The sequence below is a fragment of the Vibrio sp. 10N.261.54.A5 genome (genome assembly GCF_041471145.1).
Taxonomy (GTDB): Bacteria; Pseudomonadota; Gammaproteobacteria; order Enterobacterales; family Vibrionaceae; genus Vibrio; species Vibrio crassostreae_C.
Map to the genome: position 1 here is coordinate 1 of NZ_JBFRNU010000055.1, position 57,671 is coordinate 57,671.

Below are 57,671 nucleotides of genomic sequence, written 5' to 3' on the forward strand. Positions count from 1 at the left end.
GTGCGATCCCGCCCTGGGGCGACGCATAGAATGCCCAAGAAGCGATTCTAGGAATTCGATTTATATCAGTAAATCCAACAACCCCTGCTGGCTCTCCATTTAACTCTGCTAGAAAATATTCTTTTGAACTATCCTTGCACATGCTAGAAAACCATGACTTGTGCTCATCCATAGTGATTTCATGAGAGGTGTACATATTTTTTCTAACATCTGGAGAGTTTCTCCAAGCAAGAATTTCTTCTAAATCACTTTCTTCAAGTGGCCTAAATTTAATCACTCTTTGTTTCACGACAAAAGCTCTCCATTGTTTGAACGACCTTATTCGCACCGAAGCCATCAACTTCAAAATCACTAAAAGGTTTGATGTCATCCCACCTTTCACATAAACGCGCTAGCTCAAGTGCATAAGTATCGGTACTCGTCGTTATACCTTCACCTAAGTATTCAACAAACCCTAAATCTGACAAGTAATTTGAAAGTATTACTTGATTCTCCGCTACGGAAACTATCGAGGCTGGAACTCTGAGACAAAAACGCTCCCAGTTACTTACTCCTGAGGCGCCAATTGCATATTTGCTATTACTTAAAGATAAATCAAAACTCTCTAAATTTTTGTATATAGAAACATTGCTCTTTTGATTAAGCTTTATCAAAGCATCAAAACGAGGGTTGATTCTCCCCGTGATCAAAATAGTATTAAACGGGAGCCTCTTAAACTCATTTGCTGCAAGAATAAACTTCTCGCACTCATTTGTAGGATCTGTTCCACCAAAAAAGACTAAGAGTTGATTGGATATTGAATCTCGGGGCGAATCCCGCAATGTTGAAAAGCTCTCTCTTAAAAGAGCATATTCAGGACCAAGGAGCTTAGTAGCAGAACAATCCGAATATCTTTTTGAAATGTTCGGCCATAGGTTTTGGTCGAGAATAATATCACTACAGTGTTCACGGTTAAGGTCATCAATCGATAAAATAGCGCATGACAGCTTACCTATAATGATACTTTCCCATTCATGGTCCAGCGCATAGTGATCCACAATCACCCACTCGGAAGAATCAACTTTAGATAGAAAGTCATTTGCATCTTCTTCAACGCTACGTTGAAGCCAAGCTTTATAATCAGCGCTATGGGAGGGAGTCATTTGTAGACAAGAGGGAGTCAGCTCTAATACGTCAAAGCCTCTATCACGGATATATGTAATCATGTCCCCAGGCTGAGGCAGACAAGCAAAGCATACAGAAAAACCTTTGCTTTTTAATATATCAGCAAGCACCAAACAGCGCATGACGTGGCCACTACCGATAAATAGTGACGCATCCACTAGGAAGGTAACCTTCATTATTTATCCTAACCTCAATGCTGAAAAAAGAGATTCGGCCAGTTCCCAGTCTTCTTGGGTATCAATATCTTGAACGCGTTTTCTCGGCAAGAGCACGGCCTTAGAGTGGCTGGAAAACACCGATTGTTTATTCAGGAAAGCATCTTTACGACCCCAATAAAACTGGCCAGCATCGTGATACGCTTCTTCCAAGTCTTGTGATCTTACCTGTTCGTTCTCAGGCGAAAACATCGAAACATAGCCTTGCTCATCAAGCTTAATGGCACGCTGAATCGGAAAAGGAAACGATGTGGCACCAAATGTAAATTGCACACTATTTCCTCTAAGTAGCTCGTAGCCTTTCTGAAGATCTTCAGGTAAAACAAACGGAGCAGTGGCGTACAAACAACAAACATCACCAATATCCCAGCCATTATTAGCGCACCAAGTTATTGCATGGTGTATCACATCCATAGTGGTAGCATAGTCATCGGAGATATTTGAAGGCCGTAAAAATGGCACTTCAGCACCATACTTTATCGCTACCTCGGCTATCTCAGCATCATCAGTAGAGACAATAACCTTATCAAAACAATCCGAAGCAAGTGCAGCCTCGATTGAGTAAGCGATCATAGGTTTGCCATGAAAGTGCTTTATATTTTTACGAGGAATACGCTTGCTGCCACCACGTGCAGGAATAATAGCAACGTTCATTATTTACCTGTCAAAATTTCAGTTACTACACGAACAACGGTATTTTGCTGTTCTTCCGTCATACCATGGAACATTGGCAGTGAGATGGCTTCTTGATAGTAGCGTTCTGACTCAGGGAATTCCCCTTCAGTAAAGCCCATAGCTTGGTAATATGGCTGAGTATGCACAGGAATGTAATGCAAATTAACACCGATACCATTTTCACGCAGGGCGTCAAACACTTGTTTATGAGTTAATGATATCTCATCCAACTTCAAACGAATTACGAATAAATGCAAACCTGAGTACGTGTTTTCAAGTTGATAAGGAAGTACCAAGGGTAATTCAGATAACATTTGATTATAACGCTTAGACAACATATGGCGCGCCGCAACAAATTCATCAAGACGTTGCATTTGCGTGACACCCAACGCCGCTTGAAGTTCTGTCATGCGGTAGTTGAAACCTAAATCAACCTGTTGGTAATACCAGCCACCATGAGAAGCTTCCGTCATCATTTCAGGATCTCGTGTAATACCATGACTGCGCAAGAGAGCCATTTTATCCGCTAGCTCTTTCTGGTTCGTTAATGCAGCACCACCTTCAGCCGTTGTGACAATTTTTACAGGGTGAAAACTGAACACTGTAATATCAGAATACTTACAATTACCGATTGGTTGTTCATGATATTGACCACCAATAGCATGAGAAGCATCTTCAATGACTTTAAAGCCATATTCTTTGGCTAGCTTAGCAATGGATTCCATATCACAAGGCTGACCACATAAGTGAACAGGAACTACGACTTTAGGTAGAGTTCCTGTAGCTTTAGCAGTAATTAGCTTTTGCTCTAGCTTTTTAGGGCACATGTTATAAGTTGCTGAATCAATATCAACAAAGTCCACTTTAGCTCCGCAATAAAGACCACAGTTTGCAGACGCAACAAAAGTAACAGGCGTTGTCCACAACCAGTCACCTTCCCCCAAACCTAAAGCCAAACAAGCGATATGCAGAGCCGAGGTTGCACTATTCACTGCTAACGCATACTGAGCACCAGTATGTTCTGTTAACGCTTTTTCAAACGCAGGAACTTGTGGCCCCTGAGTTAGAAAATCAGATTTAAGGACATCAACTACACTATCAATGTCTTGCTGACTGATATCTTGCTTGCCGTATGGAATCACTGTTCTACTCACACTGTAAATTTAGGATCAACATGTTCTTTGATTAGGTCACGTAGACCTTCAATCGTTTCCCACTCAGTATTGGTGCCTGAGTTGTATTTAAAACCAAAAGGCACTTTCTCAGCCTTATGGTGATTCATGTACTCATCTTCTGTGTATGTAAAAGAGACAGAAGGAAGGATCGCGTAATAACGACCTAAATCAATCGTATTGAGAGAATCAGTATCAGTGATCATTTCTTCATGAAGTTTTTCTCCTGGGCGAATGCCAACAACCATCGTTGCCATGCCCGGCGCAATAGCTTCAGCGATGTCTAGAATTTTGTACGAAGGGATCTTAGGAATAAAGATCTCACCACCCAAATGGTTTTCAAGTGCATACATGACCATATTCACGCCATCTTGAAGAGAAATATTAAAACGCGTCATCTCTTCATGTGTAATTGGCAGTACACCTTCTTCTTTTTTCTGCATAAAGAATGGAATAACTGAACCACGAGAGCCCATAACATTGCCGTAACGTACGACACTGAAACGAATGTCTTTTGAGCCTTTAATATTGTTCGCAGCGGCAAATAGCTTATCCGATGCAAGTTTCGTAGCACCATATAAGTTAATTGGTGCACATGCCTTATCGGTCGAGAGAGCAACGACATCTTTCACACCACACGCAAGAGCTGCACTAATCACATTCTCTGCGCCATCAATATTGGTGCGAATACATTCAGTCGGATTGTACTCAGCAGTGTCTACTTGTTTGATCGCAGCGGCGTGGATAATGACATCAACATCTTCACACGCTTGAATCATACGATTACGATCACGCACATCGCCAATAAAGAAGCGCAGTTGAGGGAAATCCTTAGCTGGGTATTGTTGCTTGATTTCAAACTGTTTTAGTTCATCACGAGAAAAAATGATGATTTTCTTTACATCTTGGTAACGTTCTAAAATCGTTTTAATGAACTGTTTACCAAATGAACCTGTGCCACCTGTAATTAAAACTGTTTTGTTATTTAGCATATTCAACTACTCTATTATGTCTTTTATATTCTTAGTCTGTAGACTCAGAATTTTAAATTCAAATTAATTTCTAACTACCTGGCTAGTAGTTTCTCAAAAAACTCCAAATGCTTCTTCACTGTCACTCGTGAACTAAAGTTTTCATCTAGGCGCTTCTTAGCCGCTTCACTCATGGCTGTGCACTTGGCCTTGTCTTGTGCGAGCTTGTCCATAGCATCGCCCAACGCTTTAGCGTCACCAGTTGGGACAATATAACCCGTCTCGCCATCTACAACGAGTTCAGGGGCTCCACCAGTAGTCGTAACTACAGAAGTAGTGCCATTGGCCATTGCTTCAACAATAGTGCGTGGTAGCCCTTCTCCGCTAATCGATGGCTGAACTTGAAAGTCAGCCATACACATGATTGAAGGGATGTCAGTACGATGACCAATGTAGTGAATACGCTCACTCATAGGACTTGCTTTCATCTCATCAAAATGAGTCTCATAACCGCTGCCCGCTAAGATCAAATGGAAGTTCGGTGCAGTAATGTATTTGGTCGACTCAAGTAAGACAGAGATGCCCTTACTTGGCCTTACGTGCGCTGCAGTAATCGCGACGACATCATCTTCATTCAAACCAAACTCAGAACGCTCGGTTGGTGGTACTTTATACCAATCCAATTCATGCCCTTTGTATATGGTAACAACGTTATCTTTGTTCTTCCAAACTCGTTTTACCACGTCTTGTCGCACCGCTTCTGAAACACAGACAATGCCGTCTACACGAGGGTGAAGTTGAGTTAAATAAGCACTAGGGTCATGTCGATATAACCCGCCAGTAGTGCCTCGATAAACGACTAATTTAACGTTGAAACCAATACACGCAAACGCCGCATTAGGTATCGTCTTTGAGTTAAAAGCATAGCAGATGTCGTAATCATGAGTTTTCAGCTCGTGGCGAATCTTTTTAATGGTGTCAAAACAAATTTTACGTTTCGGATAGCCATCTACTACTCGGATACCATGCTCTTCTAGCTTCGATACGTGCTCAGATTCTCCCTGAGTCATTATCGTCACTTGATGCCCTTGACGAGCTAGTTCGATAAAAATCGCAGCTTCTGGACGCAAACTATTCCATGCATGTAAGTAAGATGCACAAACTAAAATCTTCATCTCTCGGTTCCTATTTGGCTTGGTCGTTTGAGCGGTCATCTGAGCGGTTTTCAAGAATCCACAAACCGACGTATTTATTGAAATTCACTTGAGCGTAAGTCATCGCCATAATGAAGCCGACACTGCCATCCATAAAGCCACGGCGAATGATATACACAAGGAAGAACGTCCATATTGCACGTAATAAAGCTAAAAATAAGCCGTGTGATTTCTTACCTTTGCGATGGTACTTTTGCGATCCAAGCCAAGCGTACTGCGCTGCTTTGTCTAAACCATGACCATAATCGCGATGGGTGTAATGAAGAAGAAACCCCTTCAGTACACCTGTAGAACCTTGCTCAGGAACGACGGTCTCGTGAACCTCGTCTAACGTATATCGAGAGCCTTCTCTCTTAAACAGTCTTAATACTGCACGAGCACTGCGGCCATGTTTTAGAGTCGTGCCATAAAGAGTCACTCCCCAAGGCAGTTTGTACGCAGTGTGTTTGATTTGATCTTGTTTTAATAGTTCAACAAGAGCGTCGCTCATCTCTTTATCGAGAGCTTCGTCAGCATCAATTGATAGCACCCAATCACATGTCGCTTTATCTAGCGCTCGCTGTTTTTGCTTACCAAAGCCAGGCCAATCTGTGATTGTCACGTTATCTGTATATTTTTGGCATATCTCAACGGTTGCGTCCGTTGATCCGCTGTCTAACACAATTAGCTCATCGGCAATATCAACCACAGATTTTAGGCAAGTTTCAATTCGGTCTTCTTCATTCTTGGTAATAACAATGACAGACAGGGTATGTTTTCTCATTATTCAGCCCTAGAATTTCCAATAGTTTAATGATTTACGGATTTTAAAGTTACGAATCCAATTTTTTGGTTTTTTATCCTGCCAACCGCTTTCTAGCACATCCGTAATAGCACTCAGAACTCTCGCTGAGGATTGACCGTCCAAATATGGCGTTATTGACGGACCATAATTAGCAATGGCTTTATCTCTTGTTTCATCAGGCAGCATAGCTTGTTGAATTGCTGATTCTAACTGCTCTGCTTGGGTAATATTGATGAAGCTCGCTTGAGGCTCTCGGTTATTTACCGTAACAACCGGCTTATTGAGCAACAAAAACTCCTGAAAGATCGATGAGTTGTCACATACCATCACATCAGCACGATGCTGCATTTCAATCACTCGATCATTGTCGAAGAACAGAAGGTTGTCCCCTTCCAACGCCTGGTATTTTTCTCGTGTCTCTTGCTTCATTTTAGGATGCAATGTGACTAACCATTGCCACTGGCTCAGTTTGCTTAGGCGCTTAAGCTCTTCATAAACCAATTCAGCACAGGATAAACTTGGCGAAAAAGTGGAAGCGAATAGAATTTGAGGTCTTTCAAAATGCTTGTCACTGGTTTGATAATTAAACAAGCTATCGAGCTTCAGCCACCCGGTCTCTTTAACTTGAAAATAGCCGCGCTGCTTAGCTAGCGGCTCAAGCGAGCTTGTTCTTTCATGGCCTTCGGTGCAATACAAATCAAATAGACCACGTTCAGGGTATAAGTTCCCACGTTTGCTCTCGTTCAAACCATGAAATACTTGTACCTTCAACCCTGGAATAAACGCTGGAACACGATCGCCGGGCACTAGAACGGCAGAAGGATTAAAGGCAATAGCTTCTGTCAAAGAGACGCTCTGCTCTTGATCCAGTAAAAGATGTTCAGAAGCGTCTTCACCAACAAGCAACCACTTAACCTCATGGCCGAGTTGCTTCGCGTAATCATAGAATGGGCGAAGAATAGCAAATGAATAATTTTGCTCGACATAGAGCAAGAAACGATAGGTTTGATCGGTTTGCATAAGCGATGAGATAAAATTCACCATGTCCGTTTGAAAGCGCAACTAAGCATTTAATTATAACGCTCTTTACTTTCGAGATTGAAGAAAATACTCTTCTGAATATTGATTTTGCCTTCTGGTGTCACTGTTCTTATGCTTATACGACTTATCTATACTCTCATATTGTCATTAGCTTCTCCGCTACTGCTGTATGGGCTTTATAAGAGCAAACCTGGAAAGCCAAGTTTTGGTCAGCGTTGGAAAGAACATTTCGGGATCACACCGCAAACTCAAGGTAAGAATCCTATCTGGATTCACGCAGTATCGGTTGGTGAATCGATTGCCGCCGTACCGATCATAAAGCAACTGAAGCGACGCAATCCAAACCAAGCCATTATCGTTACCACCACAACCAGCACGGGTGCAGAGCAGATAGAAAAACTCGGTGATTTGGTCGAACATCGCTACATGCCGATTGATTTTTCTTGGTGTGTACGAGGCTTCCTTAAATCAGTAAAACCAAAGCAAATGTTGATTATGGAAACAGAGCTTTGGCCAAACACGTTACATTGCGTCGCGAAAGCTGGGATTCCTATTTCAGTACTCAACGCTCGCCTATCTGAGCGCTCGTGCCAGCGCTATGCTAAATTCCAATCCGTCTTTAACCTTCTAGCGAAAAACCTTTCTCAAGTACTCTGCCAATACCCAAGTGATGCTGAGCGTTTTATACGATTAGGGTTAGATAAAGCATCGGTGCATGTGACAGGCTCAATCAAGTTTGATATTGAAGTCTCTTCTGAACAAGTAGAAAAAGGTAAAGCTTTGAGGGATCAAGTCGGCTTTAATCGTGATGTCTGGATTGCTGCGAGTACCCACCAAGGTGAAGATGAAATTGTTTTAGATGCTCATAAGCAACTTCTAAAAGACAAACCAAGAGCGTTATTGATGATTGTACCTCGTCACCCTGAACGATTCAGCCAAGTGACGGAACTGGCTAAACAGCAAGAATTCAACACCATCACTCGAACAAGTCAACAACCTATCGCCTCGGATGTTGAAGTGTATATTGCTGATACGATGGGAGAAATGTTGACCTTACTCGGTGGTGCTGATGTGTGTTTTATGGGAGGAAGCCTTGTAGGCGATAAGGTAGGTGGCCACAATCTTCTAGAACCAGCAGCCCTACAACTACCTTTATTGAATGGTCCTAGCTACTTTAACTTCAGCGAGATCACAGACAAGCTACTGGAAGCCAATGCCGTGGTTATATGTCAAGATAGCCAAGATATCGCAGGCCAACTCCAACGACTGTTCAAACAATCAGAGCTGCGCAAAACTAAAGGCTTAGCGGCTTATCAAATAGTTGAGCAGAACCGAGGGGCGTTGGATAAAACCTTGGAATACATTCTTAGCTAACAACTATTTGACCTAATTAGCCTTGGTAGCCCTTTAACATCTAACCTTGATAACCCTTTAATATCGGCTCCCAATCCGACTCTTGCCATTGAATCTGGCGCTTGTTCACTTCTTTTAAGAACGAGCGCTTTAAGCGATTCAAGTTGCCTTCTTTCCAGTCATCACCCGCTTGCTGACCACACTTATCAAAGTCAATAATCCACACCCTTTGCGAGTCATCAAGCAGGATATTATGAATGTTGAGATCGGTATGATTAACCCCAGCATCGTGCATCTTGCGTACCTCTTGGCCAATTCGACGATAAACATCCGCATCTATCGGGCCATTGACCAAGACATCAACCAGATCTTTGGCATTGGGAATTCGTTCAGACATTAAGTCCGCTCGATAAAGTAGTCCGCTTTTAATGGCTCTAGCAGCAATGGGCTTCGGTACATTCACACCTGAGTTTGCCAATGCCTTGAGAACATTAAGCTCCATCGCACAGCGCGTGCTTTCCCAATCAGAGAAGCGATATTGGTCTTCGACTAGCTTCCCAAACAATCCGCCACGGCGATAATGGCGCAATGCGGCCTGTATTCCATCAAGCTGAATGAACCATGTGGTACCGCGTCCTTGAGCACTGCCTGAAATGGCGTCTTGTTGCTGCCAATATTCAGCCTCAAAAATCTGAGCGATATCGCCCTCTGGTACCTGAGCCAAAAGTTCAGGGTCGTACCAAATTGTTTGGTTCTTGGTGCTAATCGTTTCCATCTATGAGGCCTTTGGGTCGCTTTTCGTCATTGCTATTTTACAACTAATGCGAGTATCTGCATAATTCTGATGTTATTCACTTTTTTCGGGCACTTTATGTCACTGTTCTCAACTGCACCTCAATCTCTTTGCATACTTCGCCTCTCCGCGATTGGCGATGTTTGTCATGCTATTTCTGTGGTTCAAGCCATCCAGAAGCAGTGGCCTGAAACGAAAATCACTTGGATAACGGGCAAAATAGAAGCCATGCTGATCGGCGATCTACCCGGTATTGAGGTGATTGTTTTCGATAAGAAACAAGGCTTCAAAGGAATGCGTGAATTATGGCGTCAGCTATCTGATCGTAAATTTGATGCACTTCTGCATATGCAAGCCGCACTCAGAGCCAGCGTGCTATCTTGGGGAATAAAGGCGAAGTGCAAAGTGGGATTTGGCAAAAACCGTACTCGTGAAATGCAGTCACTCTTTACCAACCACCATCTACCTATTTCAGATAAGTTTCATGTGTTGGATAACTTTGCCGAATTTGCTCGCTACATTGGTGCCCCCTTCGATAAGCCTCAATGGGATATCCCTTTAACACCTGAAGATGAACAACTCGCAATTAGCACCATGGCAGACAAGCCGACCTTGGTTATCTCCCCAGCTGCAAGCAAAGATTCACGCAATTGGTTAACTGAGCGATATGCAGCTATTGCTGATTATGCTGTCGAACAAGGCATGCAAGTGGTGTTATGTGGTTCTCCGGCACCAAGAGAAGTTAACCTTGGTAGCGACATCGAAAAATTATGCCAGTCGCCAGTAACCAACTTGATTGGCAAAACGAACTTGAAGCAACTGACTGCCGTACTGAAACATGCAACGGTGGTATTGGCACCTGATACTGGCCCAGCCCACTTGGCAACTACGCAGTCAACGCCTGTAATCGGCTTGTACGCACACAGCGACCCTCGTAGAACAGGACCTTACAACGATCTCGATATCGTAGTGAGTGTTTATCAACAGCACGTAGAAGCACAACAAGGTAAACCAGTCGCAGACCTTCCATGGGGAACCCGTGCTAAAGGCGATGACCTGATGAAAGACATCACACTCGATATGGTAAAGCAGCAACTCGATAAGGCCTTAAACTCTAGTAAAGCACCGAATTCGAACACTACATTAAGCAAGGACAGCTAAAATGAGCACACACGTTATTTATCCAGGAACTTTTGATCCGGTGACCAATGGCCACCTTGATATCATTGTTCGTGCCGCTAGCATGTTTGACCATATCACTGTTGGAGTAGCAGCGAGCCCAAGTAAAAAAACCATGTTTGAGTTAGATGAACGTGTAGAGTTGTTACGTGATGCGGTGTCTCACTTACCTAACGTATCTGTAGAGGGATTCTCAGGGTTACTAGTCGACTTTGCTAAACAGCAGCAAGCAAACGTATTAGTACGTGGTCTAAGAACAACCATGGACTTTGAGTACGAGTTTGGTCTCACTAGCATGTATCGTAAGCTCCTACCTGGCCTTGAAAGCGTATTTCTGACCCCTTCAGAAGAGTATGCTTTCCTCTCTTCAACCATTGTTCGTGAAGTCGCTATACACGGAGGGGATATTAGCCAGTTTGTACCACAAAAGGTGGCAGCCGAGATAAAGCTGAAGACTGCCAAGTAATTCTCTTTACCTACACCGAAAAAAATAGCGCTCATTGAGCGCTATTTTTATAAGAGAAACTAACTCTTATAGTGAGTAGTAAGCTTTATACCAATCCGCAAAAGCTTTCGCGCCTTCTTGGATCTTCACTTGAGGTTTATAACCAACCGCTTCAAACAAATCTTCCGTATCAGCGTAAGTCGCGTACACATCACCTGGTTGCATTGGCATGAAGTTCTTTTTCGCTTCAACACCTAGAGCACCTTCTAAGGCTTCGATGTAGTCCATTAATTTAACTGGGCTACCATGACCGATGTTAAACACTCGGTATGGTGCTGAACTGGTTGCTGGTGAGCCTTGCTCTACTGTCCAATCTGGCTGTTTAGCTGGAACTCGGTCTTGCACACGAATAATACCTTCAACAATATCATCGATATAAGTGAAGTCGCGCATCATGTCGCCATTGTTGTAAATGTCGATCTCTTTACCCACTACGATTAGATTCGCAAACTTGAACATCGCCATATCAGGGCGGCTCCAAGGGCCGTAAACGGTAAAGAAGCGTAAGCCTGTCGTTGGTACGTCATATAAATGCGAGTAAGTGTGTGCCATCAACTCATTCGACTTCTTAGTCGCAGCGTACAATGAAATCGGGTGGTCAACACTGTCAGCCGTGTGGAATGGCATTTTCTGGTTCAAGCCATAAACAGAGCTTGATGAAGCGTAAACCAGGTGTTCAACCTTGTTGTGGCGACAGCCTTCAAGAATAGCTAGGTGACCGACAAGGTTGCTATCGGCATACGCCATCGGGTTATCAATTGAGTAGCGAACGCCAGCTTGCGCCGCTAAATGAATAACACGGTCAAACTTTTGCTCAGCAAACAGCGTTGCCATGCCTTCTCTATCAGCAAGATCCAGCTCGATGAAGGTCAGGTTTTCATGCTCAATGCGCTTTAGGCGATCATGTTTCAAAGAGACTTCGTAGTAGTCATTCAAGTTATCAATGCCGACAACCTTATGTCCTGCTGCGCATAGTCGCTCTGAAACTGCAGAGCCAATAAACCCGGCAACGCCAGTTACTAAATATTTCATTCTACTATTCTCAATTCATATCATTAGTGTAATTGTAGCTATTAGCCTGCCTATCTACTAGCGTAAAAAAGTGAACATAAGTTCAGTTTTTTTATACTTGGCACTCTTCACAATAAAACGTGTTCCTCTGCCCTATTTTTAACTCTTGAATAAGAGCTTCACAAGTAGGGCACTTTTCGCCTGCTTTGCCATACACTTGCAGCTCTTGGGCGAAATACCCCGGTTTGCCATCTGCTTGTGCGAAATCTTTTAGCGTAGTACCGCCTTGTTTAATGGCGGTGGCGAGCACTTGTTTGATCTCTTTGGTCAACAAGACCCACTCTTGTTTTGTCACTTTGCTTGCAGGGCGCAAAGGGCTAATACGTGAAGCAAATAGCGCTTCGTTGGCGTAGATATTCCCGACACCCACCACCACCTTATTGTCCATGATGAACTGCTTGACGGCCACTTTACGCTTTTCTGCTTTCTCAGCAATGTAGTCAGCGTTGAAGTCATCGGTTAGTGGTTCAGGGCCAGAACCGAGTAACACAGGGTGTGTTTCGTCGGGAGCAGACCACAGCCAAGCGCCAAAACGACGTGGATCGTTGTAGCGTAGTACTTTTCCATTAGTGAGCTTAAGATCCACGTGATCGTGCTTTGCTGCTGGGAAGTCAGCATCTAATACGCGTAGTGAGCCAGACATACCAAGGTGAACAATGGCAGTGCCAGTATCCGTTTCAATCAATAGGTACTTTGCACGGCGCGAGATAGAGCGAATCACCTGCCCTTCTAATGCTTTGAGCTCTTGTGGGATATCCCAACGCAGCTTCGGCGTGCGAAAGGTAAGCGTTTTAATGGTCTCGCCGACTAAATGAGGCGAGATCCCCATTCTGCTTACTTCGACTTCGGGTAATTCAGGCATAGTTAGTCGTCCGATTTAGAGGAGTGGTTAGCGTTAAAGCTTGGAAACAGGTAGCTCTCTTCAATAGACACCGCCAACCACTGATCATTCCAGTTTTTTAACAACCAGAACTTAGGCAATTGATAATAGGTAATACGCTGGGGCTCTTCTTGGTCTTGATACCATACTTCGATGGTGTGTGGTGTATTTAACCGAGGCGTAAGGTCTGTGTAGGTCTGTGAGTCGACTTCCGTGCCCACAAGCTCTTTCCAACGTTGTGATAGCTCTTGTGCATTGGTGGCTTGAGGAAAGTCAGTATCTTCGAACTGGTAAACCCATTGATTATCTTGTTGAATGACAGACCACTTAGCAAAGTGTAACGCTTGAAGCTTTGCTGTTGGGTTCAGGAGATAAGGATAAGGGCTATCAACCTGCGGTTCAGGCTCGATAAGGTACGCTTTGATCAATGTTGGAAGGTTTAACACGCCAATAAAAGCGATCACACTGAACATGAGTATGTTGTTCCACCGGCGTCCACGATATCTCATCTGATTCTGCTCATCTAACCTATTGAACATTCAGTATATCGTGAAAGTGGCAATACTTTCTATGTTGTACAGATTTCTATCTATCAGAGGCTATATCAAGCAAGAATAATTGAGTTCCTCAAATTGTAGATATAAAAAAACCCAGCGATTAAACTGGGTTTTTCAATTCTTTCTTCTACTGAAGAAGAGCAAAAAAAGCATCAATTACTTGATTTTAGCTTCTTTGTACATAACGTGTTGGCGAACTACTGGATCAAACTTTTTGATCTCAAATTTGCCTGGCATGTTACGCTTGTTCTTATCAGTTGTGTAGAAGTGACCAGTACCTGCAGAAGATACTAGACGAATTTTCTCACGAATGCCTTTAGCCATTGCTTAATTCCTCTTAAACGTTTTCGCCACGTGCACGGATATCAACAAGAACAGCATCGATGCCTTTCTTATCAATGATACGCATGCCTTTAGCAGTTAGACGTAGTTTAACAAAACGTTTTTCGCTCTCTACCCAGAAACGATGAGTTTGTAGGTTCGGCAGAAAACGGCGCTTAGTAGCATTGCGTGCGTGTGAACGGTTGTTACCCGTTACTGGACGCTTACCAGTTACTTGGCATACTCGGGACATGAATGTCTTCTCCAATCGTTTCAGCTCGATATCAACCTTGGTGGCCGAACCTCTCTATCAATTAAAATAGAAGGTAAAAACCGTTATGGAAAATCCATACAAGGCTATCAAAGGTCGCGCATTATACTAACTTGACACGCATTGCTCAAGACCCGAACAGATCCTTTTTACGGATTTCGTGATCTTTTTTTGTGCAGCGCAGCTTGCTTGAGTAATCAGAGCTGATTTTAGGTCTAAAAATGTGGCCGGAATAATAGCAGATTTAACGCAACTAACAACCTAAAATGTGATTCAAATCCATCCACGCTCTGCAAAAGAGACAACTTCGCCATCTCCAACGACAAAATGGTCGAGAACTCGGATGTCCACCAGCGCTAATGCGTCGGTCAATCGGCGTGTAATCCTCCTATCCGCTTGGCTGGGCTCCGCGACACCCGAAGGATGGTTATGAGCCAAGATTAATGCCGCCGCATTGTGATGAAGTGCCCGTTTAACCACTTCCCGTGGGTAAACCGATGCGGCATCGATGGTTCCTTCAAACATAACTTCGTCTTTGATTACCCTATTTTGGTTATCGAGGAACAATATATAGAAGGCTTCTCGCTGGCGATCACGCAACATGCTCGAAAGATAAAGCTTAGTATGACTAGGGCTAGTGAGTGCATCTCCGCGAGATAACGTCTCTGCTAGATAGCGCTGTGTCATCTCTAACACAGCCTGTAATTGAACATACTTGGCCTGCCCCATCCCTTTATGGGCACAAAATTCTTCCTGCGTTGCTGAAAAAAGATGACGGAGCGAGCCAAAGTCTTTGATCAACTTGTCAGCAAGTTCCAACACGTTCATTCCTTGTGTCCCTGTTCGCAGAAATATCGCGAGCAATTCCGCATCACTCAAAGAATCAGGCCCTCGACTCAATAACTTTTCTCTCGGCATCGATTCGGCAGGCATTTTATCTATTGGCATATAAAAGCTAATCACTAGTCATGAACACGACCCACCACCTTAATGAGATCGTAATCGGAGATCCTTCGGTAGAGATAAAAGGAAACGAGTCACTAGCAAAACCGTGTAATTGATAAGTTTGATAACACCAACTTGATGAGCGTCAAATCTGTTCTAATTCTGCTTCTAGGCACTAATCCTTTGTTCTGATATCGTAAGTCCCAGAGAAATTAAGGAACAGAATCATGCAAACATTGGTTAATCAACTGGATAACGCTGACCTACAAGGCCTAGCTGGGAAAAAAATCCTACTTGGCATTAGTGGTGGTATCGCTGCGTATAAATGTGCCGAACTGACTCGACGCTTAATTGAGCGTGGGGCGCAAGTACAAGTCGTGATGACAAATGCAGCCAAGGAGTTCATCACTCCTCTCACCATGCAAGCCGTCTCTGGAAGGCCAGTGTCTGATAGTTTGCTTGATCCTGCTGCTGAGGCTTCCATGGGGCACATCGAGCTCGCAAAGTGGGCTGACTTGGTATTACTAGCGCCAGCAACCGCAGACCTGATTGCTCGTATGACAGCGGGCATGGGTAACGACCTACTGACCACTTTGGTTTTAGCAACCGATGCGCCAGTTGCGGTATCTCCAGCAATGAACCAACAAATGTACAGCCACCCTGCCACTCAAGAGAACATCGCAACGCTAAAACGTCGTGGTTGTGAGATCTGGGGCCCGGCGGCTGGCGAGCAAGCGTGTGGTGATGTTGGTATGGGTCGCATGTTAGAGCCTATGCAGCTTGTGCACCGTTGTGAAGACTTCTTCCAACCTAAGCCACTTGCTGGCCGTTCTGTGCTTATTACTGCAGGCCCGACTCGTGAAGCAATTGACCCGGTGCGTTACATTACCAACCACAGCTCGGGCAAGATGGGCTATGCACTGGCTGAAGCAGCCGCGAAACAAGGCGCAACAGTGACTCTAATCAGCGGCCCTGTTTCATTAGCAACGCCAAATAAAGTTAATCGTATTGATGTCGACAGCGCACAACAGATGTTTGATGCCGTTACTGCTAACGCTTCTCAACACGATATTTTCATCAGCTGCGCCGCAGTTGCCGATTACCGCCCTGAGACCATTGCAGACCAAAAGCTTAAAAAGGTCGACGGTAAAGACGACATGACCATTCAAATGGTTAAAAACCCAGATATTGTCGCTTCTGTCGCTTCAATGACCGAAGGTCGCCCATTTACTGTCGGCTTCGCAGCAGAAACTCAAGATGTTGAGAAGTACGCACGCGGTAAACTGGAAAGAAAGAACCTCGATATGATCTGCGCCAACGACGTCTCAGTTGAAGGCCAAGGCTTCAATAGCAGTAGCAATGAGCTGCACCTTTATTGGAAAGGCGGCGATAAATCTCTGCCACTGGAAAGCAAAGACACACTTGGTTTCCAGATCCTCGATCAGATCCAACAGCTTATTAATGTATAAACGCACAAATTTGCTCTGATAATCTGCTGACACCTCTCGATTCTGTTGACCTAGGGCTTACAAAACTAGGAAACAGAATTGAATGGTGTTTATAATCCTTCTTCACTCAATCCTCATCTTTAGGAAAGGAAGTAAATAGATGGCTGGTACTCGAAAATCAAACCGTCGTGAAGAAATCCTACAAGCTCTCGCACAAATGTTGGAATCGACCGAAGGTGCTTCTCGTATCACAACGGTAAAGTTGGCCAAGCAAGTGGGTGTTTCTGAAGCTGCGTTATACCGCCACTTCCCAAGCAAAGCCCGCATGTTTGAAGGCCTGATCGAGTTCATTGAAGAAGCGTTGATGTCTCGAATCAACCGTATTCTGGATGAAGAGAAAGACACGCTAGAGCGCATACGCCTAGTACTACAACTTATCTTAGTTTTCTCAGAACGTAACCCAGGCCTGACTCGAATTTTATCTGGTCATGCTCTAATGTTTGAAAATGAACGCCTGCGTGATCGCATCAACCAACTTTTCGAACGCATTGAGACGCAACTTCGCCAGATCCTGCGTGAAAGAAAGCTTCGTGAAGGGAAATCATTCCCGGTTGATGAGAAAATCTTAGCCGCTCAACTGCTCGGTCAAGTTGAAGGCAGCTTGAATCGATTTGTTCGCTCAGACTTCAAATATCAACCAACAGAAAACTTTGATGCTTATTGGGCACTGCTAAGCGCTCAGATTAAGTAGCAATCAAATTAAGTGGCAATCAAATCTTAAGTGATGGTTATGACGACGAAAACTTCTTCAGCAAACGGCACAGCACAACACGTGATTACTAAGCCGCCTTTTACTCTAGCTCTACTTCACCCTAAATATTGGGGTGTATGGTTTGGTTTTGGGTTATTGGCGCTTATTGTTAACGCTCTCCCTTATCGCCTCTTACTGCTGTTAGGCCGATCGTTAGGCTCTTTGGGTGCTCGCTATGGTAAAAAGCGCGTCGCGGTAGCAACACGTAACTTGGAGCTCGCCTTCCCAGACAAGCCAGCAGATGAAGTCGCGGCAATGGTCAGTGAGAACTTTAAGAATACAGGTATGGCACTCATCGAAACCGGCATTACCTGGTTCTGGCCAACGTGGCGTTTCAAGCGCATCCTAGTAGATAAAGACACCCAAACACTGCGTACGCACAAAGCTAACGGTAAAGGTGTTCTTCTATGCTGTGTGCATGCCTTAAACCTAGAGATCACTGCGCGAGCAATGGCTGTTCTCGGTATTTCAGGTTTAGGTGTTTATCGCCCGCACAACAATCCGGCTTATGAATTCATTCAATACCGTGGTCGTACTCAAAACGGCAACCGCCTGATTCACCGTAAAGACGTGAAGCGTATGATTCGAATCCTGCGTCAGGGTGAGATCCTTTTCTACCTACCGGATCATGATTACGGTCGTAACAAGTCTGTGTTTGTGCCTTTCTTCGCTGTAGAAGATGCATGTACTACAACAGGCACTAGTATTCTGGCTTATACGAGCCGATGCGCACTTGTTCCGGGTTCTGGTTTTAGAAATGCCGATGGCAAGTATGAGATCATGGCCGATGAATCAATTGAAGATGACTATCCACAGAAAGATGAGAAAGCGGCTGCCGCCTACATGAACCGCTACCTTGAGAAGATTATCTTAAGAGCACCAGAACAGTGGATGTGGCTGCACAAGCGCTTTAAGACCATGGAAGACCCAGAAGTGGAGCGCGGCATTCGTTATAAATAATGAATACTGAACCAAAAGGAAAGGGGCTGATGAATCATCAGCCCCTTGTGCATTCTATAGTCTAATTACGAGTAGTATTAGATGCCGTATTGAGCGCGGTATGCTTTTACTGACTCTAGGTGTGCTGCGTCTGTGCCTTTCTCTTCAAGGAAAGTCACCAAGTCAGTCAGGCTAACGATTGAGATAATCGCACAACCGAAGTCACGCTCAACTTCTTGAATCGCAGACAGTTCGCCTTTGCCCTTCTCTTGACGGTCGATAGCAACAAGCACGCCCGCTAAATCAGCGCCATTTGCTTGGATGATTTCCATCGACTCACGAATCGCAGTACCTGCAGTGATCACGTCGTCCACTAACATGATGCGACCTTCAAGCGCGCTACCGACAAGGTTGCCACCTTCACCGTGGTTTTTCGCTTCTTTGCGGTTGAAGCAGTAGGGCGTGTCTACATCGTGGTGATCCGCTAGTGCAACCGCTGTCGTCGTTGCAATTGGGATACCTTTGTATGCAGGACCAAATAGTACATCAAACTCAATGCCAGAATCAGCCAATGCTGCTGCGTAGAAGCGACCTATGCGCGCTAGGTCACGACCTGTATTAAACAATCCAGCATTGAAGAAGTAAGGGCTCTTGCGGCCAGACTTTAAAGTAAACTCACCAAACTTAAGTACTTCTTTCTCTAGTGCAAATTCAATAAATTCACGTTGATATGCTTTCATGCTCATCCTCTATGTTTACTCAATAAAACTTAACTTACGCCCTGTACCACCCTTTCAGGTTTTACAGACAAAAAAATAGCCCCCAAATTGGGAGCTATTAAAAATGACTAGTCGGCCAACGCAGCTTTCTGCGCTTCGACGATATCGGCAATGCCCTTATTAGCCAGGGCTAAAAGCTGCATCAGCTCTTCGTGGCTGAACGGTTCGCCTTCTGCTGTGCCTTGAATCTCAATCATCTTACCGTCTTCCGTCATTACAACGTTCATGTCGGTATCGGCTGCTGAGTCTTCAACGTACTCAAGGTCACACAGTGCTTGTGCACCAACGATGCCCACTGAAACTGCCGCTACGTGGCCTTTCATTGGGTTCTTTTTCAGTTTGCCGCTTGCTAGTAGGCTGTTGATAGCATCAGCCATTGCAACGCTTGCACCTGAGATAGAAGCAGTACGAGTACCGCCGTCTGCTTGGATAACATCACAATCGACAGTGATCATAATTTCACCCATTACTTTCAGGTCAACAACAGCACGTAGGCTACGAGCGATCAGACGTTGGATTTCCATCGTACGACCACCTTGCTTGCCGCTCGCCGCTTCACGACGGTTACGAGTGTGCGTTGCACGTGGCAGCATGCCGTATTCAGCCGTTACCCAACCCTTTCCTTGGCCTTTTAACCAACGCGGTACGTTTTCTTCTACCGTCGCATTACATAGAACTTTAGTGTTGCCGAACTCAACTAATACAGAACCTTCAGCATAAGCTGTGTAGTTACGAGTAATTTTAATTGGACGAATTTGATCTACAGCGCGGTCATTTGGACGCATTGGTATCTACCTTATTAACAGTCTGAAGTGATTTACTATCGAAAGAGTGCATCACCTAAGAAAGGGGTGAGACAGTTTTGATTGGGGCAAGATTATATAGCAGTTTATCGTGCAAATCTATTTACCGTTCAAAGCTATTTATCACGAAAGGCTATTTACAGTGAAAAGCGACAGGCTTCGAGAGCACACCATATCGTGATACTATGCGTGCGCGTTATTTTCAGAATGATAAAAGACAGGAAAATTCGATGATTTATAGTATGACCGCGTACGCACGCAAAGAAGTAAAAGGCGATTGGGGCAGCGCAGTATGGGAAATCCGTAGTGTAAACCAACGCTACCTAGAAACTTACTTCCGTATGCCTGAACAGTTCCGTGGTTTAGAGCCAATCTTGCGTGAGCGTTTCCGTAAGCGTCTTGCACGCGGTAAGGTTGAATGTAACCTACGCTTTGAAGCAAACCCTGCTGCAAAGGGCGAACTAAGCATTAACGAAGGTTTGGCTCAGCAAGTAATCAATGCTGCGAACCAAGTAATGACGATGACAGGTGAAGACAGCCGTTTGAACCCATTCCAAGTCATGAATTGGCCTGGTGTGATGGAAACGCCAGAGCAAGACATGGATGCCATCAACAAAGACCTACTTGAAGCATTCAACGATGCTATCGCAGAGTTCATTGATGCTCGTGCTCGTGAAGGTGAGAACATGAAGGCGCTAATCGTACAGCGCTTAGATGCAATCACTGAAGAAGTAGTGAAAGTTCGTGCACGCATGCCTGAGATCCTAGAGTGGCAACGTGAGCGTCTTCTTACCAAATTTGAAGATGCGAAAATCGAACTTGAAGGTTCTCGTGTTGAGCAAGAGCTTATCCTACTTGCGCAGAAGTCAGACGTAGCAGAAGAGCTAGACCGTCTAGATTCTCACGTGAAAGAAGCAAATGCAGTACTGAAGAAAGGTGGCGCTTGTGGCCGTAAGCTAGACTTCATGATGCAAGAGTTCAACCGTGAGTCAAACACGCTAGCGTCTAAGTCTATCAGCACAGACATCACAGCATCAGGCGTAGAGCTTAAGGTTCTTATCGAACAGATGCGTGAGCAAATTCAGAATATTGAATAACAGTTTGTCAGTAACACGCTGAATAGCCATTAACTGAATCAGTGTTGATTAACTAACAGTGTTGATTAGATCAAGATAAGCTCCTAGTTTTAGGGGCTTTTTTTGTGGATACAATAATGCCAATCACCGTAAGTAAATGAGCAAAAATCGGAGATCAGAGAGTTGAACCGGAAAAGTAACTTAGAACGAAGTATAGATTGTGGATTGCGATAAGGGGGTAACGAAGTAGTGGGTATAACGAAATAATGGGATAACGAGAGTAAAAAGGTATTAAGGGTATTTCAGAGGGAAATAAAAATTTCTAAACAGGAGATAATAAGTTAAAGCAGAAGAGGTATAGAAAGTGAAGATTAAGCTGGGAAAGTGGCGCAAGTTGCTATTGCAACTTGCGCCGACTTAAAATCTTATAGAGCTACAACGTTTGCAGCTTGAAGACCTTTTTGGCCTTGCTCTACTTCGAAAGACACTTGTTGGCCTTCTTTAAGAGTCTTGAAACCTTCAGAAGCGATTGCACGGAAGTGTACGAATACGTCAGCGCCGCCGTTGTCTTGAGTTAGGAAACCGAAACCTTTCTCTTCGTTAAACCATTTTACTACGCCGTTTGTTTTGTTAGACATGATGTGTCCCTTATATAAAAATAAAAAATTAATCGCCAAAAGTGCGATGCGCTGAAAGCTTGAATTATTTAATGTATCTATGAAGCCAAGGGAAACACTGAGAATAACAATGAAGCAATACTAAGGGTTTTACTTTACAACTGATGTTTCATTTAATAACTCTGAAAACAGAGCGAGGCCATTCTTGGTGATCTGGGTCGGGTTGTAAAGCTTTATTTGAAAATAATTGATGTTTTTTTGTTCGGTTGGCTTGAATTCAAGCCCAGCTAGGTCGCCGGGCTTGATTTGTAAGACTTTGATCTCAAAAAATTTACTCGTCCGGCTGCTTAGTTCTGAGATCGACATATGGCCAGTAATGGTGACCGACTCGAATCAACAGAGTTGCTGCTGCTAAGATAAATGCCGCTAAAGATAACCAAACGATCAATACCGCATCGAGTTCTTTCATGCCCAAAGTGATGTAACGAGCAATCGCCATCATCGCGATATAGATTGGGTATCGCACTGGGATCTTACCGTTCATCACAAACTGCTGAACCATCGCCAACACTTCTAAATAGATAAACATCAGCAGAATGTCGGTCAATTGCACTCGGCGTTCAGCGAAGACATGCATGAACTCTTCGACCATCGCAAACAAGGTCGCGAGCGTGATCGCCACCAGCAATACCGCTTCCATAATGTGGAATACTTTTAAAAACGGCTTACTAAAAGATTTAGGTAAGTGAGAAGGCATAGTCACTCTTCAAAAAATAATTAATCCAGTCTCTACAATAGCATGCATCAATATAAGTCGCGTACTGTCAAAGCACCGACTTTAGGCTAACGCCATCAACTCATCGGTAACCAACATTAAGAAGCAACGGTAAAAAGCAACAAATACAAAAATGGCCCCGCATTCACTGCAGAGCCATCTGTTTGTCTTTTACTTAGCGACTTCTTAGTGACTAATTAGCCTTAAAGCAGAATCAGGTAAGTTAAGAACACCACACACAGTCCGTAGATAAGCGGGTGTACTTCTTTGCGCTTACCTGCCACAACCATTGTGAATGCGTAGCTGATGAAGCCCATCGCCATACCGTTCGCTGGAGAGAAGCTTAGCACTGTGAACATGATGGTAAAGAAGGCTGCAATGCGTGACTCTTTCTTTTCCCAGTTGATCTGACCAAGACGACCTACCATGTAGATGCCGACTACTACCATCGCCGGTGCAACCATTGCAGCCGAGAAGATAGAGAAGATTGGGTATAGGAATAGCGAGATTAGGAACAGACCAGCCACCATGACTGCTGCCAAGCCCGTTTTCGCACCTTGAGAAGAAGCGATGCCAGACTCAGAGAATGCGGTAATTGATGTGGTACCAAGAATAGAGCCAATCACAGTACCGCCCGCATCTGCTACTAGAGCCGATTTCGCGTTTGGCACCTTACCGTCTTTATCGATGATGCCCGCATCACGGCCAACGCCGACAATGGTGCTCAAGCCATCAAAGAAATCGACAATCAAGAATATAAGTACGATGAACAGTAGGTCGAACATTTTCTCTGGCGTGAAAGCAGAGAAATCAAAGATAGCGCCGAAGCTGCCAGCCATGCTTGGTGGCATAGCAATCAACTGCTCTGGGATTGGTGCGTTTGAAGTGCCCATGAAGACGTCAGCAAGAATCGTCAACACGATAGCAGAAACGAATGAGATGAACGTTGCTAGCTTGATGTCACGAACCATACAACCCAGTGCGATGAAGATGCTCACGTAAGCGATGATCACTTTTGGATCAGAAATGTCGCCTAAGCCTACCAATACGAATGGGTTAGAAACGATGATGCCCGCATTCTTAAGACCTAAGAAAGCAATGAACAGTCCGAGAGACACGGTAATCGCCAACTTCAAATCTTCAGGAATCGATTCAATCATCGATTTACGAATATTGGTCAATGAGAACGCAAGGTACAAAATACCAGATAGGAAGATACCGAACAGCGCTTCATTCCAAAGCACGGCAACAGATCCACTTAACAGCAGACCTTTGAAAAAGCCGTTCATACTCATGCCCGGCGCTAGCATTACAGGATAGTTGCCCCAAATGCCCATAATTAGGGTTGCGATTGCCGCAGACAGAGCCGTTGCAGTAAACACGGCACCTTTGTCCATGCCTGGAATATCACCCAAAATTGCTGGGTTAACCGCCAGAATGTAACTCATCGCCAAGAAAGTAATGAAACCCGCATACAGCTCAGTGCCAATCGTGGTTTTTCTTTCAGTGATTTTAAACATCGAATCAAGCGAGCCAGAGGTGTTCTGGGCTTTCAGGGTGGAATCGGTACTCACAACAAAACCTATGCAATAAATTAAGAATTTGGTGATTCAAATGCTGTGAGAATAGAGAGGTCTCTACACTAAAAACTGTAGTCACCAAGGTAGGCTCGGTAGTAGAAACATCTAGTCCATATCACTAGATATATACAGCATTTAATCGTTTGCGCGGATTGTAAGGATTGAGATTAAAACTTCAACAAATTTTGTCCAGATCACATAAAAAAGTACCGATGACGAGTCATTACATTTATACAAAGATCTTTGAGAAGATCATTTGCTGATAAATAACGATCAAGCCAGTTGTTCTCAATCATCTAAATATGCTACTCTTCGCCTCCATTTTTCTGACCTAATTTTCACCAGTTGCTTCTATTAGTTTTACTCGTTATCTCTTTATAGACGTAACCAACGGCACAATTAGTAGATGCGCCATCGGAACAAAAATTAGAGTCAGTGCTATCTTTTAAAGTGTAGGTTTATTGCCTTCACTCAATCCAACCAACAGTGGAAATATACAGATGGGCAAAGGTACTCTTTACATCGTATCTGCACCTAGTGGCGCAGGTAAGTCGAGCTTGATCTCAGCAATGCTAGAAACCAATCCAACCTACGCAATGAAGGTATCTGTTTCACACACCACTCGCGGTATGCGCCCTGGTGAAGAAAATGGTGTTCACTACCACTTCGTAGAGAAGCATCATTTTGAAGACCTTATTACTAAAGGTGAATTCCTAGAGTACGCTGAAGTGTTCGGCAACTACTACGGTACTTCACGCGTTTGGATTGAAGAAAACCTAAACCGCGGTATCGATGTATTCCTAGATATCGACTGGCAAGGTGCTCGTCAGATCCGTGAACAAATGCCTCAAGCGAAGAGTGTATTCATTCTTCCACCATCAAATGGTGAACTAGAGCGTCGTTTGAATGTTCGCGGTCAAGACAGCGACGAAGTTATTGCGAAACGCATGAGCGAAGCAAAATCAGAGATTTCTCACTATGCAGAATATGATTATGTGATCGTGAATGACGACTTTGATGCAGCCCTAATGGACTTCAGAGCTATCATTCGTGCGGAGCGCTTAAAAGAAGATAAGCAAGCAGCGAAATACAGCGGCATGCTTACTGCTTTATTAGCGGAATAATCTAGATCCCCTAGATTTTCTATTGAGATAAGTATACGGTGATCTAGAAAGTATCTAGTTAAACTTGTATACTTTCTCGTCATCAAAAATTTATTAGTTAATTACTATTTGGAGTCCTCATGGCACGCGTAACTGTTCAAGACGCTGTTGAAAAAGTTGGCAACCGTTTCGACCTAGTTCTTATTGCGGCTCGCCGCGCACGTCAAATGCAAACTGGCGGTAAAGATTCACTAGTGCCTGAAGAAAACGATAAGCCAACGGTTATCGCTCTTCGCGAAATCGAAGAAGGTCTTATCACTAAAGACGTACTAGATGCTCGTGAACGTCAAGAGCAACAAGAGCAAGAAGCGGCTGAACTTGCAGCAGTAAGCAGCATCGCTCACACTCGTTAAGAACGTCATTCGAACTAATTAACCTTCCGGGCCTTTAATTTGTATCTATTCGATAGCCTCAAAGACGTTGCCCAAGAATACCTAACAGAGCCTCAAATTGAGGCTCTGCGTCAATCTTATGTGGTAGCGAGAGACGCCCATGAAGGGCAAACCCGCTCAAGCGGTGAACCATACATTATCCACCCTGTAGCTGTTTCAAGAATCCTGGCAGAAATGCGTCTGGATATCGAAACCCTGCAAGCTGCTCTGCTTCATGATGTCATCGAAGACTGTGATGTCACTAAAGAAGATCTAGAGGAAAAATTTGGCAATACCGTTGCTGAATTGGTTGATGGTGTATCTAAGCTGGATAAGCTTAAATTTCGTGATCGCAAAGAAGCGCAAGCAGAGAACTTCCGCAAGATGGTTCTCGCCATGGTGCAAGACATCCGCGTTATCTTGATCAAATTAGCTGACCGTACTCACAACATGCGCACGCTTGGGGCACTTCGTCCTGACAAAAAGCGTCGTATTGCTCGTGAAACCCTAGAGATTTATTCTCCACTAGCTCACCGTCTTGGTATTCATAACATCAAGACCGAACTAGAAGAGCTAGGCTTTGAAGCCCTCTATCCTAACCGTTATCGCGTACTTAAAAACGTAGTGAAAGCTGCGCGTGGTAACCGTAAGGAAATGATCCAACGTATCCATAGCGAAATTGAAGGCCGCCTTGAAGAGGTCGGTTTGCCTGCTCGCGTACTTGGTCGTGAAAAAAACCTGTTCTCCATCTACAACAAGATGAAAACTAAAGAGCAGCGCTTCCACACCATTATGGACATCTACGCTTTCCGCGTCGTGGTTGATACCCCAGATACTTGTTATCGCGTACTTGGTCAGGCTCACAGCCTGTACAAGCCTCGCCCTGGCCGCATGAAAGATTACATTGCGGTACCAAAAGCCAACGGCTACCAATCTCTGCACACGTCAATGATCGGCCCTCACGGGGTGCCAGTTGAGGTTCAGATCCGTACTGAAGATATGGATCAAATGGCAGACAAAGGTGTCGCAGCGCACTGGTCTTACAAAGGCAACGGCTCACGCAGCAGTAATGGCACAACCGCACAGGTTAAAGCACAACGTTGGATGCAGAGCTTACTTGAGCTGCAACAAAGCGCGGGTAACTCATTCGAATTCATTGAAAACGTTAAGTCTGATCTGTTCCCAGATGAGATCTTCGTGTTCACGCCGAAGGGTCGCATTGTCGAGCTTCCGGCAGGCGCAACAGCGGTCGATTTTGCTTACGCGGTGCATACCGATGTCGGCAACATGTGTGTAGGTGCTCGTGTAGACATGAACCCTTACCCACTCAGCAAATCGCTGAAGAACGGTCAAACTATTGAGATCATCAGTGCTCCGGGCGCACGTCCGAATGCAGCATGGCTCAACTACGTGGTGACATCACGTGCACGTACTAAGATCCGTCAGGTTCTGAAAACGATGCGTCGTGAAGAGTCGATCACGCTAGGCCGTCGTCTACTGAATCATGCACTTGGCGAACACTCTATTGGCGATATCGGCCAAGAGAATATCGACCACGTATTGTCTGATCTTCGCCTAGACAATGTTGAAGACTTACTGGCATCGATTGGTCTTGGTGAGCTGATGAGTATCGTTATTGCTCGTCGTCTACTGGGTGATGCTGACGAACTGACTGAAGTGGAAAACAACAGCGACACACCAAGGAAGAAATTGGCTATCCGTGGTGCTGAAGGTCTACTACTGACGTTCGCTAACTGTTGTCACCCAATTCCAGATGATCACATCATTGCCCATGTATCGCCAGGTCGTGGCCTTGTGGTTCACCGTGAAACGTGTCCAAACGTTCGTGGTTACCAGAAAGAACCAGACAAATACATGGCGGTTGAATGGTCTGACGATTACGACCAAGAGTTCACTGCTGAACTTCAGGTTGATCTGCAGAATCACCAAGGTGCACTGGCTGAGTTAACTAACGTTATCTCGAAAACAGGCTCGAACATTCACGGTATTTCAACTGAAGAACGTGATGGACGCCTGTACACAGTGACTATCTTGCTGACCACCAAAGATCGTGTTCATCTTGCAAGTATTATGAAAAAGCTACGTGTGATGCCACACGCGCTGAAAGTAAGACGTCGTAAGAACTAACGTTTAAACTTGATAATAGTTTTGCCAAGAATTTAAATCCCCTTAATGCTTTATCGCTTAAGGGGATTTTTATAACCGTAATCCTAGTATTTACCGCGCTCCCTCCCATTCCTGCCTGTACAAAAATCCAGTAAAATGCTTGAATAGATCATCTCTCTTACGTTTATGAGCCTTGTTATGTCACAGCTTTTATCTGCTATCCCTCTCAACTCTTTATCTGGAGTCGGCGCAAAAGTCGCAGAGAAACTGGAGAAGGTTGGGCTTAACAACGTACAAGATTTACTGTTTCACCTGCCTTTGCGCTACGAAGATCGAACGCGTATCTATCCAATCGTAAAACTGCATGCTGGTTTATGGGCAGCAGTGCAAGGCAAGGTAATGCACGTCGATACCATTTTCGGTAAACGTAAGATGCTCGCAGTAAAGATCAGTGATGGTAATGGCACTATTACACTGCGTTTTTTCAACTTCACTGCAGGCATGAAGAATAACTTTGCCGAAGGCAAACAAGTGCATGCTTATGGTGAGATCAAGCGCGGCAATATGGGGCTTGAGATTGTCCATCCGGATTACAAATTCTTTGCTCCTAGGCAACAACCAGACGTTGAAGCCAACCTGACTCCGGTGTACCCAACCACCGAAGGGCTAAGACAAGTCACGCTGCGTAATCTTACCGATCAAGCCTTAGAGCTAATCGACAAGGCCGCAGTTAACGAGCTTCTCCCATCAGGTTTATACGACCACCAAATTACCCTCGCACAAGCACTGCATACCATTCACAGGCCGCCCCCGGGCATTGACCTAGAGCTGTTTGATGAAGGCAAGCACCCTGCGCAACTGCGCCTAATTATGGAAGAGTTACTGGCTCAAAACCTGTCTATGTTGTCTGTTCGTAGCAAAGGGCAGCAAGACAAGGCAATGCCTTTTCCTCCAGTAAACACCCTTAAAGATAAGCTACTGGCTCAGCTGCCGTTTTCACCAACCAATGCCCAAGCACGAGTGACCAAAGAGATCGAAGCTGACTTGGAAAAGCCGCATCCTATGATGCGTTTAGTGCAGGGTGATGTGGGCTCTGGTAAAACCTTAGTCGCTGCACTGGCGGCGGTTCGCGCATTGGAACACGGTCAACAAGTAGCACTTATGGCACCCACTGAACTACTCGCAGAACAACACGCGATTAACTTTGCCAACTGGTTTGAGGCAATGGGTATTCAAGTTGGATGGCTAGCAGGTAAGCTCAAAGGCAAAGCTCGTGAAACTGAACTAACACGTATTGCCAGTGGCGAAGCGCAAATGGTGGTCGGTACTCATGCCCTGTTCCAAGAGCATGTCGAGTTCAAAAACCTTGGTTTAGTGATCATTGATGAGCAACACCGATTTGGTGTCCACCAGCGATTAGAGCTACGTGAGAAAGGCGCAAAGCAAGGCTACTACCCACATCAGTTGGTGATGACGGCAACGCCGATTCCGCGAACGCTCGCCATGACCGCCTATGCCGATCTCGCAACCTCAATCATTGATGAGCTACCACCGGGACGAACACCGATTCAAACCGTAGCGATCCCTGATACTAAACGTGATGATATTGTCGAACGGGTGCGTAATGCGTGTCTCAATGAAGGCAAACAAGCCTACTGGGTATGTACGCTAATTGATGAATCCGAAGTATTAGAAGCGCAAGCCGCGGCCGACACTGCAGAAGAGCTGCAACGCAAACTACCAGATGTAAAAATTGGCTTGGTGCACGGCCGAATGAAACCCGCCGAGAAACAGGCGGTGATGAGAGAGTTCAAAGAGAACAAGCTGCATCTATTGGTTGCGACAACCGTGATTGAAGTGGGCGTGGATGTTCCGAATTCGAGCTTAATGATCATCGAGAACCCAGAACGTCTTGGCCTAGCGCAACTGCACCAACTGCGTGGCCGTGTCGGCCGAGGTTCGGTCGCAAGTCATTGTGTATTGTTGTATCACTCTCCGCTGTCTAAAACCGCTCAGAAACGCCTAGGTGTGCTACGTGAAAGTAACGATGGCTTTGTGATTGCACAGCGCGACTTAGAAATCCGTGGCCCCGGTGAATTGCTCGGTACCAAACAAACTGGCTTGGCTGATTTCAAGATCGCCGATCTAATTCGTGACCAACGTTTGATACCTGAAGTGCAGCGTATTGCGCGTCATATTCACGATAGCTACCCAGACAATGCTAAGGCGATCATCAACCGTTGGTTGGGTGAACGCGATGTTTACTCTAAGGCGTAGTTAACACTAAGGCATAGTTAACACTGAGACCGTATTCAAACGTAAAAAAGGCTTCCTCAAGGAAGCCTTTTTAGTGTGCGTTACTTTCATCAAGCAAGAGCGAGATTCCCTATTCGCTCGTTCCTCACGATAGGGAATGACGATCAAAGTAAGCTTTCATCATCAAAGTCCATGGTTAGCAATTCGTCATCCTCGGAGAGGGAAGAATGACCGAGTCGGGGATCTCTTAACCGTTCCCCGAACCGAACTTATCGTCATCAAACGGACCGATGATAACTAGGGCTTAACCGGGAAACTGACCTGCGCTTTTAAGCCACCTTCACTGCGGTTATTGACCACAACAGCACCTTGATGCTGGCTAACGATACGTTTCACAATTGCTAAGCCCAAGCCCGTTCCTTCGCTACCACGAGCCGTGTCACCACGCGTGAAAGGTTCAAACAGCTTTCCGATCTGGTCTTGTGGAATACCCGGCCCGTTATCTTCTACCGTCACCCAAGCAAGCTTGTTATCCGCCGTCATACCAGTTGATACCTTGACCCAACCATTACCGTAACGCAGCGCATTCACCACCAAGTTGCTCACAGCACGCTTCATCGCGATCGGATTACCTAGCGCTGGCTTCATCGATTCTGGAATATCGGTTTCAATCTGAACCTCGTAGCCACCCTCAGAGCTCGATACCTCACGAGCAATATCATCGACAAACACCGCTTGGAATGAATCTCGGTCGACAGGCTTTAGGTAATCCATGAACTGGCTGATGATTTCATTACACTCTTCGGTATCACTGATAATCCCCTCAGCTAAGTAGGCATCCTCTGGTGACATCATCTCAGTCGCTAAGCGAATACGCGTTAACGGAGTACGTAAATCATGGCTGATACCCGCCATCAACAAGGCGCGGTCTTCTTCTAGCTCTTGGATGCCTTTCGACATCTGGTTAAAGGCTCGAGTTACCGAGCGAATCTCTTGTGCGCCTTGAACTGGCAATGGCGGTGGAATATCACCTCGCCCGACACCTTGCGCCGCTTTCTCTAGCGCTATCAACGGACGGTTTTGCAATCGGATAAACAGCCAACCACCTGCGACAATCAACAGCGCCATGATCAGACTGTTACGAAACAGTGGTGCAAAATCCTCTTCTTGCAGCTCTGATAACGGAATACGAATTAAAGAGTTGGGTAACTGCGCAATGTCCATCCAAAGCACATAGCTCTCTTTACCCAAGATCAGCCGCACTTCAGTTTCAGAACCCAGCTCCTTGGTCATCTCCTCACTCATCAGGTCGATTGCGACCGCATGGTAATACTCACCCGCCGCTTCGCTGTCCTTGGCGTGAACGGTTACCCCGAGCTGTTCAAGCACACGCTGACGCAATGGCGCATCGATCTCGATATCACTGCCTTGGTCCAATACCAGGTTTAGCTCGTGAGCCAAAATCTTATTAAACTGCTGCAAACTTGGCATCAACGCATAGTTAAACACCGCGTAATAAGAAAAAATTTGGCTAGCGACCAATAGCGTTAAGAAAAGCACTATCGACTGAGTAAAGGAGCTACGTATACGCATGGGGTACCCGAGATGTAGAAAGATAAAGAAAGTGTTATATGACTATAACTCTAAACCATTGTGCTGAATAGAAAACGGGCCATCGCATATTAATGAGATGACCCGTAAGATTCACAGAATCGATAAAGCTGCTGTAGAGCTTATTAAGCTGAATTACACAGCTTTGCCATCTGGAACGAATACATAACCCAAGCCCCACACCGTTTGGATGTAGCGAGGTTTGCTTGGATCTTCTTCAACTAGACGACGCAGACGTGAAATCTGAACATCGATAGAACGTTCCATTGCTGAATACTCACGGCCACGAGCCATGTTCATCAGCTTATCGCGAGACATTGGCTCACGAGCATTCGTTACCAAGGACTTAAGAACCGCAAATTCACCCGAAGTAAGCGGCATTGGCTCTTCACCGCGGAACATTTCGCGAGTACCTAAGTTCAAGCGGAACTCACCAAACTCAACCACAGACTCTTCTGTGCTTGGTGCACCCGGCGCTTCAATGACTTGGCGACGCAGTACCGCTTTAATACGAGCAAGCAGTTCACGTGGGTTAAATGGTTTTGGCAGGTAATCATCAGCACCCACTTCCAAGCCCACAATGCGATCCACTTCATCACCCTTTGCAGTAAGCATCAGGATTGGTAGCGAGTTGTTTGCGTTTCGTAGACGACGACAGATCGATAGACCATCTTCGCCCGGCAACATTAAATCCAATACCATCAAGTGAAAATTTTCACGGGTTAACAGGCGGTCCATCTGCTCACTGTTTGCCACGCTACGCACTTGAAAGCCCTGCTCTGACAGATAGCGCTCTAACAGTGCACGTAAACGAGCATCGTCATCGACCACTAAAATTTTGTAGTTTTCTTGCATGTAATGGTTCCACCTATTAAAACTCAAACCTAAGGTTAAGCATTCTTGGTAAATTGTATATTGGTATAAGACATTAAAAATGTAACATTATTGGAGAAAAAGTCGCCTAAATAATTGTTAACGTATGTTGCCTTTCTATATATTCTATCTTAGATCATCATTTCATTAAGTCAGATTTATGAAAACCAAACTTATTACTCGAGAAGGTTATAACAAGCTCAAAGCAGAACATGACCACTTATGGCACGAGAAACGCCCTGAAATTACTAAGATAATCACTTGGGCGGCAAGCCTTGGAGATCGCTCAGAAAACGCAGATTACACCTTCAATAAGCGTCTACTTCGTCAGATCGATCGCCGAGTGCGTTTTTTAAGAAAGTTCCTACCTGATGTCACGATCGTTGATTACTCGCCACAACAAGAAGGTAAGGTCTTTTTCGGTGCTTGGGTCGAAATTGAGAATGATGATGGGGAAATTAAGAAGTTTCGAATTGTCGGCCCAGAAGAGATCTACGGCGATGCTAAAGGCTATATCTCTATCGACTCACCAATGGCTAGAGCTCTGCTCAAGAAAGAAGTAGATGACGAGTTTACGGTAAAAACACCGGAAGGCGACAAAGAGTGGTTCATTAACTCGATTCGCTACGCAGACAACGAATAACCAAACTTAATAAACACTTAGCGATAAACTGAGTGTTCAGCAAACCCAAACTCCAGATAAAAGAAAACCCCGCAAGGCTTTCGCCTAGCGGGGTTAAGTCTCTATCGCAGCAATCCGGCTACTGTTTATCTCTTCGAGATAAGGTGCTCCCTGCATCTTTCCTTGATAGTGGCTAAATCCTTTAACCAATTTCCTTTTTGTTCATCGCCATCCTAGCGGTGTCCATTCTAGCCTGTCATCCTGACTGGCGAATCTCATCCAGAGATTATCACTTCCTTGCTGACCACTCATCCTAAGTAATCAAATCTTCATCCTGAAGATACCTAGTCCATTAGGCTTTTTCCTGTTCCTGCCAACTCCCTGTCGACAAGTTAAATATTACGGCAAATGGCCGTGTTTCCTAGATAGTCTTAAAAAACATTTCAGGTGAGAAATACGCCCACAAACACACAATCAAATAAAATCAGCAACTTAGTGTAACATCAAGACGATTTCATCGGTCTAAAGCGACTTAGTCTCACATCACTTGTAAGAGATCTCGCACAAAGCGGATATCACAAACGGAAATTCGACTTCTGACACGATAATTACACAGCCAAAGCTAGAAAAAGCGTACGCTCACCCCCATGTATTTGTCATGATATTAAATAAGAGATTCATCGGATGAGCCAAGCTATCTGTCGACTGATTGCTGAAGAACTGAATGTTCGTTCAGAGCAAGTCATCGCCGCAGTCAACCTAATTGACGACGGTAACACCGTTCCCTTTATTGCCCGCTACCGTAAAGAAGTCACGGGTGGCTTAGACGATACCCAGCTACGTAACCTTGATAGTCGCCTTTCTTACCTTCGCGAACTTGACGATCGTCGCCAAACGATTCTTAAGTCGATTCAAGACCAAGGAAAACTCACGCCAGAACTCGAGCGTGATATAACTCAGGCTGACAGCAAGACTCGCCTAGAAGATTTATACCTGCCATACAAACCAAAGCGCCGTACTAAAGGCCAGATCGCGATTGAAGCGGGCTTAGAACCACTTGCCGACACACTGTGGAATGAACCACAGCACGATCCAGAAACGGAAGCGGCGAACTTCATCAGCAACGATAAAGGCATTGCCGATACCAAAGCTGCTCTCGATGGTGCTCGTGCGATCATCATGGAACGCATTGCGGAAGACGCAAACCTACTAGAAAAGATTCGCCAACACCTAACACGCAACTCAGAGCTAGTCGCTCGTGTAGTGACAGGTAAAGAGCAAGAAGGCGAGAAGTTCAAAGACTACTTCGAGCACAACGAAACACTCAGCAAAGTGCCGTCTCACCGTGCACTTGCGATGCTGCGTGGCCGCAATGAAGGCTTCCTAACACTGGCGATGAATGCCGATCCTGAGCAAGAAGAAGGTGTACGTGGTTCATACTGTGAGAACATCATCTCTGATCACTACGGTATTACCCTGAGCAGCGCACCTGCGGATGCTTGGCGTAAGCAAGTGATTAGCTGGGCATGGCGCATCAAGGTTTCTATGCACATGGAAACTGAATTGATGGGCGCAATGAAAGAGCGTGCAGAGATCGAAGCGATTGAAGTATTCGCAACCAACCTAAAAGACCTACTCATGGCAGCGCCTGCTGGCCCTCGTGCAACTTTAGGCTTGGACCCGGGTTTACGTACAGGTTCGAAAATCGCTGTCGTGGATTCAACCGGTAAGGTTCTGGCAACAGAAACTATTTACCCTCACCCACCTCAAAAGCAATACGACAAATCGGCACACGTGGTTGAGCAGATGGTTCGTCAATTCAATGTTGATTTGATTGCGATTGGTAACGGTACGGCTTCACGCGAAACCGACAGCTTTGTGGCTGACGTAATTAAACGCGGCAACCTAAAAGCGCAAAAGATCATTGTTAGCGAAGCGGGCGCATCGGTTTATTCCGCGTCTGAGTTAGCTGCAAAAGAATTCCCGAACATGGATGTATCAATTCGTGGTGCGGTGTCTATTGCTCGTCGTCTGCAAGATCCACTGGCAGAGCTAGTGAAGATTGACCCTAAATCGATCGGTGTGGGCCAATACCAACACGATGTGAGCCAAACTATGCTCGCTAAGCGCCTAGATGCGATTGTCGAAGACTGTGTAAACGCGGTTGGTGTTGATGTGAATACCGCTTCGGCTGCGCTACTGACTCGTGTTGCTGGCCTGTCTAGCACCATCGCTCAGAACATCGTGGACTTCCGTGATGAAAATGGTCGTTTTGAAGCACGTACTACACTGAAAAAAGTCGCACGCTTGGGGCCAAAAGCCTTTGAACAGTGTGCCGGCTTCCTACGTATTATGGATGGTAAGAACCCACTGGATGCATCATCGGTTCACCCAGAAGCTTACCCAGTAGTGAAAAGCATCGCTGAGAAAAACCAGAAAGACATTAAGTCTCTGGTAGGTAACACAGACTTCCTACGTGGTTTGCACGCGGTTGATTACACCAATGAAAACTTTGGTGTTCCAACGGTCACCGACATCATCAAGGAGCTGGATAAGCCGGGACGCGACCCTCGCCCTGAGTTCAAGACTGCAACCTTCGCCGATGGCGTAAACAGTGTTTCAGATCTAGAACCGGGCATGATTTTAGAAGGTGTGGTATCGAACGTGGCTAACTTTGGTGCCTTCGTTGATATTGGTGTTCACCAAGATGGCTTAGTGCATATTTCAGCGCTCACCGATCGCTTTGTCTCTGACCCACGTGAAGTGGTTAAAGCGGGCGACATCGTGAAAGTGAAGGTGATGGAAGTGGATGTTCAGCGTAAACGTATTGCACTAAGCATGCGTATGAAGGACGAGCCGGGACAAGACAACCGTGCTCAACGTTCAAGTGCACCTCGCACACAAACCCGCTCGAATCAAAACTCGCAAGGTGGCCAACGCCGTCGTGAAGAGCCGCAACAAAACGCTGCAATGGGTGGAGCATTCGCTGCCGCTTTTGCTAAAGCGAAAAAGTAATCCATTAGCTCATCTAAAAAGCTGATGTGCTTAAAACAGAAAACCTGCATCCCTTAGGGTATGCAGGTTTTTTTATTATGTGTTCAAAAAAGACATCGAAGCTTGGTTGACTCGTAAACTTTTGATTTATAAGACCACCAACATCTCTGACGGAGCATGAGGCGCAACAGCATGACCATAATGATACTTTATGACCTTACGTCGTTTCTCCATCTGTCCTTCCTGAATCGCCGCATCTAAAACATGCTTTGGCAGGCGGAAACGCATGGTATAACCTTTGCCTTGATCTGCACTGTATGTTTTCAGTGCCAATAAGCTGAACAGCCGATCAAAAGGGTCTTGTGGCTCTTCTTGGCTAACCGAATTGGCCTCTGACTCGTTCTCCATTTCATAACCTGGATGGTCTGAAGGATCCCAAGCCGACTGCTGCCTTCGTTTATCGTCTGATTTTACCTTACGCTCTGCATTGGTTCTCGCCAATGCTACTGCGGGAGCAATAGGTTCTCGGACTCTATTATCACGCGCAACTTGCTCTGTTTGCACATTAACGGACGGGGCGATTAGTGGCACACTCACTGCAGTTGCAGGTGACACAATCATCGCGAACTCTCCTCAAGAATCGCCCATCAATATTGCCATAACACTGTTGTACCGAGAACGCACAACAGGTATAGCCCAACTTAGCGCAATCAGCTCTGGAGAGAGTTAGGTCTGAGTATCATGCAACACGTTGGTGTTATACCAATCGTAGTAAATAACTGATCATCCTAGCTTGTTAAAATGCTCGATAACGGCGTTAGATTTTTTGATTGTAGAATAACTACTTATCGAAACTACTTGTCAAAAAAAAGCTGCCTTGTTCTCAAGCCTTTTACCTACGCTATTTTTGAACACTTACTTACTGTGATTGGTATTAGCTTATATATCGACCAAGCCGGATATATATTTAGCAATTATTTTTGTGCGAAGCTGACAAGCTCACTGCAAAAGGCATCCGCTTCGGTCATAAACGGTGCATGCGAAGACTGGGTAAATATGTATTGCTCGGTATGAGGCAAGGCTGTGCCTAAGTCTTTCGCAACCTTGATTGGCACCAATCCATCTAATCGACCATACAAGCGTAGCATTGGTACTGAAATCTCAGGCAGTTGTTCACGCAGATCGACATCCGACAGCATCTTTAATCCTGCCAATAATGAGTCAGGGTTCGGCAACGGGCGAGACAGCACCGCTTGCTTGAGTTGTTTTACATCTTGCCTTGCTGAAGGGCTGCCCATGGCTTGCAATGCCATAAAGCGTTCGATGGTGGTTTGGAAATCTTCAACCAGTTGCTCGGTGAATGCGCTTAATACGTTGGGCTGAATGCCTCGCCATAACACGGGCTCTTTTGCAGCGGCGAATTTGGGAGAACTGGCGACAGTCACCAGCTTGCTCACGTAATCTGAGTGATGGAGAGCCATGTGCGTTGCGACCAAGCCTCCAAGTGACCAACCCACCCAAATCGCTTGCTTTGGTGCTTCGGCCAAAAGCTGCTGAGCAATCTCTTCAAGATCTTGAGCGTGGCAGTGCGCGCTGTGTCCATACCCTGGTAAATCGACAACATGCACTCGAAAATCAGCTTGTAATGCATTAACGGTTTGTTGCCATACCGCACCGTTCATTCCCCAGCCGTGAACCAGTACTAAATCAGGCCCTTGCCCAGAAACATGCCAATATAACGCGTCACTCATTCTCAATATTCCCTACTTTTTCCATCAGCGATAATCCGCGCTTTTCAGTATGGTGAGCAAAAGGAACACCATAACCCAAAAGCATCACGAGCTATGTTATCCGATTGGCTACAAAAACACACACCACGTCTGGTCACACCTCAATGCCACCTGTGCAAACTTGATAAAGTGCCCAGTGATACACATCCTCGATGGTGCAATTCTTGTCTCAAACTCTTTCAGCCAGTACCACGCTGCCAACGATGTGGTTTAAAAACACTGCTCACAGTAGAGCAGTGCGGACAGTGCTTATCTCAACCTCCACCTTGGCATCGCCTCTTCTGTGTCGGCGATTACACCTTCCCTACAGCAGGTTACATTCAGCAAATGAAGTACGCTGATAAGTTTTGGTTTGCACGTGATCTATCTAAGCTATTGGCATCACGTATCGAATATCCTGCTCCGCTGATCACCAGCGTGCCGCTGCATTGGCGTCGATATACTCATCGCGGCTTTAATCAAAGTAAGCTGCTAGCCGACTACACGGCTCAAGAGCTTGGCGTTGAAAGTGATGTGCTCTTTCGTCGAATTCGCTCAACGGCTTCCCAGCAGGGGCTGACTAAATCCGCACGATTACACAATCTAAAGAGCGCTTTTGCGCTGCGAAAACAAGACGTTCAAGGAACTATCCCCTCTCACGTCGCGATAATTGATGATGTTGTAACCACCGGCAGTACTGTGTATCAATTATGCCAATTACTACTTGAAGTGGACGTTAAAAGGATTGATATTTACTGCATCTGCCGCACTCCTGAGCCCTCTGGATAAAAGCTGTGAATCACTACTTGTACAGCAATCCAACAAAAAAGGGCTGAATTACAAATCTGACAGGAGTAGAATGGCGCTAATAACCTACAAATCTACTCAGGTATTCGTCGTGTCAAATATTACTATTACAGAAACAGCTCAAACTCATTTTGCCAATCTGCTGTCACAGCAGCCTGAAGGTACAAACATTCGTGTGTTCGTGGTAAACCCGGGTACACAAAACGCAGAGTGTGGTGTTTCTTACTGCCCAACAGATGCTATCGAAGCGTCTGACACAGAGCTTAAATTCGAAGCTTTCTCTGCATACGTAGATGAGCTAAGCCTACCGTTCCTAGATGAAGCTGAAATTGACTTCGTTACTGACAAAATGGGCTCTCAGCTAACGCTTAAAGCACCAAACGCTAAGATGCGTAAAGTCGCAGACGATGCACCACTTGTAGAACGTGTTGAATACGCAATTCAAACACAAGTTAACCCACAACTTGCTGGTCACGGCGGTCACGTTAGCTTGGTAGAAATCACTGAAGACGGCGCAGCTATTGTAGCATTCGGTGGTGGTTGTAACGGTTGTTCTATGGTTGATGTAACGCTAAAAGAAGGCATCGAGAAAGAACTTCTTCAACAGTTTGAAGGTGAACTGACTGCTGTTCGTGATGCAACTGAGCACGATCGTGGTGAGCACTCTTACTACTAATCACTGATTTAGTGTTAGTTGTTATTTGAAAGGTTGATGCGCAAGCATCAACCTTTTTTGTTATGTGGATAAGCAAGTTAGGACTATCGTGTTCTCTCTATACTCTCTTGCTATACAACCATATTTTCACCTCGTTACCATCTTGAGTAAGGTATTCAAGTGATCGTAATCGATTCCTGCTTCAATAATTTTCGGATATGAAAACTCGGATCTAGGAACTCAAGGTCATTTCCCCTATATTAGAATGACTTTATAAGAAAGAATTCCAATGAGCTAAGGAGCGAGCGCAATGACGAAAAGGACCAAGCCAGAGATTTTGGCTAAGCAAACTGTCGCTCAATCAAGACTATTCTCTATCGAGTCTCTCGACTTACGCTTTTCAAACGGCGAAGAGCGCACTTACGAACGCATGAAGCCCAGCGGGCGCAACGCAGTGATGATGGTTCCTATTACTGAGCAAGGCGATATTCTATTAGTACGTGAATATGCAGCGGGAACTGAACGCTACGAACTTGGCTTTCCAAAAGGGCTGATTGATCCAGGTGAGCAGCCAAACGAAGCCGCCGTTCGCGAACTCAAAGAAGAGATAGGCTTCGGTGCCAACAAGCTTACTCCGCTGAAGGAAGTGATCCTTGCACCCTCTTACTTCTCTAGCAAAATGACGCTGTTTATTGCAGAAGACCTCTACCCAGAAAAGCTAGAAGGTGATGAGCCAGAGCCTCTCGATATTGTGCGCTGGCCACTTGCTCAAGCCGAAGAACTGTTAACACATCTCGATTTCTGTGAGGCTCGGAGTATTACAGCCCTGCTTTTAAGCCTTCGTGTATTACACAATAACTAGAACATTCAGGCTCGCTCTAAGAGTAAGAGAACATTTATGCCAATAACAAAAGATTTGTCTCACCTCCTACCCTCTGTCATTGAGATTGCTCGCTCTGCTGGTCAACTCATCTTAGAGATCTACGAGAAAAAGGATTACGAAGAGTTCATTAAGAGTGATGACACTCCAGTAACCAGTGCCGATCTTGCAGCACATAAGCTGATATTAAAAAAACTCAGTGAATTGACGCCTGATATTCCCGTATTATCCGAAGAAGACGCCGACATCAGCCTAGAGCAACGCTCTCAATGGGATCGCTACTGGTTAGTTGACCCACTGGACGGCACCCAGGAGTTCATCGCACGAAGTGGTGATTTCGCGACAATTATCGCCCTAATCGAGCATAACAAGCCAGTGATGGGCGTGGTATACGCACCCGTTTCAGGTGTGAGCTATTACGCTTACAGTGGCAAAGGCGCTTGGAAGATCCCAGACCTTAATGACAGCGTGAAAATCAAAACGCATCGTCACGAGCTGCCAAACCAGTCAATCGCCATGGCGATCAGCCGTCGCCAGGACATCAATCGCATCACTAGCCGTATGAGCTCAGCATGGAATTATGATTTGGTTCCTCTAGGCTCAGCAGCGCTTAAGGCCTGTTTAGTCGCAGAAGGCGCTGTGGATTGTTATCTGCGCCTTGGACCAACCGGAGAGTGGGATACCGCCGCAACGCAGTGCATTGTTGAAGAAGCTGGCGGACGTATCTTAAGTACTCAACTAGAACCGCTTTCGTACAATGAAAGAGAAACGCTAGAAAACCCGAACTTCATTGTACTCGGTGATGCAGATTTACCGTGGGTAGAAATTTTGCAAGGCAAAGACTAGGCGAGTTTGCTCCCTTTAACTGTCAGATATCCTCTAGATTCTCAGAACAAACAAAACGGGCACCTCAGTGAGGTGCCCGTTTTTTATATCTCGTAATTTAGTGACCCTTAGCCGTTTAGCTAAAAACGACCTTGATAAGTAAACTGGTACTTACCTTGGCTATCAGGATTACCCAACCATTTAAGCTGATTTTGCATCGTTGGCGGGAATTCAACACCCGGTTTAAACCACGCTGCAGATGTGTAGCGCTGGTTAGATGTTAGACTCGCTGAGAACTCACTGTCTACTTGAGTGCTCTTCTGAACGCCTTTGGCTGCAATTGTACTGTCTTCACAGGTTATGTCCGCAATCACAGGACCAAGGTCTAACGAACCAACAGGTGAATCGACTGCAGCACCAGACCAAGCCACAGTACCTTCACCAGACTGACACCAAGGTTGAGCATGAACCGCATGCTTGATCGTCAGCTCAACCTTTCCACCAATTGAAACCGGGACTGGAATGGCTGGGGCGTATTTCATCACGTTCATAGCAGGCATTGAGGCCACTAAGTTCTCTGCATACGCGCCACTCATGCTGTACCCGACACGCCCTTTACCTGACAAGTTCATGTCGCTGTTACGACCAAAACGAACCGCCAGTTCTGCTTTGGCTTGAAATAGCTTAGAAAACTGGAAGTCCCACTGCACTGAACCGTAATTAACACGCTGCCAGGCGATATTATTGGCGCTGCCCTGCCAAACCGTTCCTTCAACACCTTCAATATTCAAGCCACGCACAGCCGGTGCATGTTTGAGTACAAAAGAGGCCGGTAGATGCAGCAACAGACTAACCGAGAAAAAGACAATAAAGATGCCGCCAAAAAGTAAACCTAACTTCAAAGATAAACCGCGTTTCACATTAACCTCGTTTAAACTGTAGTCGGTTGACCTCAATAACCCCTGGGTTATCGGAGCGATCAATGTCCATAAACTCAACTTCGACACCCTGCTTCTCTTTCAAGTATGTCAGCCAATCTAAGAACTGATTAAAAGGCACAGGTTTCACCCAGACTTGCAGCATCTCGCCACGCGGCTGAACTCGAATTAATTCAATCTTGAAACGACGCATAGAAGCTGGCACAGATTGGTTTAAAGGTTGGCTAGCAACAATCCCACCACTGCCTCGCAGCTCCACCACTTCGTTGGCTTTATTGGTTACCCAAGTCAGCAGTTGCTTCTCACTTTGAATACGGGTCTGCGCAAGTTCAGCTCGCTGACTGAGTGGCTGGATTAGCCCCCAATAAACGACACCGACCACCAATAAAATTGAGCAACCAATCACTAATCGTTGCTCTCTTTGACTTATTGAAGTCCACCACGCTTGGAGTGGCTCAATCATATTTCTCATCACTGATCTCCTTACGCAGTTTATTGACGGGGTTTAAGGGTAAAGCTACCAAATACGGCATCACCATTACGATTCAATGGCCCTTGCTCAACGGTAAACTTCTCTTCAAGTTTCACTCGCGCAGTCTCGAAATATTGGAAGTCAGTACTTTTCGCTTCCAATCTCACCTCTGAGCGGTTGCCGTCGTAGCGAATACTATTCACTTCGATGGCTTTCACTTGTCCTAAAGTTTCTGGCAGTAACGCTAGCCATCCAAGTAAGGAATCACCATCACCCGAGCCACCATACTTCTTAGCTTCGTCGTTCATCTGGCGCTTAAGGTAGCTGACCGTCGGAATACGTTGCTTGCCCGGAAGTACGCTTCTAAAAATACGTTCACTCTCCGTTCGGTATGCTTCGGCTTGTGCTTCGTACTGCTGAACCTTTAAGGCTTGCTGAGTGACGATCACCGCCACCAGCACACAAGCTGCGATCGCTACTTTTTGCCATACACGCCAGTACTTACTGAATGAAGATTTGGTTTTAAAGGTGCCAGTCAGTAAGTTTACGCCACTTGTAATGGCTTGTTGGCTCAGTAAAGACATCACCAGTTCAGCAGGTTTAGCTTGCCACTCAATGCCACTTTGCAGTTGAACGTCATCACTTGGCAGTGCGGTGTAGCTAAAAATCGTTGGTGATTGCTCTTCGTCATCTAAGGCAACCCAATCGCTTTGTAAGAACATCGCTAGCCACGCCTCATTGATCGACACTGCTTGATAGTTGCTTTGACGCAATAACCAATGTTGGTCGATCTGCAGCGCACTGATGCCCTGATCTTCTAAAGGCAACGCTAAGGTATCAGGCAATACTTTACGAAAGATAATGTTCGCTTCGCGGAAAGTATCCAGCGCCTGCTTAAGCCAATCACGTTCCACACCACACACTGTCGCGTGCGTTGCGTCTTTCTCTAAAATAGTCAGGTGTAAGTCTTCGATATCTTGTGCGACTTCGTCTTCTAATAAAAACGGCAGCATAGAATCGAACTGGCGAGCAGCACCTTTCGGGATCTCAACACGCTTAATTAAGCATTCACTTCCCGGCAATAAAGCGATACAGCTGCGCTTTTCAGCGTAAGGCGTTAACTCATCCAGCTGCTCCCAGCTAGACAGTTCGCCACTTGCTATCACTTCTTGTTGGCTTGTCGACCAAACTAACCACTGCACAGGGCTTTGTGGTTCGCTACTCAGTCGAACGGTCAGAAACTCGCTCACTGATTCCTCCAAAACGACGGCGTACTACCGTCACTGTTTCTCGATTACTACTATAGAAAAGCGTCCGTATACGTACACGTGACTGCTCAACTAATACCTCTGCATCTAGCTCAAAATAGGCGCTATCTACAGTTAAATATGCTTTCGCTTTTTTGCTGACTTCGGCACTCACACCCACAATAGCAGGCTCAGCCATAAACGCATCCACCGTATCCCAACCATCGAATGGGCGTTTGTCTATCAGCTGTTTGGCATCCGATTCACTTAAGCCGGGGGCAAACATCGCTTCCAATAACGGCGCCTGCTTTTCCGTAAGAGTATTCACATTCAAACGGAAATCGTCGCTCGGCAAAGCACAAACAAAGGGGCGAACCTTATTCATCACCTCACCCGTGACTTGATAAACCGCGCGTAGCTCGGACTCATCGGCCATTAAGCCATTCGCTGCCAAATAAGATGGCTTCATCGCCTCATAAGTACTGTCTTCGACACCTGCTGAAGAGGTGGTTCGGGTATCACTATCAACAAATTCCCAGCTTGAATGTGCGATAACCTCGGCCTGATAAGGCTCAATATCTTGGTTTTCCAACAAGGTTTGCCAAACCGTAATTAAATAAGGTGTTTGGTTACTTGAAGTCGTCGCCACACCAGCCAACGCATTGAGATTAAAACATGCCTGAGCATCAACAATACGGCCTTTAACTTGACCATAATCCAACGGGTATACCTGTTCTTCTAACGCCCATGGTTGACTCAAGTTGACGGTATCACTGTCTTTGTAGCTTTGCCTAATGCCGTCTTGCACCAGCGCTTCGACACCAATGCTGTACCAGTAAGCCTGTTGGTAACTCAGTTGATTGCCCACGCGCTTAAATTGAGTAAACAGGCGTTCCGACATACTGCCTGCGATGGTTGCCATTATCGCCAGTAGCATCAGGATAATGATCAGCGCAACACCTCGCTGCTTGCGCCCCATGGCAGACCTTGTCAGTGCAAACTTATTAGTTCGATGAGTCATTATTCCCCTCATTACTACTTGAAGAGTCACTGTTTGAAGAATCATCGGCCTGATCTAGCGTGCCACCAGGGGTGAGATAAATACGCTCTATCTCACCATAATCTTTCAAGGTTAGCTTTAACCTTACCGCTTTCGGTAGCGATTTGTCGGCTTGCCACTCTTTCCCCCAGCGGCTTCCGTCATAAAACTCGAATTCCAAGCTTTCAACATCATCAAGCAAAGGCGTAATCACACCTTCTTGTCCTGCAGGAGTATCGGGGTAGCGCCACCACACACGCTCAAGCGTTTCTTCTTTAATGCGGTAACCCACTTTGGTGACTTCTCCGCGAGGAAACTGCTGCTGTGGGTTATGCCAGCCAAGGCGAGTAAACATGATGCCAACGCTGTCGGAATCCAGTAAATACTCTTTAATTAAGATCAGCTTAGATGATGCTTCTTCACCGTTGGTACGAAATTGTCGCACCGCCATCTGGCGAAAATCATTATCTAAAATGACTAAGCTACGTTGCAGTTGATTTAAACGAGCACTGCGCTCGATTGAAAGCTCGTTGCTGCGCTGAACCTGATTTACTACCTGATAAGCCGCCATGCTTAACGTGGCAAAGATAGCGATCGAGACCAAAACCTCAATTAAGGTAAAGCCTCTCCCTTTCGAAGATAGTCCTTGTTTACGAGGCACACGCTTATTGGCGGACATGCTCTTACTTAGCGACTTGCTCTGAGCTAACGACACGCTTTTACTTGACCACATAGCTGCGCACCGTGACCACTGGAGAAGCTTGTTTACTGGTTGCCACACTCACATCAAACGCCTTTAATAAATCATCGCTAGTATCGATTGGCGTGACCTTCCAAAACCACTCTCTCTCGGCCAACTCTTGTGTGCCCTGCGCTTTTTTTAGCTTCTCAGGATGCAGCATCACCAAAGCCATTTGATTATCAACGACCATAGCCGCGAAGGTTTTTTCTTCGAGATAACTGAGGGTATTGATGTGCTGAGTAACAGCACGAATCACACTGATCGCCGCAGTCGCAAAGATAGCGAGCGCAACCAATACCTCAAGCAGCGTCATTCCTCGAGAACCAAGGGGCATACCACGAAAACGATAAGGAGAACGGTTATTCCTCTTCATCTTCTTCTCCCGGTTCTAGCAGTCGAATCACACCATTGTCCAATACTCGAATACGCCAACCATCTTGTATGGTGTCTCCGGTATTTGGATAAAACGACAATACAAATGGCGTCATTTCAGCACTCGACAAGATGTAGATCTGTGGTGGTTTCGGCTTCTTTTCCTCTTCAAGATCAGCAAACATATCTTCATCAAACAAGCTTCCTGGGTTGAACAACCGATCATCGTCTTCCCATGCGCCACCACCTAAGGTCAGTGACAATGCGAGTTCTTCCGGTAGTTCAGTTAAAGAGGGGATTTTTTCAAAATCGACTTCTTGCCAGCCTTCAGACTTAAGCGCCATCAGTACATAGGTCGATTTCTTTTCATCAACTCGAACGCCAAAATCTAAGCCGCTCAAAATAGCCTCTTCATTGAGTAATTGAACTCGCTGATAAAAGCTTTGAGCGTATTTTTTAGCAACATCTTTGCTATTGGTAGGAATGGTCGCGATCACCGCAACCGCCGTTACTGACAGTAGTACCAACACCAAGAGAATCTCAATCAAGGTGAAACCTGGCTGTGTTTGCTTAGTTTTCACCTTTAGACTCCATCTGTTTACGTCCTACCATCAATAACGTATCAAGCATCAATAACGAATCAAACAATAAGCTGAAGCTTATTGGAAATCCTGCATGTTCCAGTTGCCGATATCCGCCGCAATACCTTCACCACCTTCTTGGCCATCAGCACCAAGAGTGAAAATATCAATAGTGCCGTTATCACCAGGGCTTAGGTATTGGTACTCGTTACCCCATGGGTCGTTTGGCAGACGCTTGATGTAGCCACCGTCGCGGTAGTTACGAGGCTCTGGGCTGCTTGGCTTAGAAACCAATGCATCAAGACCTTGATCCGTTGTTGGGTAAACGCTGTTATCCAGTTTGTACATATCTAGCGCGTTCTCTAGCGCCACAATATCAGTGATGGCTTTTTGTTGGTCAGCCTTCTCTTTGTTACCCAATAGGTTAGGTACAACAAAGCTCGCCAATACGCCAAGGATAACCACAACAACCATCACTTCTAATAGGGTAAAGCCTGATTGTTTCTTCATTCTGTTTTTCATTATTTTCTCCAAATTACAGACAGCGAGTTGAAGGTAATAATGTCCTTCTTCTCGTTAATCCAAAAACTAACGTCTTATGAGCAGTTGATTAACCACTCATCAAATTATTCATTTCAAGCATCGGCATCAGAGTCGCCATCACAATGAACAGCACTAAGCCTGCCATCAAAGCGATAAGTGCTGGCGTAAAGATACCTAACGCGATATTCACGGTCGATTCAAAGCTTTGATCCTGGTTATCTGCCGCTCTTGTTAGCATTTGCTCTAACTGACCACTCTGCTCACCACTGGCGATCATATGCAGCATCATTGGAGGGAAGAGTTTGGTTTGATCGAGCGCTTTACGCAGGCTTGCCCCTTCTCTAACACTGTCTGACGCCTGCAGTACTTGTTGCTTCACATGGTGATTCGACATTACATCAACCGCAACCTTCATCCCCTCAAGGATAGGAATCGCACTCGAGGTACAGATAGAGAGTGTTCGTGCAAAACGAGAGGTATTAATTCCTTTCGCGATCTTGCCGATCAGTGGAATGCTTAATAGCTTGCGATCCCAACTCATGCGAACACCCGGCTTTTTCAGAGCGGTCTTAATCAACACAATCACACCGATGATCAACAACAGTAATTGGATGCCCCAATTCTGGATAAATTCACTCGATGCCAATAAAAATTGTGTCGATTGAGGAAGTTCTTGGCCCATTTGGATAATCGGTTCAACGATCTTAGGTACCACGGTTGCCAGCAGGAACGAAACAATCGTCACCGCAAACACCACCAGCACCACAGGGTAGATCATCGCTTGCAGCAACTTAGAGCGCATCTTCTGACGGTTTTCTGCGTAATCAGCCAGTCGCTCCAATACCGCATCTAAGTGACCCGATTTCTCACCAGCCGCGACCATGGCTCTAAACAGTTCATCAAAGATATGTGGGTAATCAGCCAAGCTATCGGCTAGCGAATAACCTTCCGTTACCTTCGAACGAACCGCCAGTAACATGGTTCGAATACGTGGCTTTTCAGATTGCTCCGCCACGGCTTTCAAGCACTCTTCTAGCGGCATGCCTGATTGCACCAAGGTGGAAATTTGGCGAGTAATCAAAGCAAGGTCTGGCGTGCTGATACCACGCTTAAAGCTGGTCGAAGGCTGTGCACCTTTCGTCGTTTTAGCTTTAGCTTCGGTCATCTCAACCGGCATCAAGCCTTGTTCTTTGATTCTTTGGCGAGCCTGACGAGCATTATCTGCTTCAATTGAGCCCTTTTTGCTCTTACCCTTGGCATCCAGCGCTTTGTATTCAAATGCCGCCATACTAGACTTCCTTGGTCACACGCATCACTTCTTCTAAGGACGTTACCCCTTTCAGAACTTTGCTCAAGCCATCATCTCGAATACTTGGTGTTGTGCCACGAATTGCTTTCTCAATCGCCTGTTCGCCAGCCTCACTGTGAATCAGTTCTTGTACCGAATCGTCAATCATCAATAGCTCATGAATACCAGTACGACCTCGATAACCCTTATGGCCACACTCTTCACAACCTTTGGCATGGTAAAGCGTCAGGCTTTCTTTCTTCTTCAACCCAAACAGTTTCTTCTGCTCTTTATCGGCTTCATAAGGTTCTTTACATTCGTTACATAAAGTACGAACCAGGCGCTGAGCCAAAACACCCAGCAGCGAAGAAGAGATCAAGAAGGGTTCGATGCCCATATCACGCAGACGCGTAATTGCACCGATTGCCGTATTGGTGTGAAGGGTCGACATCACTAAGTGACCGGTCAAAGAGGCTTGAACAGCGATCTCTGCGGTTTCCAAATCACGGATCTCACCAATCATGACCACATCAGGATCTTGACGAAGAATGGCACGTAAACCACGCGCAAAGGTCATATCAACCTTAGGGTTCACTTGTGTTTGACCAATGCCATCGATATCGAATTCGATCGGGTCTTCAACGGTTAAAATGTTTCGTTCATTGCTGTTGAGTTCTTGCAGGCCTGCGTACAGGGTCGTCGATTTACCTGAACCTGTCGGGCCGGTCACCAAGATAATGCCGTGTGGGCGCTGAATCAGCTTACGGAAGTTTTCATGGTTTTCTGCTGTCATACCTAAACTGTGCAAGTCTAGACGAGTGGCGTTTTTGTCCAACAGACGCATTACCACACGCTCACCGTGCGAAGAAGGCATGGTTGAAACACGAACATCAACCGCTCGGCCACCAATACGCAGAGAGATACGGCCATCTTGTGGCACGCGTTTTTCCGCAATATCTAGTTTAGCCATAACCTTGACACGTGAAACCAATAGCGGAGCCAGTTTACGGCTTGGCGCTAGAACATCACGCAGCACACCATCAACTCGGAAACGGATACAAAGTGACTTTTCAAAGGTTTCGATATGAATATCCGAAGCACCTTCTTTGATCGCCTCACCCAGCATCGCATTGATTAACTTGATGATTGGCGCGTCGTCTTCTGATTCAAGTAAGTCTTCGTCTTGAGGCAGTTCTTCCGCTAATGAGAAGAAGTCATCACTATCAGCACCAATGTCTTCCATGAGCTGACGAGCTTCTGACGAGTCACGCTGATAAGCATCGGTCAGTTTTTTATCAAACTCATCGAGAGTAATCGCTTGTGGCGTGAAACCATTTTTCACCACTCGACTCACTTCAATGATCGCCGCCGATTTCAGTGGCTCAACATAATAAAGTATCGGTGCGCGCTCTGGATGTTGGTATTCCAACACCATCTTGTAGCGATTCGCAAAGCTAAACGGCAAGCGCTGATAAGTACGTGCCGCCCCTACCAATTCAGCCATTATTCTGTTTCCATCTGATCAATGAAGGCTTGAAGTTCAGCCGGGTAATTCATGCTTTCGCCAAATTTAGGCAGTACTGGAATATTATCGTCATCCATCAGCTTCAGGCCCTGCTCTGACTTATACAACTGCTCAGCACGAATAAAGTTGTATTTACGCTGAGTAATACCATCGGCCGTCATACCATCACGAATAATGGTCGGCTTGATGAATACCATTAGGTTCTTTTTCTCAACCTGAGTACTGGTTGATTTGAACAGGTGTCCTAGAACAGGGATATCGCCCAAGAACGGCACCTTAGATTCACTTTCCAGCGCTCGCTCGTCAATCAAGCCACCCAGCACCAGCATTTGACCGTCTTGAACAATCACTGACGTATTTAGCTGACGCTTAGCAAAACGAACATCTACTGCCCCGTTTGCGCCTAATACGTTCGATACTTCTTGTTCTATTTGCAGCTGAACTGAGTCACCTTCATTGATTTGTGGCACGACTTTTAGCTTGATACCCACTTCTTTACGTTCAACCGTTTGGAATGGGTTATCGTTACTTGAGCCTGCGGTCGAGCCAGTTAAAACAGGCACCTCTTCGCCCACAATGAACGACGCTTCGCCGTTATCCATCACGGTGATACTTGGAGAAGATAGGATATTTGAATTTGAATCGGTCGCTACTGCACTGATCAAGGCAGTCCAGTCACCCATCACTACGCTCATTGCCGCGCCATTAACACCAGAAAGAGCAGAAGCTAACGTTGAGTAGTCACCGGATTCTGTGGTCGTTTCATTACGCAAAAAGGCGCCATTATCATCATAGACTGCGGTGGTCGTTTCAGTGTCTTTCGCTTCTTCTAAACCAACCATTACGCCACCGATTGACGCACCTGTGTTGCCATACTGAATCACAGCACCAGTATCAAGGTTACCCCATTGCACACCAAGGTTAATACCGTCACCTTCTGCCATCTCGACAATTAGGGCTTCAATCAAGACTTGAGCGCGACGAATATCCAGTTGCGCGATCACATCTTGCAGCGCGTTCATGATGTCTGGTTGGGCGGTAATAACCAAAGAGTTGGTATCACTGTGAGCTGAGATCACCACTTTGTCACGTTGAGATGAGCTACCTTTAGTTGATGTTTGCTTCTCTGATTGCAGGTTGTCCGACACGCCTTTCAGCACATCGACTAAATCTTCTGCTTTGGCGTATTTAAGGTAAATTACTTGGTTGTTGCCCTTGGTTGCCATTTCCACATCAAGCTGTTCAATCAACCTTCTTAAACGGCTACGTACCTTTGGGTCACCGGAAATAAGAATCGCATTGGTACGTTCATCGGCAACTAATTTAGGTTGTAGAAATGCAGGTGTGTTTTTCGCATCAGTGGTTTTGCTTAACGCATCAACGATACGTACCATTTCTGCCGCAGAAGCATTCTTTAGCTCAACGACTTCAATCTCTTTATCACCCGCTTGGTCAACACGCTTGATGATTTCAGCTAAACGGTTTACTACCGCCGCTCGGCCTGTAATAAGGATGATGTTGGCTGGGTCGTAGTGCACAACGTTACCCGCGCCTGCATTGTCGTTTAGTTGACGAAGCAGAGGAGAAAGTTCACGTACCGAGACATTACGAACCGTCACAACACGTGTCACCACATTGTCGCCTTTGATCGTGTCACTGTCTCCAACGACTGGAATTGCCGATGTTTTCGAATCTTTGGCCTTGATGATCTTAAGAACACCTGAGTCCATTTCGACAACCGCGTAGCCATACACTTCCAATACGTTTAGGAAGAAGCTGTAATATTGCTCTTCATTGAGTACGTCGTAGCTGCGTACATCAATTTTTCCACGCACCGAAGGGTCAACGATGATCGTCTTCTCTAGGTTACGACCAACAATATTAATAAACTCTTGAATATCAGTGCCTTTAAAGCTGGCACTAAAATCACTCGCGATGGCTGCGGGTGTGCAGATTAAGCTTCCTGCCAATAACCATGCACTTTTCTTAAACCAATGCTTCACGTACTTCTCCTACACTTTCGTCCTTCGTTAGACGCAAAGTTTTAAAATTCAATAAACACTTCATGTTGTTGACCATCTCTCTCGACGACGAGGTTTAGCTCTGTCAGCTCTGAGATAGAACGGAATATGTTGCCCATAGCAGCAGGGTCTGTCAGGTCTTGTCCATTTAACTGAGTGGCAATATCTCCGTTTTGGAGCCCAACAGAGTTAAAAAGTTCTGAATCTTTGCCAGGGCTCACACGATAACCAATCACTTTATCGTCACGCTTCACCTGAGACAGTCGAACATATTGGAAGATTTGTTGCGGATCTTTCATTATCTTCGCTTTAATTTCATCAAGCTTCTCTTCTGCTGAAGCCGGATTATTACCACGAACCGAAGAAGAGCTACGAGGTGGCGCAGGCGCTGATACAGCCAAACGCTTGTACTCAATACCTTCAAGCATCAAGGTTTCGTCTCGTCCTGAGTTATCAATGATAACGCGGTCGATTAATACCGCTTTTAACTTGGCTCGAGTGCCTTCAATCTCTTCATTAATTCCGTAGGTCGCTTGCGTGCCGCGATTGGCGATCACCGCTAAGCTCAGTTTTGGATTCGAGCTCGCGACTGCACCCACTAAAACGAGGTTTAATCGCGTCTTAGGCGCATCTTGGATAACTTGCTGTTCAACCACAGCGGGCGTGCTTGGGTTGTAAGCACCAAACATGTTGCTCTGCTGCAAAGAAGAGATATCAAGGGTCGATTGAGGTGCTGAAGACGATGAAGCCGTTGCTGTCCAAGGCGCGATAGTTTGCTCAGCAGGTTCGATAAACCATGCAAGCTGCCCTAAGATCCATGCGGAAGCTGCAATCAATACACAACAGGTCGCTAAGCTTAGTTTCTGCTGAAGTACAAATCCATTCTCTAATAAGCGGCTCAACATAGGAGAATTCCCTACGCGATTTTTGAGCTCTAAAAAGTTCACTTTCCTAGTCCCTTTTCATGACGACAAACGCTGCAAATCATTAAACTTTCAGCTTTTTTATTCATTCGTTCGATACCAAGCTTATTTAAGCAATAAGATCCTGAACTATATCATAGCAAATCGATAAATCGGCATAACATGGCTATTTTGTATTATGACTTGAAAAAAATGCCAACCGCCTCCACTTTAAGCTTCTACTTAATGTGATAAGCATCATCAAAAACATGTTGCGCACTGTTCGTTACAGTTAAACCGCATTCATTTCTAACTGAAAAGGCACTGTCCTATATGAAAACGACTAATGAAGCTGTCAGACTCGATAAATGGTTGTGGGCAGCTCGTTTTTACAAAACCCGGTCTATTGCTCGCAACATGGTCGATGGTGGCAAAGTCCACTATAATGGTCAGCGCAGCAAGCCAAGTAAAATTGTCGAACTTGGGGCTGTGATTACACTGCGCCAAGGTAATGAAGAAAAGACGGTAACGATCGAGAAAATCTCAGCCCATCGTGGTGGAGCCCCGATCGCTCAAACCCTCTATGAAGAAACCACCGAAAGCTTGGCAAAAAGAGAAGAGTTTGCACAACAGCGCAAGCTAAATGCTCATAGCCCAGCACCAGAACGTCGCCCAGATAAAAAGCAACGTCGTGACATCATCAAGTTCAAGACTCAATAAGCTAGAAGGAATAGCCAAATGGCAGACCCAATGTCTACAAGTAATGTTTTAAATCGCTACCTATTTGAAGACCTATCAGTACGTGGTGAATTGGTACAGATGGACGAAGCGTACCAACAGATTATTTCTAGCAAGGAATACCCAGCTCCAGTACAAAAGCTGTTGGGTGAGCTACTGGTTTCAACGACGCTACTAACGGCGACCCTAAAGTTTGAAGGTTCTATCACGATGCAGCTGCAAGGTGACGGCCCAGTATCTCTAGCAGTTATCAATGGCGATCACGATCAGAAGATCCGTGGTGTTGCTCGCTTTGAAGGCGATATCGCAGACGACGCAGGTCTACACGCCCTAATGGGTAAAGGTCATCTAGTGATCACTATCGATCCTAAGAAAGGTGAGCGTTACCAAGGTATCGTTGGTCTTGAAGGTGACACGCTTGCACAAGTGCTTGAAGGCTACTTCGCTAACTCTGAACAGCTTAAGACTCGTCTATGGCTGCGCACTGGCGAGCATGAAGGCAAAGCACACGCTGCAGGTATGTTGCTACAAGTAATGCCTGACGGCACCGGTACTCCAGACGACTTCGAGCACCTAGAGCAACTAACAGACACCGTGAAAAACGAAGAGCTATTCACTCTAGAAGCGAACGAACTGCTTTACCGTTTGTACAACCAAGAGAAAGTACAGCTATTCACACCACAACCGGTTGAGTTCTTCTGTGGCTGTTCACGCGATCGAAGTGCAGCAGCAATCATTACTGTTGCTCAAGAAGAGATCTACGACATCCTAAGCACCGAAGGAAGCGTTGGTCTACACTGCGATTACTGTGGCACAAACTACTCGTTCGACAAGAATGATGTTGATGCACTGTACGCAGAAGCAGCAGATAAAGGCAGCAATACGGTTCATTAATTTACGGCGTACCAAAAACACGTAATTTACCCCAAAAAGGTCAGCCCTCAGCTGGCCTTTTTTGTGATCAAAATAGCGCAAACTCCGTAACATCTCGTAATAAAATCACCGCTTAATTTTAATCAATTAATAATGTTCTCGCCCCTAGCGCAAAGGTTTGCGTACAGGATAGACTAGTTGGGCCAATATGTGACGAGACGCTTAAAACCCCATGGCTAATATGGATATTTTTTGAGCTATATCCCTGTTTCCCCCGAGTCTCGTTGCTAGCATGGTGAGCAGATAACAATAAAAAATTAATACAAAATCCCTACAAAATATCCTACAAGGAGCACCTATGACCGTTATGGAACATACAAAGGCTGCACAAATTGATCTAACTAAGCACGGACTGACTGGCGTTACTGAAGTTCTTCGTAATCCTAGCTACGAGCAGTTATTCGTTGAAGAAACACTGCCAGGTTTGGAAGGCTACGAAAAAGGCGTAGTAACGGAACTAGGCTCTGTTGCGGTAGACACTGGTATCTTTACTGGCCGCTCACCAAAAGATAAGTACATTGTTAAAGATGACACGACCCGCGATACCATGTGGTGGTCAGATCAAGGCAAAAATGACAACAAACCGATTACAACTGAAGTATGGAATGAGCTGAAAGAGCTTGTGACAACTCAGCTATCTGGCAAGCGCCTGTTTGTCATCGACGGTTATTGTGGTGCTAACCCTGATACGCGCTTAAGCGTGCGTATTATCACTGAAGTAGCGTGGCAAGCGCACTTCGTTAAGAACATGTTCATTCGTCCAACTGACGAAGAGCTAGCAACGTTCGAACCTGATTTCGTGGTAATGAACGGTGCTAAAACAACTAACCCTAACTGGGAAAAGCAGGGTCTAAACTCTGAAAACTTCGTTGCTTTCAACCTAACAGAGCGCGTTCAAATCATCGGTGGTACTTGGTACGGCGGTGAGATGAAGAAAGGCATGTTCGCAATGATGAACTACCTGCTTCCTCTGCAAGGCATTGCTTCAATGCACTGTAGTGCAAACGTCGGCGAGAAAGGCGATGTAGCCATCTTCTTCGGTCTATCTGGTACAGGTAAAACTACGCTTTCAACCGATCCTAAGCGTGAGCTAATCGGTGATGATGAGCACGGTTGGGATGACGATGGTATCTTCAACTTCGAAGGTGGTTGTTACGCGAAGACGATTCGTCTATCTAAAGAAGCAGAACCTGAAATCTACAATGCAATCCGTCGTGATGCACTACTAGAAAACGTAACAGTTCGTGGTGATGGTTCTATCGATTTTGATGACGGTTCAAAAACTGAGAACACTCGTGTTTCTTACCCGATTCACCACATCGATAACATCGTTAAACCAGTATCAAAAGCCGGTCACGCTCAAAAGGTTATCTTCCTGACTGCTGATGCATTCGGTGTACTGCCACCCGTTTCTAAACTGACTCCAGAGCAAACGAAGTACCACTTCCTATCTGGCTTCACTGCAAAACTAGCGGGCACTGAGCGTGGTATTACTGAGCCAACGCCAACGTTCTCTGCTGCATTTGGTGCGGCATTCTTAACTCTCCACCCAACTCAGTACGCTGAAGTGCTTGTGAAGCGTATGGAAGCAGCTGGCGCTGAAGCTTACCTAGTGAACACAGGTTGGAACGGTACTGGTAAACGTATCTCTATCCAAGATACGCGAGGCATCATCGACGCTATCCTAGATGGCTCAATCGACAACGCTGAAACTAAGGTTATCCCTATGTTTAACCTAGAAGTGCCACTAGCGCTGCACGATGTTGACCCAGCGATCCTTGACCCACGCGATACGTACACTGACCCTCTACAATGGGAAAGCAAAGCGAAAGATCTAGCCGAGCGCTTCATCAACAACTTTGATAAGTACACAGACAACGCTGAAGGTAAGTCACTGGTTGCAGCTGGTCCTCAACTGGACTAATCCAACCATCTGCTCGGGCTTAGCCAAAAGCAAACGCCCAATTTAAAATGATATTTTTGTAGCAAGCCCCTCTTTTGAGGGGCTTTTTTGTTGATGCTTGACCCTTTTTGTTCCACTCTGTTTTAAGACTATTGAAATTTAAGGCTTTCAGGGAATGAAAAAGGTATTCATGGTGTTCGGCATTGTGTTGGCTATCGCCGTTGCAACTATCGCAGCGCTGCTATTAAGCCTGCAGACCCAATACCGTGCGGATGTTGCCAACTTTTTTATCAAACATACGATTGAACAACCTGTATTCATTGAAGATGTTGAGTATCAGGCGCCTTATCACATCACCTTAATGGGCATTACCCAAAGCCAACCAGAAAAGCAAACACCTCTGTATATCGACAAGATCGATCTTTGGTTCAGCCCCAGCTCGATGACAGAGGCCAAACTGGTCTTTGAATCTGTTTTGATCAGCGGCCTACAATTAGAGGCAGACGATCTAAAAACACTGACATCTTTATTTACCCAGCCACACATCAAGCTCCACCAGCTGGCCATCAACAATCTCGACTTTTCGACGCCAGAGTTTAATGCGCGAGGCATCGACCTACAGATCTCCGCCCCAACGTGGAACAACGATAACTCGCTGCTACCTTATGGAAAAACCCAACTCTCTGCCTCACAACTGTATTGGCAAGGTGAGGCATTCGATAATCTGTTGATTGACCTAGACTTAAAACCTAGCGACAGCACCCTTTATGGTGCTTCGTTTGACTGGCGTGGCGCCAAGATTTCTGGGCAAGCTGAACAATATCAACAAGATTGGTCGTTGGTGAATGTGACCGTCGATGGCTTACGACTCAATCAGAAACAGACCCAAAACCTACTAAGCAAAGAGTGGGATGTTGCAGGCATTAAGATTAATCACATCAATAGCTTAGATATTCTGCGTAGCGACGTAGAGTGGCAAGATGGCCACCTCGCTGCCTTTGATGCCTCATTAGAAAATATCCAACTGCCTTTTGAAATCTGGAAACAACAGAAAGCCATTTTTTCTCTACAGGCAGAAGGAGTGACCATTGATGATGACATGTTCATCGAGCCAAGCCTCAAGCTCAACCTAGAAGCAAACCGGATTCTGATTGAGGATTTCTATACTCAATTCCTGCAGGGCACTGTTCAGCTCAATGGCGAAGTCGCCCCTAGCAGCATTCAATTGGCGCAGCTCGACCTGCAAGGCATCAAGTGGATTACCGAAAACCAAGATAGCCCTCTACCGGCCGCTCGCCTATTGCCTTGGCTCACACAGCTCCAGAACGTCGAGATTAACCGACTTAATATAGAACGCAGCCAACTTATCCAACTAGCACAAACGCCTTACTGGCAGGTCTCTGGATTACATGTCGAGGGGCATCAAGTTCAACTGCTGCAAGATAGAAAACTGGGCTTGTGGCAAGGGAAGCTGATGGCGAGCGCCAATGATGCCAGCTACCAAAATATTCTCAGCGCACAGCCTGTGGTTGAGA

Annotated in this window: 57 protein-coding genes and 1 riboswitch (1 of these 58 running past the window's edge); of the genes, 21 read left to right on the forward strand and 36 right to left on the reverse strand. The window is 45.6% G+C overall.

Going from position 1 to position 57,671, the window contains the following annotated elements; genetic code table 11:
* From pseH to AB4329_RS16965, 8 genes are all read right to left on the reverse strand, one after another.
* A partial coding sequence (gene pseH / locus AB4329_RS16930) for a UDP-4-amino-4,6-dideoxy-N-acetyl-beta-L-altrosamine N-acetyltransferase (protein WP_372138834.1) occupies positions 1-289 on the reverse strand: 289 nt, incomplete at its 3' end.
* Positions 270-1,340, reverse strand: coding sequence for a UDP-2,4-diacetamido-2,4,6-trideoxy-beta-L-altropyranose hydrolase (gene pseG, locus AB4329_RS16935; RefSeq protein WP_372138836.1), 1,071 nt, complete (start codon positions 1,338-1,340; stop codon positions 270-272). The genes pseG and pseH, both read right to left, overlap by 20 nt.
* Positions 1,341-1,343: 3 nt before the next feature.
* A complete protein-coding gene (gene pseF / locus AB4329_RS16940; protein ID WP_372138838.1) occupies positions 1,344-2,033 on the reverse strand; it encodes a pseudaminic acid cytidylyltransferase in 690 nt (229 codons plus the stop codon).
* Positions 2,033-3,208: a UDP-4-amino-4,6-dideoxy-N-acetyl-beta-L-altrosamine transaminase gene (gene pseC / locus AB4329_RS16945; protein ID WP_372138840.1), complete on the reverse strand. Its 1,176-nt coding sequence runs from the start codon at positions 3,206-3,208 to the stop codon at positions 2,033-2,035. The genes pseF and pseC overlap by 1 nt, the downstream gene beginning before the upstream one ends.
* Positions 3,205-4,218: a UDP-N-acetylglucosamine 4,6-dehydratase (inverting) gene (pseB, locus tag AB4329_RS16950; protein ID WP_372129178.1), complete on the reverse strand. Its 1,014-nt coding sequence runs from the start codon at positions 4,216-4,218 to the stop codon at positions 3,205-3,207. The genes pseC and pseB overlap by 4 nt, the downstream gene beginning before the upstream one ends.
* A gap of 74 nt (positions 4,219-4,292) precedes the next feature.
* On the reverse strand, positions 4,293-5,372 hold the full coding sequence (locus tag AB4329_RS16955) for a glycosyltransferase family 4 protein (RefSeq protein ID WP_372138842.1): 1,080 nt from the start codon (positions 5,370-5,372) through the stop codon (positions 4,293-4,295).
* 10 nt (positions 5,373-5,382) lie between these two features.
* Complete coding sequence (locus tag AB4329_RS16960) at positions 5,383-6,174, reverse strand: glycosyltransferase family 2 protein (protein ID WP_010433802.1); 792 nt, start codon at positions 6,172-6,174, stop codon at positions 5,383-5,385.
* Between the two features lie 9 nt (positions 6,175-6,183).
* On the reverse strand, positions 6,184-7,215 hold the full coding sequence (locus tag AB4329_RS16965) for a CDP-glycerol--glycerophosphate glycerophosphotransferase (protein WP_017069245.1): 1,032 nt from the start codon (positions 7,213-7,215) through the stop codon (positions 6,184-6,186).
* A 132-nt stretch (positions 7,216-7,347) separates the two neighbouring features.
* On the opposite strand from AB4329_RS16965, the gene waaA reads away from it, so the two are divergent.
* Positions 7,348-8,610 (forward strand): lipid IV(A) 3-deoxy-D-manno-octulosonic acid transferase, encoded by a 1,263-nt coding sequence (gene waaA, locus AB4329_RS16970; protein WP_372138845.1) that lies wholly within the window; start codon positions 7,348-7,350, stop codon positions 8,608-8,610.
* 40 nt (positions 8,611-8,650) lie between these two features.
* Here the strand turns inward: waaA and AB4329_RS16975 are convergent, their stop codons facing one another.
* Entirely contained in the window at positions 8,651-9,364 is a 714-nt protein-coding gene (locus tag AB4329_RS16975) for a 3-deoxy-D-manno-octulosonic acid kinase (RefSeq protein WP_017071073.1), read from the reverse strand.
* 96 nt (positions 9,365-9,460) lie between these two features.
* Between AB4329_RS16975 and AB4329_RS16980 the strand changes: the two genes are divergently transcribed.
* Both AB4329_RS16980 and coaD read left to right on the forward strand, forming a co-directional pair.
* The gene (locus tag AB4329_RS16980; protein WP_017063093.1) at positions 9,461-10,543 is read left to right on the forward strand and encodes a glycosyltransferase family 9 protein; all 1,083 of its coding nucleotides are present in this window, start codon (positions 9,461-9,463) and stop codon (positions 10,541-10,543) included.
* 1 nt (position 10,544) lies between these two features.
* The gene (gene coaD, locus AB4329_RS16985) at positions 10,545-11,027 is read left to right on the forward strand and encodes a pantetheine-phosphate adenylyltransferase (protein ID WP_010433787.1); all 483 of its coding nucleotides are present in this window, start codon (positions 10,545-10,547) and stop codon (positions 11,025-11,027) included.
* A gap of 66 nt (positions 11,028-11,093) precedes the next feature.
* On the opposite strand, the gene AB4329_RS16990 is transcribed toward coaD, so the two are convergent.
* From AB4329_RS16990 to radC, 6 genes are all read right to left on the reverse strand, one after another.
* Positions 11,094-12,098 carry an NAD-dependent epimerase gene (locus AB4329_RS16990; protein ID WP_372138847.1) on the reverse strand — a complete coding sequence of 335 codons (1,005 nt, stop codon included), beginning with the start codon at positions 12,096-12,098 and terminating at the stop codon, positions 11,094-11,096.
* Between the two features lie 91 nt (positions 12,099-12,189).
* Complete coding sequence (gene mutM / locus AB4329_RS16995; protein WP_372112422.1) at positions 12,190-12,999, reverse strand: bifunctional DNA-formamidopyrimidine glycosylase/DNA-(apurinic or apyrimidinic site) lyase; 810 nt, start codon at positions 12,997-12,999, stop codon at positions 12,190-12,192.
* 2 nt (positions 13,000-13,001) lie between these two features.
* The gene (locus AB4329_RS17000) at positions 13,002-13,526 is read right to left on the reverse strand and encodes a hypothetical protein (RefSeq protein WP_372110047.1); all 525 of its coding nucleotides are present in this window, start codon (positions 13,524-13,526) and stop codon (positions 13,002-13,004) included.
* A 204-nt stretch (positions 13,527-13,730) separates the two neighbouring features.
* Positions 13,731-13,898 carry a 50S ribosomal protein L33 gene (gene rpmG / locus AB4329_RS17005; protein WP_002535344.1) on the reverse strand — a complete coding sequence of 56 codons (168 nt, stop codon included), beginning with the start codon at positions 13,896-13,898 and terminating at the stop codon, positions 13,731-13,733.
* Between the two features lie 13 nt (positions 13,899-13,911).
* A complete protein-coding gene (gene rpmB / locus AB4329_RS17010) occupies positions 13,912-14,148 on the reverse strand; it encodes a 50S ribosomal protein L28 (protein WP_004728407.1) in 237 nt (78 codons plus the stop codon).
* A gap of 291 nt (positions 14,149-14,439) precedes the next feature.
* On the reverse strand, positions 14,440-15,114 hold the full coding sequence (radC, locus tag AB4329_RS17015) for a DNA repair protein RadC (protein ID WP_048607667.1): 675 nt from the start codon (positions 15,112-15,114) through the stop codon (positions 14,440-14,442).
* Positions 15,115-15,338: 224 nt separating this feature from the next.
* Between radC and coaBC the strand changes: the two genes are divergently transcribed.
* The 3 genes from coaBC (at position 15,339) to lpxL (ending at position 18,330) form a co-directional block, all read left to right on the forward strand.
* Positions 15,339-16,580, forward strand: coding sequence for a bifunctional phosphopantothenoylcysteine decarboxylase/phosphopantothenate--cysteine ligase CoaBC (coaBC, locus tag AB4329_RS17020; RefSeq protein WP_017063087.1), 1,242 nt, complete (start codon positions 15,339-15,341; stop codon positions 16,578-16,580).
* A gap of 139 nt (positions 16,581-16,719) precedes the next feature.
* Positions 16,720-17,310: a nucleoid occlusion factor SlmA gene (gene slmA / locus AB4329_RS17025; RefSeq protein ID WP_004741428.1), complete on the forward strand. Its 591-nt coding sequence runs from the start codon at positions 16,720-16,722 to the stop codon at positions 17,308-17,310.
* A gap of 39 nt (positions 17,311-17,349) precedes the next feature.
* Entirely contained in the window at positions 17,350-18,330 is a 981-nt protein-coding gene (gene lpxL, locus AB4329_RS17030; RefSeq protein WP_372138849.1) for an LpxL/LpxP family Kdo(2)-lipid IV(A) lauroyl/palmitoleoyl acyltransferase, read from the forward strand.
* A gap of 77 nt (positions 18,331-18,407) precedes the next feature.
* On the opposite strand, the gene pyrE is transcribed toward lpxL, so the two are convergent.
* Positions 18,408-19,049 (reverse strand): orotate phosphoribosyltransferase, encoded by a 642-nt coding sequence (pyrE, locus tag AB4329_RS17035; protein ID WP_372138851.1) that lies wholly within the window; start codon positions 19,047-19,049, stop codon positions 18,408-18,410.
* Positions 19,050-19,156: 107 nt separating this feature from the next.
* Positions 19,157-19,873: a ribonuclease PH gene (rph, locus tag AB4329_RS17040; protein ID WP_009847983.1), complete on the reverse strand. Its 717-nt coding sequence runs from the start codon at positions 19,871-19,873 to the stop codon at positions 19,157-19,159.
* Between the two features lie 248 nt (positions 19,874-20,121).
* Between rph and AB4329_RS17045 the strand changes: the two genes are divergently transcribed.
* Positions 20,122-20,988, forward strand: coding sequence for a YicC/YloC family endoribonuclease (locus tag AB4329_RS17045; protein ID WP_017059268.1), 867 nt, complete (start codon positions 20,122-20,124; stop codon positions 20,986-20,988).
* Positions 20,989-21,392: 404 nt separating this feature from the next.
* On the opposite strand, the gene AB4329_RS17050 is transcribed toward AB4329_RS17045, so the two are convergent.
* From AB4329_RS17050 to AB4329_RS17060, 3 genes are all read right to left on the reverse strand, one after another.
* Positions 21,393-21,605 carry a cold-shock protein gene (locus tag AB4329_RS17050; protein ID WP_004735656.1) on the reverse strand — a complete coding sequence of 71 codons (213 nt, stop codon included), beginning with the start codon at positions 21,603-21,605 and terminating at the stop codon, positions 21,393-21,395.
* A 310-nt stretch (positions 21,606-21,915) separates the two neighbouring features.
* Positions 21,916-22,341, reverse strand: coding sequence for a phosphate-starvation-inducible protein PsiE (locus AB4329_RS17055; RefSeq protein ID WP_017062464.1), 426 nt, complete (start codon positions 22,339-22,341; stop codon positions 21,916-21,918).
* Between the two features lie 221 nt (positions 22,342-22,562).
* Positions 22,563-23,933 (reverse strand): NCS2 family permease, encoded by a 1,371-nt coding sequence (locus AB4329_RS17060; protein WP_372131247.1) that lies wholly within the window; start codon positions 23,931-23,933, stop codon positions 22,563-22,565.
* Positions 23,934-23,991: 58 nt separating this feature from the next.
* Positions 23,992-24,091, reverse strand: a riboswitch (purine riboswitch).
* Positions 24,092-24,439: 348 nt separating this feature from the next.
* Here AB4329_RS17060 and gmk point away from each other — a divergent pair.
* The 4 genes from gmk (at position 24,440) to recG (ending at position 29,877) form a co-directional block, all read left to right on the forward strand.
* A complete protein-coding gene (gmk, locus tag AB4329_RS17065) occupies positions 24,440-25,063 on the forward strand; it encodes a guanylate kinase (protein WP_017062466.1) in 624 nt (207 codons plus the stop codon).
* Between the two features lie 119 nt (positions 25,064-25,182).
* On the forward strand, positions 25,183-25,455 hold the full coding sequence (gene rpoZ / locus AB4329_RS17070; protein ID WP_009848003.1) for a DNA-directed RNA polymerase subunit omega: 273 nt from the start codon (positions 25,183-25,185) through the stop codon (positions 25,453-25,455).
* A 39-nt stretch (positions 25,456-25,494) separates the two neighbouring features.
* Entirely contained in the window at positions 25,495-27,621 is a 2,127-nt protein-coding gene (spoT, locus tag AB4329_RS17075) for a bifunctional GTP diphosphokinase/guanosine-3',5'-bis pyrophosphate 3'-pyrophosphohydrolase (protein ID WP_017062467.1), read from the forward strand.
* A gap of 177 nt (positions 27,622-27,798) precedes the next feature.
* Positions 27,799-29,877, forward strand: coding sequence for an ATP-dependent DNA helicase RecG (recG, locus tag AB4329_RS17080; protein WP_372100129.1), 2,079 nt, complete (start codon positions 27,799-27,801; stop codon positions 29,875-29,877).
* 276 nt (positions 29,878-30,153) lie between these two features.
* On the opposite strand, the gene envZ is transcribed toward recG, so the two are convergent.
* Positions 30,154-31,449: a two-component system sensor histidine kinase EnvZ gene (gene envZ, locus AB4329_RS17085; protein ID WP_372090295.1), complete on the reverse strand. Its 1,296-nt coding sequence runs from the start codon at positions 31,447-31,449 to the stop codon at positions 30,154-30,156.
* Between the two features lie 153 nt (positions 31,450-31,602).
* The gene (ompR, locus tag AB4329_RS17090) at positions 31,603-32,322 is read right to left on the reverse strand and encodes a two-component system response regulator OmpR (RefSeq protein ID WP_008218409.1); all 720 of its coding nucleotides are present in this window, start codon (positions 32,320-32,322) and stop codon (positions 31,603-31,605) included.
* 178 nt (positions 32,323-32,500) lie between these two features.
* On the opposite strand from ompR, the gene greB reads away from it, so the two are divergent.
* Positions 32,501-32,983: a transcription elongation factor GreB gene (greB, locus tag AB4329_RS17095; protein WP_372138853.1), complete on the forward strand. Its 483-nt coding sequence runs from the start codon at positions 32,501-32,503 to the stop codon at positions 32,981-32,983.
* Positions 32,984-33,646: 663 nt separating this feature from the next.
* Complete coding sequence (locus tag AB4329_RS17100) at positions 33,647-35,977, forward strand: Tex family protein (protein ID WP_372138855.1); 2,331 nt, start codon at positions 33,647-33,649, stop codon at positions 35,975-35,977.
* Between the two features lie 126 nt (positions 35,978-36,103).
* Here the strand turns inward: AB4329_RS17100 and AB4329_RS17105 are convergent, their stop codons facing one another.
* Together AB4329_RS17105 and bioH are read right to left on the reverse strand one after the other, a co-directional pair.
* Positions 36,104-36,577: a hypothetical protein gene (locus tag AB4329_RS17105; protein WP_017066129.1), complete on the reverse strand. Its 474-nt coding sequence runs from the start codon at positions 36,575-36,577 to the stop codon at positions 36,104-36,106.
* A 353-nt stretch (positions 36,578-36,930) separates the two neighbouring features.
* Positions 36,931-37,707 (reverse strand): pimeloyl-ACP methyl ester esterase BioH, encoded by a 777-nt coding sequence (gene bioH, locus AB4329_RS17110; protein WP_017063077.1) that lies wholly within the window; start codon positions 37,705-37,707, stop codon positions 36,931-36,933.
* A gap of 93 nt (positions 37,708-37,800) precedes the next feature.
* Here bioH and AB4329_RS17115 point away from each other — a divergent pair, with 93 nt between their 5' ends.
* The 4 genes from AB4329_RS17115 to cysQ all read left to right on the forward strand — a co-directional run bounded on the left by AB4329_RS17115 (position 37,801) and on the right by cysQ (position 40,913).
* Positions 37,801-38,514 carry a ComF family protein gene (locus AB4329_RS17115; protein ID WP_372138857.1) on the forward strand — a complete coding sequence of 238 codons (714 nt, stop codon included), beginning with the start codon at positions 37,801-37,803 and terminating at the stop codon, positions 38,512-38,514.
* A gap of 109 nt (positions 38,515-38,623) precedes the next feature.
* Entirely contained in the window at positions 38,624-39,208 is a 585-nt protein-coding gene (gene nfuA / locus AB4329_RS17120; RefSeq protein WP_372138859.1) for a Fe-S biogenesis protein NfuA, read from the forward strand.
* 289 nt (positions 39,209-39,497) lie between these two features.
* Positions 39,498-40,049: an ADP compounds hydrolase NudE gene (gene nudE / locus AB4329_RS17125; RefSeq protein WP_372115498.1), complete on the forward strand. Its 552-nt coding sequence runs from the start codon at positions 39,498-39,500 to the stop codon at positions 40,047-40,049.
* 36 nt (positions 40,050-40,085) lie between these two features.
* On the forward strand, positions 40,086-40,913 hold the full coding sequence (gene cysQ, locus AB4329_RS17130; protein WP_017062477.1) for a 3'(2'),5'-bisphosphate nucleotidase CysQ: 828 nt from the start codon (positions 40,086-40,088) through the stop codon (positions 40,911-40,913).
* A 119-nt stretch (positions 40,914-41,032) separates the two neighbouring features.
* On the opposite strand, the gene AB4329_RS17135 is transcribed toward cysQ, so the two are convergent.
* From AB4329_RS17135 to gspC, 12 genes are all read right to left on the reverse strand, one after another.
* Positions 41,033-41,812, reverse strand: coding sequence for a type II secretion system protein N (locus AB4329_RS17135; protein WP_017063075.1), 780 nt, complete (start codon positions 41,810-41,812; stop codon positions 41,033-41,035).
* 1 nt (position 41,813) lies between these two features.
* Positions 41,814-42,302 carry a type II secretion system protein M gene (locus AB4329_RS17140; protein WP_171732293.1) on the reverse strand — a complete coding sequence of 163 codons (489 nt, stop codon included), beginning with the start codon at positions 42,300-42,302 and terminating at the stop codon, positions 41,814-41,816.
* 20 nt (positions 42,303-42,322) lie between these two features.
* On the reverse strand, positions 42,323-43,552 hold the full coding sequence (gspL, locus tag AB4329_RS17145; RefSeq protein ID WP_372138861.1) for a type II secretion system protein GspL: 1,230 nt from the start codon (positions 43,550-43,552) through the stop codon (positions 42,323-42,325).
* Complete coding sequence (gene gspK, locus AB4329_RS17150; protein ID WP_372055317.1) at positions 43,521-44,570, reverse strand: type II secretion system minor pseudopilin GspK; 1,050 nt, start codon at positions 44,568-44,570, stop codon at positions 43,521-43,523. The genes gspL and gspK overlap by 32 nt, the downstream gene beginning before the upstream one ends.
* A complete protein-coding gene (gene gspJ, locus AB4329_RS17155) occupies positions 44,554-45,321 on the reverse strand; it encodes a type II secretion system minor pseudopilin GspJ (RefSeq protein ID WP_017063073.1) in 768 nt (255 codons plus the stop codon). The genes gspK and gspJ overlap by 17 nt, the downstream gene beginning before the upstream one ends.
* Entirely contained in the window at positions 45,308-45,703 is a 396-nt protein-coding gene (gspI, locus tag AB4329_RS17160; protein WP_017062483.1) for a type II secretion system minor pseudopilin GspI, read from the reverse strand. Before gspI ends, gspJ begins: the two co-directional genes overlap by 14 nt.
* On the reverse strand, positions 45,690-46,283 hold the full coding sequence (gspH, locus tag AB4329_RS17165; protein ID WP_017062484.1) for a type II secretion system minor pseudopilin GspH: 594 nt from the start codon (positions 46,281-46,283) through the stop codon (positions 45,690-45,692). The genes gspI and gspH overlap by 14 nt, the downstream gene beginning before the upstream one ends.
* 78 nt (positions 46,284-46,361) lie before the next feature.
* Positions 46,362-46,805, reverse strand: a complete 444-nt coding sequence (gene gspG / locus AB4329_RS17170) for a type II secretion system major pseudopilin GspG (protein ID WP_017062485.1) — start codon at positions 46,803-46,805, stop codon at positions 46,362-46,364.
* Between the two features lie 88 nt (positions 46,806-46,893).
* Positions 46,894-48,114 carry a type II secretion system inner membrane protein GspF gene (gene gspF / locus AB4329_RS17175; RefSeq protein WP_017070113.1) on the reverse strand — a complete coding sequence of 407 codons (1,221 nt, stop codon included), beginning with the start codon at positions 48,112-48,114 and terminating at the stop codon, positions 46,894-46,896.
* Between the two features lies 1 nt (position 48,115).
* Positions 48,116-49,618: a type II secretion system ATPase GspE gene (gspE, locus tag AB4329_RS17180; RefSeq protein ID WP_372117909.1), complete on the reverse strand. Its 1,503-nt coding sequence runs from the start codon at positions 49,616-49,618 to the stop codon at positions 48,116-48,118.
* Positions 49,618-51,642: a type II secretion system secretin GspD gene (gspD, locus tag AB4329_RS17185; RefSeq protein WP_372138863.1), complete on the reverse strand. Its 2,025-nt coding sequence runs from the start codon at positions 51,640-51,642 to the stop codon at positions 49,618-49,620. Before gspD ends, gspE begins: the two co-directional genes overlap by 1 nt.
* 41 nt (positions 51,643-51,683) lie before the next feature.
* The gene (gene gspC / locus AB4329_RS17190; protein ID WP_017062489.1) at positions 51,684-52,565 is read right to left on the reverse strand and encodes a type II secretion system protein GspC; all 882 of its coding nucleotides are present in this window, start codon (positions 52,563-52,565) and stop codon (positions 51,684-51,686) included.
* A gap of 330 nt (positions 52,566-52,895) precedes the next feature.
* Here gspC and hslR point away from each other — a divergent pair, with 330 nt between their 5' ends.
* From hslR to AB4329_RS17210, 4 genes are all read left to right on the forward strand, one after another.
* On the forward strand, positions 52,896-53,282 hold the full coding sequence (gene hslR, locus AB4329_RS17195) for a ribosome-associated heat shock protein Hsp15 (protein WP_017067336.1): 387 nt from the start codon (positions 52,896-52,898) through the stop codon (positions 53,280-53,282).
* A gap of 18 nt (positions 53,283-53,300) precedes the next feature.
* Positions 53,301-54,194: an Hsp33 family molecular chaperone HslO gene (gene hslO / locus AB4329_RS17200; RefSeq protein WP_017063067.1), complete on the forward strand. Its 894-nt coding sequence runs from the start codon at positions 53,301-53,303 to the stop codon at positions 54,192-54,194.
* 337 nt (positions 54,195-54,531) lie between these two features.
* Positions 54,532-56,157, forward strand: a complete 1,626-nt coding sequence (gene pckA / locus AB4329_RS17205; RefSeq protein WP_017062492.1) for a phosphoenolpyruvate carboxykinase (ATP) — start codon at positions 54,532-54,534, stop codon at positions 56,155-56,157.
* Positions 56,158-56,311: 154 nt separating this feature from the next.
* Positions 56,312-57,671 carry the 5' portion of an AsmA family protein gene (locus AB4329_RS17210; protein WP_372104102.1) on the forward strand. Its footprint extends 611 nt past the window's final position, so the window shows 1,360 of its 1,971 coding nt (coding positions 1-1,360); its start codon is at positions 56,312-56,314; the stop codon falls past the right edge of the window.

Excerpts from the sequence above, each read along its gene's own strand:
- gmk (WP_017062466.1), top strand. The coding sequence starts at position 24,440 with ATGGGCAAAGGTACTCTTTACATCGTATCTGCACCTAGTGGCGCAGGT.
- pseB (WP_372129178.1), bottom strand. The coding sequence starts at position 4,218 with ATGCTAAATAACAAAACAGTTTTAATTACAGGTGGCACAGGTTCATTT.
- gspJ (WP_017063073.1), bottom strand. The coding sequence starts at position 45,321 with ATGTGGTCAAGTAAAAGCGTGTCGTTAGCTCAGAGCAAGTCGCTAAGT.
- gspG (WP_017062485.1), bottom strand. The coding sequence starts at position 46,805 with ATGAAAAACAGAATGAAGAAACAATCAGGCTTTACCCTATTAGAAGTG.
- AB4329_RS17115 (WP_372138857.1), top strand. The coding sequence starts at position 37,801 with ATGTTATCCGATTGGCTACAAAAACACACACCACGTCTGGTCACACCT.
- AB4329_RS17000 (WP_372110047.1), bottom strand. The coding sequence starts at position 13,526 with ATGAGATATCGTGGACGCCGGTGGAACAACATACTCATGTTCAGTGTG.
- AB4329_RS17140 (WP_171732293.1), bottom strand. The coding sequence starts at position 42,302 with ATGAGAAATATGATTGAGCCACTCCAAGCGTGGTGGACTTCAATAAGT.
- gspE (WP_372117909.1), bottom strand. The coding sequence starts at position 49,618 with ATGGCTGAATTGGTAGGGGCGGCACGTACTTATCAGCGCTTGCCGTTT.
- ompR (WP_008218409.1), bottom strand. The coding sequence starts at position 32,322 with ATGCAAGAAAACTACAAAATTTTAGTGGTCGATGACGATGCTCGTTTA.
- envZ (WP_372090295.1), bottom strand. The coding sequence starts at position 31,449 with ATGCGTATACGTAGCTCCTTTACTCAGTCGATAGTGCTTTTCTTAACG.
- rph (WP_009847983.1), bottom strand. The coding sequence starts at position 19,873 with ATGCGTCCAAATGACCGCGCTGTAGATCAAATTCGTCCAATTAAAATT.
- radC (WP_048607667.1), bottom strand. The coding sequence starts at position 15,114 with ATGCCAATAGATAAAATGCCTGCCGAATCGATGCCGAGAGAAAAGTTA.
- slmA (WP_004741428.1), top strand. The coding sequence starts at position 16,720 with ATGGCTGGTACTCGAAAATCAAACCGTCGTGAAGAAATCCTACAAGCT.
- rpoZ (WP_009848003.1), top strand. The coding sequence starts at position 25,183 with ATGGCACGCGTAACTGTTCAAGACGCTGTTGAAAAAGTTGGCAACCGT.
- hslO (WP_017063067.1), top strand. The coding sequence starts at position 53,301 with ATGGCAGACCCAATGTCTACAAGTAATGTTTTAAATCGCTACCTATTT.
- bioH (WP_017063077.1), bottom strand. The coding sequence starts at position 37,707 with ATGAGTGACGCGTTATATTGGCATGTTTCTGGGCAAGGGCCTGATTTA.
- gspI (WP_017062483.1), bottom strand. The coding sequence starts at position 45,703 with ATGAAGAGGAATAACCGTTCTCCTTATCGTTTTCGTGGTATGCCCCTT.
- waaA (WP_372138845.1), top strand. The coding sequence starts at position 7,348 with ATGCTTATACGACTTATCTATACTCTCATATTGTCATTAGCTTCTCCG.
- gspF (WP_017070113.1), bottom strand. The coding sequence starts at position 48,114 with ATGGCGGCATTTGAATACAAAGCGCTGGATGCCAAGGGTAAGAGCAAA.
- hslR (WP_017067336.1), top strand. The coding sequence starts at position 52,896 with ATGAAAACGACTAATGAAGCTGTCAGACTCGATAAATGGTTGTGGGCA.
- AB4329_RS17045 (WP_017059268.1), top strand. The coding sequence starts at position 20,122 with ATGATTTATAGTATGACCGCGTACGCACGCAAAGAAGTAAAAGGCGAT.
- lpxL (WP_372138849.1), top strand. The coding sequence starts at position 17,350 with ATGACGACGAAAACTTCTTCAGCAAACGGCACAGCACAACACGTGATT.
- mutM (WP_372112422.1), bottom strand. The coding sequence starts at position 12,999 with ATGCCTGAATTACCCGAAGTCGAAGTAAGCAGAATGGGGATCTCGCCT.
- coaD (WP_010433787.1), top strand. The coding sequence starts at position 10,545 with ATGAGCACACACGTTATTTATCCAGGAACTTTTGATCCGGTGACCAAT.
- AB4329_RS17050 (WP_004735656.1), bottom strand. The coding sequence starts at position 21,605 with ATGTCTAACAAAACAAACGGCGTAGTAAAATGGTTTAACGAAGAGAAA.
- cysQ (WP_017062477.1), top strand. The coding sequence starts at position 40,086 with ATGCCAATAACAAAAGATTTGTCTCACCTCCTACCCTCTGTCATTGAG.
- gspK (WP_372055317.1), bottom strand. The coding sequence starts at position 44,570 with ATGACTCATCGAACTAATAAGTTTGCACTGACAAGGTCTGCCATGGGG.
- AB4329_RS16955 (WP_372138842.1), bottom strand. The coding sequence starts at position 5,372 with ATGAAGATTTTAGTTTGTGCATCTTACTTACATGCATGGAATAGTTTG.
- AB4329_RS16980 (WP_017063093.1), top strand. The coding sequence starts at position 9,461 with ATGTCACTGTTCTCAACTGCACCTCAATCTCTTTGCATACTTCGCCTC.
- AB4329_RS16965 (WP_017069245.1), bottom strand. The coding sequence starts at position 7,215 with ATGCAAACCGATCAAACCTATCGTTTCTTGCTCTATGTCGAGCAAAAT.
- AB4329_RS17105 (WP_017066129.1), bottom strand. The coding sequence starts at position 36,577 with ATGATTGTGTCACCTGCAACTGCAGTGAGTGTGCCACTAATCGCCCCG.
- pckA (WP_017062492.1), top strand. The coding sequence starts at position 54,532 with ATGACCGTTATGGAACATACAAAGGCTGCACAAATTGATCTAACTAAG.
- coaBC (WP_017063087.1), top strand. The coding sequence starts at position 15,339 with ATGCAAACATTGGTTAATCAACTGGATAACGCTGACCTACAAGGCCTA.
- AB4329_RS16975 (WP_017071073.1), bottom strand. The coding sequence starts at position 9,364 with ATGGAAACGATTAGCACCAAGAACCAAACAATTTGGTACGACCCTGAA.
- AB4329_RS16960 (WP_010433802.1), bottom strand. The coding sequence starts at position 6,174 with ATGAGAAAACATACCCTGTCTGTCATTGTTATTACCAAGAATGAAGAA.
- rpmG (WP_002535344.1), bottom strand. The coding sequence starts at position 13,898 with ATGGCTAAAGGCATTCGTGAGAAAATTCGTCTAGTATCTTCTGCAGGT.
- pyrE (WP_372138851.1), bottom strand. The coding sequence starts at position 19,049 with ATGAAAGCATATCAACGTGAATTTATTGAATTTGCACTAGAGAAAGAA.
- AB4329_RS17055 (WP_017062464.1), bottom strand. The coding sequence starts at position 22,341 with ATGCCTTCTCACTTACCTAAATCTTTTAGTAAGCCGTTTTTAAAAGTA.
- pseF (WP_372138838.1), bottom strand. The coding sequence starts at position 2,033 with ATGAACGTTGCTATTATTCCTGCACGTGGTGGCAGCAAGCGTATTCCT.
- rpmB (WP_004728407.1), bottom strand. The coding sequence starts at position 14,148 with ATGTCCCGAGTATGCCAAGTAACTGGTAAGCGTCCAGTAACGGGTAAC.
- recG (WP_372100129.1), top strand. The coding sequence starts at position 27,799 with ATGTCACAGCTTTTATCTGCTATCCCTCTCAACTCTTTATCTGGAGTC.
- pseG (WP_372138836.1), bottom strand. The coding sequence starts at position 1,340 with ATGAAGGTTACCTTCCTAGTGGATGCGTCACTATTTATCGGTAGTGGC.
- AB4329_RS17100 (WP_372138855.1), top strand. The coding sequence starts at position 33,647 with ATGAGCCAAGCTATCTGTCGACTGATTGCTGAAGAACTGAATGTTCGT.
- greB (WP_372138853.1), top strand. The coding sequence starts at position 32,501 with ATGAAAACCAAACTTATTACTCGAGAAGGTTATAACAAGCTCAAAGCA.
- nudE (WP_372115498.1), top strand. The coding sequence starts at position 39,498 with ATGACGAAAAGGACCAAGCCAGAGATTTTGGCTAAGCAAACTGTCGCT.
- gspC (WP_017062489.1), bottom strand. The coding sequence starts at position 52,565 with ATGTTGAGCCGCTTATTAGAGAATGGATTTGTACTTCAGCAGAAACTA.
- AB4329_RS16990 (WP_372138847.1), bottom strand. The coding sequence starts at position 12,098 with ATGAAATATTTAGTAACTGGCGTTGCCGGGTTTATTGGCTCTGCAGTT.